We start from the raw sequence: 57,671 nt of genomic DNA, 5'->3' as shown, positions 1-57,671 counted from the left end.
CGGGCGCGCTGACGGCCAACGTGGCGGGCGCGCTCAACAACACCGCGGGCAAGCTGGTGGCCAACCAGGGCGTCGCGCTCGGCGCCGGCAGCCTGGACAACACCCAGGGCAGCATCCAGTCGGCCCAGGCCGGCGTGCAGCTGGCCGTGGCCAACCAGTTGCAGAACGGCAGCGGCGGCAGCATCGGCGCCGCCACCGACCTGGGCGTGCAGGCGGGTTCGCTGCTGAACGCCGACGGCGCCAGCCTGCGCGGCGCGAACGATGCCGCCGTCGCGGTCGGCGGGGCGATGACCAACGACGGCAGCATCACGGCCGGGCGGCACACGGCGGTCGCCGCAGGCAGCCTGCAAAGCGGCAGCACCGGCGTGCTGGGTGCCGGCATCCAGAGCGACGGCAAGCTTGGCGCAGCGGGTGACCTGGTCGTGACCACGACCGGCGCCTTGGTCGCCAACGGCACCAACCTTGCGGCCGGCAATGCGACGCTGCAGGGCGAGAGTGTCGATCTGTCGGCCAGCCAGACCAGCGCGGCGAACATTGCCGTCACGGCCACGCGGGGCAATGTGACCACCAACCAGGCCACGATCACAACGCCGGGCACGTTGAGCGTGACCGCCAACGCACAGCCCGGCCAGACCCTGGTCAACCAGGGCGGCAAGCTCAACGCCAACCAGCTGGACCTGCGGGTCTCCAACCTTGCCAACACGAACGGCGGCGAGATCGTGCAGACCGGCACGGGCGCCACCGCTATCGCCGTCGCGGGCACCTTGAACAACGATGGTGGTCGTATCGCGAGCAACGGCCTGGACCTGAGCCTTGGTGGTGCGACCATCACCAACGCCGGCGGCAAAATCGAGCATGCCGGCACCGGCAAGCTCGCCATCACGGGCGGCAGCTACAGCGGCACCGATGGACAGATCACGGCCAACGGCGCACTGACGGTCGCCATGAGGGGCGCCTTCAACCAGGACGGCGCCAAGGCCGCGATCAGCGCCCAACAGATCAGCATCGATGCCGGTTCGCTCGGCAACCGCGCCGGCGCCCAGATCGTGCAGGCCGGCACCGATGCCACCAGCATCACCGTGGTGGGCGCGCTGGACAACAGCGGCGGCACGCTGGCCAGCAACGCCGACACGACTGTCGCGGCCGGCAGCCTGACCAATCAGGGCGGCACCATCCGTGCCGCCGAGACCTCCGACCTTGCCCTGATCGTGGACGGCCTGCTCGACAACAGCCACAAGGGCGTGATCGGCGCGGGCGGGAACACCACCATCGCGGCCGCCAGCCTCAACAACGACGCCGGCAGCACAACCGCCGTCGGCGATCTGACCGCCACCATCGGCGGCGCCGCGACCAACGTGGGCGGCACGCTGGCGGCCAACGGCCGCACCACACTCGTGGCCGGCACGCTGGACAACACCACCGGGACGGTGGCCGCCGTCAATGGCAACCTGAGCGTCACGACCACCGGCACGACGACGAACAAGGGCGGCACCTTGCAAGCCGGCGCCACGACCACGCTGCTGAACGGCGGCCTCAACAACGCCGGCGGCCAGGTCTTTGGCAACAGCCTGTCGGTCGACACGCGCGGCCAGGCACTGGACAACAGCGCGAAGGGTACGCTGGCAGCGATCACCACCGTCCATGTGAATTCAGGCGCGCTGAACAACGATACGGGCCTGATCCAGTCCGGTGGCGCCATGACCATCGATACGAATGGCCAGGCACTGACCAACACCAACGCCGAGGGCTATCGTTCCAAACCCGAAGACGCGCCGGGCGGCATCACGAGCGCGGACACGCTGACGCTGACGAACGTGGGCGATCTCAACAACGCCGCCGGCTTCATTGGCGCGAAGAACGCGCTGGACGCCAGCACCCAGGCCTTCACGAACACGGGCGGCGGCCAGGTGCTCGGGCAGTCCACGGTCACGATCGACACCCATGGCGCTGCCTACGACAACACCGGCGGCCAGACGCTGGCGGTCGGCGACCTCCGCATCAATGCCGGGACGCTGACCAACACCGGCGGCCTGATCCGCTCGATGGCGACGGCCACGCTCCATGCCGGCAGCGTCGTCAACACCAGCACCCAAGGGGCAGAGCAGGGCATCGAAGGTCAGAACGTCGACATCACGGCGCAGTCCATCGGCAATGCCTCCGGCGCCATCCGTGCCGACCAGAACGCCACCCTGACGAGCAGCGGAACGATCGACAACAGTGCCGGCCTGGTGTCCGCCGGCGACACGCTCACTCTCCAGGACCCCGCCGTGGCCAAGACCCTGTCGGTGGTCAACACCGGTGGCACCCTGGTCGGCGGCAAGAACGTCGTCCTCGACGCGGGCTCGGTCACTTGGGACGGCAAGCTGCTCTCGCTCGGCGACATGAGCCTGGCGGTCACCCAGGACATCACCTTTGCGGCGGGCAGCGAGACCGTCGCCAACCACAACCTGACGGTTTCGACGACCGGCGACATCACCAACGCCGGCCGGCTGGCCGCGGGCAACGACCTGACGCTCTCCGCCAGGGACATCAACAACACGGCCACCGGCGACATCCAGGGCAAGACCACCACGCTGAACGCCAGCGGCACGCTGACCAACCGCGGCGTGATCGACGGCGGCCTCACGCGCATCAACGCCGGCACGCTGAACAACGTGGGCACCGGCCGCATCTATGGCGACTGGGTGGCGATCGGCGCCGGCACGCTCAACAACAGCGCCGAAACGATCAACGGTGTGGCCTCGGCCGGCACCATCGCCGCGCGCGAGCGCCTCGACATCGGCGCCGGGACCATCAACAACCGCGACGGTGCCCTGATCCTCAGCGCCGGAAATCTCTACGTCGGCGGCGAACTGGTCGACGGCAAGGCCAGCAAGTCAGCCAGCGTATTGAACAACCACGCGGCGACCATCGAGGCCGTGCAGGACATGGGCATCAAGGCGAATGTCCTGAACAACACCAACGGCGGCGTGACCTGGACGACCCAGACCACCTCCGACGGCAAGCAGCACACCGAATATGCGCTGCCCGGCAGCTCGACACGCTACGACCCGAGCCAATTGGTCTTCGTGACGGTCCAGGGGCCCTCGGTCGACTTCGAGCACCTGATGGGCTATCTGTGGCCCAGCTTCGTCAGCCACGCGGCAGGACCCGTCTCCGGCCAGTTCTCGGGCATCCTGGTGCCCTCGGCCAGCTATCCGCTGTCCCGCTACGGCACCTACTACGCGAACCCGCCGCGCAACAGCCGCGATCTCACGGGCACGCGCCAGATCAACATCGATCAGACCGAGACGTACACCGAGCCGGGCGCCTGGTACGCCCGCACCGACCCGATCTGGGCGGCCTTTGGCGTGACGCCACCCGCGACGGACACGCCGGCTGATGACGCTCAGCGCGCCGCGTACTTGGACGCGCACCAGCGCCTCGACGCCGCGACCGAAGCTTTCATCCGAGACGTCTACGACAACTACGCGCGCTCCTACTACGCCTGGGTCTATACCGAATCGACCACCACCCCGGTGCTGCAGACGTCGTCGCCCGGCCGGATCATCGCCGGCGGCAAGATGGACATTGCCGTGGGCAGCGGCACCAACGGCATGAGCCAGATCCTGGCCGGTGGCGCGCTCACCGTCACCGGCGGAAAGATCGACAACAACAACGTCGAGGTCTCTGGGGCGCAGACGCGCACCGGGGTGCAGCTGTTCCAGGCGGGCCTGGGCGACGGCGAGCAGATATCGCCCTACAACACCAGCGTGCCCATCACCGTGACCCTGGCGGCGGCACGGCAGGAGGGCAATGTCTTGGTGGTCGGTAGCGGCGGATCCACCGGCATCTTGACCCCGGGCCATACCAACCAGGGCGTACCTGGCGCGAGCGGCGTCAATGCCGGCGGTCCCACAGGCGTCGCCGGCGGGACCGGTACGCCGGTGAATGGACCAGGTGCGACCTCGGGCGGCGCAGCAGGCCCCGTTGTTCACCCGATCATCGAGGTCAACCTGGCGGCCAGTTCGGAAACGACACAGGTCGTGCGCACCACCTTGCCGGGCCTCTCGCTGCCCACCGCCAGCTTGTTTCGCACGCACCCGGAAGCTTCGAGCCATTACCTGATCGAGACCGATCCGCGCTTTGCGAACCGGCACAACTGGCTCAGCAGCGACTACCTGCTGAACAACCTGGGGCAGGACCCCAACAACACGCTCAAGCGCCTGGGCGACGGCTACTACGAGCAGCGCCTGATCCGCGAGCAGGTGGCCCAGCTGACGGGCTATCGCTATCTGGACGGCTACGACAGCGACGAGGCCCAGTACACCGCGCTGATGGACGCCGGACTCACCTTCGCGCGGCAGTACGGCCTGCGGCCGGGCATCGCGCTCAGCGACGCCCAGATGGCGCAGTTGACCAGTGACATCGTCTGGCTGGTGGACCAGACCGTCACGCTGCCCGACGGCAGCAGCCAGCGCGTCCTCGTGCCGCAGGTCTATGTGCGCGTGAAGAACGGCGACATCGACGGCTCGGGTGCTCTGCTGGCGGGCAAGCAGGTCAACCTCAAGCTCGATGGCGATCTCGTCAACAGCGGCACTGTCGCCGGGCGCGAGACCGTCAAGATCACCGCGGAGAACATCCAGAACCTGAACGGCCGCATCTCCGGCGGCAGCCTCGACCTCAAGGCCCGGACCGACCTGAACAACATCGGCGGCACGATCGACGCGGCCAGCCAGCTCAAGATCGAGGCCGGGCGCGACATCAACGTGCGCACCACGACCAGCAGCAGTGGGCTGGCCCTGGACCTCACGCCGGGAGCCGTGAGCTTGCGCGGCGCCACCATCGTCGACCGGGTGGCGGGTCTCTACGTGAGCGACCCCAAGGGCGTGCTGGTGGCGTCGGCCGGGCGCGACGTCAACCTGATCGGCGCTCTCGTTGCCAATAGCGGCAAGGAAGGATCGACCGAGATCGGCGCGGGCCGCGACATCAACCTGGGCACCGTCACAACGGCCAGGCAGGACGCCTCCTGGAGAGATACGCGCAACTTCCGGGCCGAGGCGAGTACGCAAGAGGTCGGCACCCGCATCGAGACCAGCGGCGACATCAGCCTGCATGCGCAGCGCGATGTCAACGTGCGCGCGGGCACCATCAACAGCGCGGACGGAGAGTTGAACGTAGCGGCGAAGCGCGATATCAACATCGTCGAGGGCAACTCCGGATCGGCGCTCAATGAGATGGTGTACCGCAGCGACAGCAGCTTCTGGGGCAGCGACACCAGCCTGCAGCGCGGGACCTCCAGCGGCACGCAGGTCATCGGCAGCAGCCTGGGCGGCAAGACCGTGGTGCTGGATGCAGGCCACGACATCCGCATCCGTGGCTCGAACGTGGTGAGCGACCAGGGTACCGAGCTTTGGGCCGGCAACAACGTCACGATAGAAGCCGCAACCCAGAACAAGGCGAGTGACTTCACGCGTGAGGAATCGAAGAGCGGCATGTTCGATGCAGGCTCGGGCTGGACATGGGGCCAGCAGCGGGAGAGCAGCAGCCGCAGCCGGGAGCAGAGCACCGCCGTGGGCAGCACGGTGGGGGCCATCACAGGCAACGTCATCATCACGGCCGGCAACCAATACCGGCAGGTGGGCAGCGATGTGATCGCCCCGGGCGGCGATGTCGACATCCAGGCGCGCGACGTGCAGATCGTGGAAGCCCGCGAGACCAGCCGCAGCGACAGCAAGCAGAGCTTCTCGCAAAGCGGGATCACACTGGGGATCAAGGCCCCGTTGATCGACATGCTGCGCAATCTGGAGGACACCACGCAGGCGATGCACGACACCAAGGACGACCGGATGCAGGCGCTGGGCGCCGCCAGCATGGCGCTCAGCGGCTACTCGGCGTACCAGGACATCTCCCAAGCTGCGGTTACTGGCAGCGGGAATGCCAACGGCGCGGTCAGCATGGGGGGCACCCTCACCCTGGGCAGCAGTTCCAGTGAGTCCACACGGACGGAAAGCAGCAATACGTCGGCCGGCTCACGCGTGCAGGCCGGCGGGAATGTCACCATCACCGCCACGGGTGGCGGGCAAGACTCCAATATCCTCGTGCGCGGCAGCGAGATCAGCGCCGGCAAGAACGTCAACCTGGCGGCGGATAACAACATCACGCTCGAGGCGGCGGCCAATTCCAGGGAGCAGAGTTCCACCAGCCACAGTAGCAACGCCAGCATCGGCGTTGGCTTCACGTTCGGGGAGAGCAACGGCCTCACGATCGAGGTGGCCGCCGGCCGTCAGAGCGGCCGGGACAACGGCACCGATGGCGCATGGACGAACACCAACATACAGGCGGGCCAGCAAGTGAATATCACCAGTGGCGGAGACACCAGAGTGCGGGGCGCCACGGTCTCTGGGAGCCGTATCAATGCCGACGTGGGCGGCAACCTGCACATCGAGACCCTTCAGGACACCAGCACCTACCACAGCCAGAACAGCGGCGGCGGCTTCAACGCGACCATCTGCGCTTGGTATTGCTATGGCGACAGCAGCGTGAGTGTCTATGCCAACAACATGCGCGGCGACGGGAATTTTGCGAGCGCGACGCAGCAAAGCGGGTTCCTCGCGGGTAACGGCGGCTTCGGCGTCCATGTGGCGGGCAACACCAATCTTGTCGGTGGTGTGATCAGCAGCACTGATGCGGCGGTCAATGCAGGCAGAAACAGCTTTGCGACGGGCAGTTTGACGATGACCGATCTGGTCAACCACGACACCTTCCAAGGCAGCGGGTACAGCGTCAACTTCAGCACTAGCACCTCGGGGACGAGTTCGGGCAACGTCGGCATCGGGAGCAATGATGTCAATCGCTCGAGCCTCACGCAAAGCGGGATTTCGGGGATTGCTGGCAATACGGGAGTACGAACCGGAGTAGACAGCACCAACGGATTGCGCATGACCGATCGGGACCGAGCCATGCGGGAGATTGGGGCACAGGTGACGATCACCTCCACGGCATCAGGCCAGGTGGTCCAGTTGGGTCCGTTGGCTGTGCATGCGGCGCTTAACGCTTTAGAGGCGTTTTTTGCGCCCACGGCCACCAGCCCAAGTTCACAACCACTGACACAGGCGCAGCAGACGCGCAACGAGATCGCGCAACTCCGGAATGACCCTTCCCTCACCGAGCAGCAGCGCGCGGATTTGCAAGTACTGCAAAACTTCCTGAGTGGGATGGAAGAGTATGTGCGCCAGAATTCAATAGGTGTCACAGGCGACCGGGTGCTGCAAGACCATGACCCGAATATCACGAACGTGCAATTCTTCGTCCCGCCGATCAATCCTGGTGTGGGCGGAGGGATCGCAGGAGGGGCCGCTTCGGGGTCGGCTGCGGTCGCGGGAGGACTGCAGGCGGATCCGAATAACGGCTTGCTAGTCCCTCCGGCGATGCCGTCGTTGTCGAGCATCGAGGGGTTGATCTCTCGCTACCCCGGGATGTCGATGCTCTTCGTCGCCTACCAGACGATTCAAACGTCTGTGAACGCTGTCGTCGGCGCAGATGGATATGGCGCGGGGCAACAACCTTCGCCAGGCGGCCCGACCACAACGCCGACGCCCTCAGGGGCGGAAGGGAGTAGCACCTCTACGCCAGGCACCGCTCTTCCGGGGCAGGGGGCGACGCCAGGATATGGCGAGTCAAATCCTACGACGGGTAACACATCTACCTCGAGCCTCAACAATGGTCCCCTTCCAGGGAACATTGTCATGAGCCAAGGCAGCAATCTTCCTATTGCTGGTCCGGTGGTCGCACCTAACGGCGTGACAGTCGAGTCCAACCCCAAGCACACGCCAGGAAATCCAGGCTACTCATCTGTCGCAGGTACGGAGCCAAAAAATTCTCTGGATATTTTCGGCAACTCTATGCCAGGTGGGGATGGCGTACGTTACGGTGTGGACGCTGACGGTGCGATTAACCGATTTTTTGACAATGGGAACGGGGTCTATCATTGGTCGGGCAGCACTTCGGACGGCGGTAATCCTTTGCGGCCTGAAAGCATTCCAATTAGAGTGCGACGAGCACTTGGATATAAGGGGAAATGATGATCTTTGGTAATCCGGAGTTGTTTGGAATTTGTATCGAATCTATGGAGGCTTGGTCCACCAAAAAAATAAAGAACGGCGTCATGTGCTTCGTTCTGCAGAATCAAATAATCGGGGGGCGATTTTTTCGATCAACTCTGGGCCCGGAATTGATCAGAATGAAATCTATCCTTTCCTCTTTGCAGGAAGGAAAGAAAGAGGTTTCCTCGGAGTGGAGCGCCGCTGATGCTTTCGCACATCTGAGAGCTTTGAGTTTTCCCGAGACTGAAGAAGACGAATGCCGATCACACGTCGTATCGACTTGGTCCTTGTTGGATGCGGGGATTGATGTGTTTTATGAAGTCTTGAACGATAAAGATGAAAGGATTTTGTATTCTGAAGGAGAGGGAAAATCGATTGGCGAGTTGATACTTCCTCTCAATACTGTTCTTGATGTTTTCCAATCCGCAGTTGCCGGGCTTGAGGCTATTTTGAATGCCTCCGAGGGTAAAGAGGGCGCGTGATGCACTTTGCTTGTCAGCGAGCGCCATGGTGTCTATCCCTTCATTTTTCAACGCTTTGAAATCATGTTCGGTTCGGCTGCGAGAGAGTTTCTATGAGTGCGACCAAGTTAATTTCTTCGAAGATGTCGCCAATGCGATGGAATATTAGACGCAGATTGCATCAGTTGCATTGACGACCCTCGCGCCAAGCTGGAATGGGGGAGGAGAAAAAGCCGTATAGAAGGATTCAGCGAGCGCTGGAGAACTCCGGCATGGCAATAGAAAACGTCGAAAAATGCTCTCGGAGTGCCTGCGAGGGTTTTCTGTCACGCTGCTAACCGCACTTGATGGGGGTACGGCGCCTGCTGAAAAGGGACGAATCTACGTGGTTGATGAAGAAGACACCCGCCTGAGTGAGGGACTACACGATGATTTTGTCGGACACTTGTTTGACACGGGCGCTTGCGGTAGAAGAAGTCGCATCCGTAGTCCAGGTTTGCAATGTGCCGAGATGAACAAACACACTGATGTGGCACAAAAGAGAGGGCAGCTTTGAACGAAAGTTAAAAGAAGGCCTGACAAAAACAAGAGGTCAAATATACAAAGAATTGCCGCGCAAGCAGAAGATTGCGTATCTGATCTTTGTGATCTTGGTTTTTGTGTTTATCGCGGTGTTTTTATTTCGCGATCTATTTGGTTAAGGCATTATTTTGAGAGCGCTGTACGCTTTGTTCTTGGCCTTTCTCTTCATGATCGGCTTGGGTTTTTCCTTGGTCGCCTTGCTTGTCGGCCCCTTGATTCGTTGGCAAATCCATGGAGTGCTTTATTTTCCGGTCAGTCCACCTGAGCTTTACCGTCTGCTCCTCGTCATTCTCGGCGTGACCGTTGTTGCAACGGTCGTCACGTGGTTGGCCGGAAAGTACAAGGGACAGTGGTGATCTTCTTGCCTGACGGTATGTGGCTGGGGTTGCGTGACTGATAGGCAAGCACAAAGGGCATTGGTGAATTTCAGAGTTCCTGCGCCCCATGGTGCAGATCAAAAGATAGTGAGGGAGAGAAATTGAAAACAAACTCGTGTGCCATGCTGGCCGGTGTGCTCCTGGGCGGCCCCTTGTTGGCTCATGCACAAGTCCCCAGTACGCCGCAACCCTTCGTCGAACAGCAGCGCCAGCAGGAACGCGAACGCGCGCTGCGCGAGCAGAACGAGCGCAGGGTCGACCAACGGCTGCAAGCCGCGCCGCCTCCGCCCATCCAGCGCATTCCTGAAACCGAAGCCCCGTGCTTTCGTATCGACCGCGTGCTGCTGGTCGGCGAGCAGGCCGAGGCCTTTCAGTGGGCTGTTGCTGATCTTTCCGGGCCTGCTGGCGATGATTCACCCCTCGGCCGCTGCCTCGGCACCGCAGGCGTGAACGTAGTGCTCGCGCGTGCCCAGCAGGCGGCCATCGCGCGCGGCTTTGTCACCACCCGCGTGCTGGCTGCGCCGCAGGACCTGTCCACCGGCACCCTGACCCTGTCTCTAGTGCCGGGGCGCATCGCGGCCATCCGCCTGACGCCTGATTCTTCCTCGACGCTGCTGGGCAGCGGCGCCTTGCTGGGTTCCGCCATTCCCGTCCGCCCGGGCGACCTGCTGAACCTGCGCGACATCGAGCAGGGCCTGGAGAACCTCAAGCGCGCCCCCACGGCCGAGGCCGACATCCAGATCGAGCCCTCGACCGCCCCCGATGCCAAGCCGGGCGACAGCGACCTGGTGGTCAAGTACGTGCAGGCCAAGAAGTGGCGCCTCACCTTGAGCCTGGACGACAGCGGCACCGAGGCCACGGGCCGCTACCAGGCCGGCGCCACGCTGTCGCTGGACAACCCGTTCGGCCTGAACGACCTGTTCTATGTCAGCGCCAACCACAACATCAACGGCCACGTCTTCAGCGATCCGGCCAAGGGCACCGAAGGCCAGACGGTGCATTACTCGCTGCCGTACGGCTACTGGATGCTGGGCCTCACGGCCTCCAACAGCCAGTACCACCAGCGCGTGGCCGGGTTGAACCAGGACTATGTCTACGCGGGCAAGACCAACAACGCCGAGGTCAAGCTCTCGCGCCTGCTGTACCGCGACCAGAGCCGCAAGACCACGCTGGCGCTGAAGGGCTTCCGGCGCGAATCGCGCAACTTCGTGGACGACACCGAGGTCGACGTGCAGCACCGGGTGGTGGGCGGCTGGGAGCTCGGGCTGAACCACAAGGAGTTCATCGGCGAGGCCACCCTGGAGGGCACGCTCGCCTACAAGCACGGCACGGGCGGCTTCGGGTCGATCGCGGCGCCGGAAGAAGCATTCGGCGAGGGCAGCTCGCGCATGCGGCTGTACACGGCGGAGGTGAGCCTGAACGCGCCGTTCAAGCTGGGCGACCAGAAGCTGCGCTACTCGGGCTTGGTGCGCGCGCAGTGGAACCGCACGCCGCTCACGCCGCAGGACCGCTTCGCCATCGGCGGGCGCTACACGGTGCGCGGCTTCGATGGCGAGACCAGCCTGATGGGCGAGCGCGGCTGGCTGATCCGCAACGACATTGGCTGGGCCATGGGGCAAAGCGGGGCGGAGCTGTATGTCGGTGCTGACTACGGGCATGTCGGCGGGCGTTCCACCGCGGACCTGCTGGGCCGCAGCCTCGCGGGCGCGGTCCTCGGGGTGCGGGGGCAATGGAGCAAGCTCAGCTACGACTTCTTCATGGGGGCGCCCATCCGCAAGCCCGAGGGCTATCGCACCGCCAAGACCACCTTCGGCTTCAACCTCAACGCGAGCTTTTGAAATCCTTTTGATCGCGGTGCCAGTCGACTCGTTTTGAAGCCAAACATGGGCAGCTATTCGGAACTCTACTTCTCAGACACGAGGGTGCGACCCGGACGAGGGACGCTGTCAAACGATTCTCCGTATCTGCTCTCCAAGTACCATCTTCCGATTCTGTGGCTTGGGCTGTTCGATACACGGGATATTGACGACGATGCGCACTCTCAGGAGCCTACCGATGTCTGGCCCTACTTGGTCAAACGGACAGAGGCGGCTGCCGCATTACTCGGTTCGCGTTGGTCGTTTCTGAGCAAACACTTTCCGGTGCTCCAGTCGCGCTGGCGTGATCAGTTTCTCTCGGTGTTGCGGGACAGTGGCTTTGAATACGTTCATCTCGACACCCATCAGATCGGTAGCATGGTTGTGACTGGACCCGAGTGGCGACGCGAACTCGAAGTCATGCTGGGCATGTTCAGTGCCGAGACGCCAGTGCCCCAAGGTTGGCTAGGTCGGCTACTGCGCAGGCCATCTCCCCAGTCACCGCTGGCGCTGTACAACGTTCGGTTCGGTTCGCGCTATGACGGTGACGAACGTTCCGAGCCTTGGGCGTATTGCGGAGCCAGCAGTACGGATGAAACCATGCCATGGGAATCGGGGCTTTGATGGCTGGTCGTACTGTGCAAGCACCCGTCGAAAATCAGAAGCGCCGGCGCGTCCATGGCGGTGAATCGCAGGTGTGGTATTCCCGCGCAATCGAGACAGCCGAGGTCTCCGGTGGCCGGGCTTCCGGCACTCGCAGGTGGCGATCGACCTTGCTCGGTGCACTTATCGGCCTCCTGGTCGTTCTGGTGTTGCTCATGAAGTGGCTCGTGGGGTTTCAAGTCGAGGCGGCCGCAGAGCGCCGAACGAAGGAAGCAGGCACACGTGCGGAATTGGCTCGATGCTTCGAGCTGGCATCACAGCACCCAATTGAAACCTGTCGAACTGGGAAAGATGCCGAGGCAAACCTCGACCCGAGATTGATCAAGAGCGATCAGTCATGAAGCAAGAGAAAGAAGTCAGCGTGGATAAAAACTTCAAGGCCGTGGTGACTCTCGCATTGACCGCCGCGATACTCGCGGGCTGCGCTGCCGCACCGTATCGCCTTCCTGGTACGGAGACGCAACCATTGTCCAGCCTCGCCATCGTCAAGTCAGGGCCGCGCGCCGCTACCTACTTGGCTTCGATCGATGGGGAACAGGTCCCACATGTTCTCCGCCCGGTAGTCCGGTGGGAGCTTTCGCCCGGTGAGCACGCGGTGGTCGTCGGCCTCAGGACGCACCCGCAGTTCCGGGCCGACCCCACCTCCCTGAAATTCGTGGCGCTTCCTGGCCGAACGTACGTGATCCAGTACGAGGTCAAAGCCTCGTGGGGTCGCGGCACATGGCGTGGCTGGATCGAAGATGAAACCGGGGCGACCGTCTCCGTCCCAGACACCAATCAGTCAAGGCGGTGAAGAAAGAGAATCGGAAAGCGTTGCTGTTCCGGATATCGGCGAGGCCGCGCAACTGGAAGCGTGGACGGTTGCATAACTTCGTTGATATCGACGTTTCCGGCGTTGGCTAGGCCGCCCGGAGCGTTCGGACTTGTGCGTTTCCGGCAAGTTGGCCCAGGTAGTCCGCCCAGCGCTGCATCATGTCCTTGCGCTTGTCCATGAACTCCGCGCGGTCGTAGGCCGTACCCAGCGGCCCGCTCTTGCCATGGGCAAGCTGTGCCTCGATGACGTCGGGCGAAATGCCGTGCAGTTGCTCCGCCATGACCGTGCGGGCCATTGCCCGAAAGCCATGGGCGGTCATCTCGTCGTTGGTGTACCCCAGCCTTCGCAACGCGGCGTTCACGGTGTTTTCGCTCATGGGGCGCTCTCCCGTGCGGATACTGGGGAACACGTATCGGCCATGGCCGGTCAACGGCGCAATTTCCTCCAGTGTCTGCAGTGCCTGCGTCGCCAGCGGCACGAAGTGGGGACGGCCGTTGCGCTTTTCATGGAGCCTGCGCTTCATGTCCTGCGCAGGGATGGTCAGCATCGCCTTTTCGAGGTCGATCCAGGCCCATTCCATCGCACGGATGTTGCCGGGGCGCTGGAAGAGCAAGGCGGACAGGAGGAGAGCGGCGCGAGTGATCGGCTGCCCGCTGTAGCCGTAGATGGCGCGCATCAGTTCTCCGACCTTCTGCGGCTCCAGAACGGCGGCCATGCTCTTGGTGATCACCGGTCGGAGCGCGCCGTGCAGGTCGGGCGCCGGGTTGCTCGCGCAACGGCCTGTCTGCACACCGTAGCGGAACACCTGCCCGGCGCACTGGCGCAAGGTGTGAGCCGTCTCGATGACGCCTCGGCCTTCGGCGCGCTTGAGCGCGTGCAGAAGATCCTTGGCCTGGATCGTGGCGATCGGCAGCTTGCCGATGTAAGGGAACAGGTCCTTGTCCATGATGCGCAGCCAGCGCTCCGAATAGGATGCGCTCCAACTGCTGGCCTTGGTGGCGTGGAATTCCCGCGCCAACGCTTCGAAGGTGTTTGCCGCTTCCACCGCCCGGGACAGTTTCTCTGCGCGCTTCGCGAGGCCGGGGTCGACGTTGTCGGCAAGCAGTTCGCGGGCCTTGTCGCGCCGCTGCCGTGCCTTCGCGAGCGAGACCGCGGGGTAGACGCCCAAGGCCAGCGTCTTCGCCTTGCCGTTGAACCGGTAGTCCATGCGCCAGTACTTGCCTGCCGCCTTGACGCGCAGGTACATGCCACCCCCGTCTGCGTAGCGCTCGCCGATCTCGCTGCCCTTGTGCTTCACTTGCCTCACGAAAGTGTCTGTCAGCATTGGGTTTTTCTCCTTGCTGTCGGTACCTGGTTTCGCCAGCGGGGCAGATACCTGCAGAAGTACCGACAAAGTACCGACAAGAGATGCTATTTCGCGGTCCGTCGTGGCGCAAAGAAAAACCCGCTTCTCCTCGAAGGAGAGCGGGTTTCGGGATGGTTTTGAGCTACTTGAAACTGGAAATTGGCCTGCCCGGAGGGGATCGAACCCCCGACAACCTGCTTAGAAGGCAGGTGCTCTATCCAACTGAGCTACGGGCAGATTCCGGGCCGAACGGAGCCCCGGATTCTACCCACATCCACCCTGGAGCCCGGCGTGCCGGAGGGCGCTCAGATCTGGACGAAATCGCCGACCGGCTCGAAGTTCTGGGCGGCCCATGCGCGCAGCAGATCGAGCGTCTGCGCTTCCGAGGGCCCGTAGGTCTGGTGCTGTGCCAGCGGCGTGGAATTGATCTCTTCCGTGGCGCGCAAGGGGCGGCGGCGGGGCATCCAGTACAGCGTGGCAGTGTGCGAGACGAGGTCCTGCGTGACCTGGACCAGGCCAGTCTGGTTGCCAATCTTCAGTTCGTAGTAGGACACGCCAACCCCGGTCAGTGATGATGTTGAATCGACTGTACGCGAGGAATTCACCGCAGGCTTTGTTTTTGCCGCGGCCGAAAAACAAGATGCCTGCAACAACGTGAGTCATTGCAGGCATTCGTATTTTTCTTGGTCGGGGCGAAAGGATTCGAACCTTCGACCCTCTGGTCCCAAACCAGATGCGCTACCAGGCTGCGCTACACCCCGACAAGCCTTCTATTCTAGCCCGAATAACTGCGCCCTCAGCGCTTCGCGTATTGGGTCTTGCCGAAAAGGATCTCGCGCTCCTTGTCGCCGGTGATCGGCTGGCGCAGGTCGGCCAGCACTTTCACGCCGCGCTGCACGGCGGGGCGCGCGGCAATGCCGTCGAACCATGCCTTCAGGTGCGGGTAGTCGGTGAGCGTGATGCCCTGGTTTTCCCAGCTGCGCAGCCACGGGAAGATCGCGATGTCGGCAATCGAATAGGTCTTGCCGGCAATGAACCTGTTCTTCGACAGCTGCTTGTCGATCACGCCGTAGAGGCGCTTGGCTTCGTTGCTGTAGCGCTCGATGGCGTAGCCGATCTTTTCGGGGGCATACATGCGGAAGTGATGCGCCTGGCCGAGCATGGGGCCGACGCCGCCCATCTGGAACATGAGCCACTGCAGCACGTCGTAGCGCTCGCGGTCGGTCCTGGGCAGCAGCTGGCCGGTCTTGCCGGCCAGGTAGACGAGGATGGCGCCCGATTCGAAGAGCGAGATCGGCTTGCCGTCCGGACCATCGGGGTCGGTGATGGCGGGGATCTTGTTGTTGGGACTGATCTGCAGGAACTCGGGCGCGAACTGGTCGCCCTTGCCGATGTTGATCGGGCGGGCGTTGTACGGCAGGCCGCACTCCTCCAGCATGATGTGAATCTTGTGGCCGTTGGGCGTGGGCCAGGAATAGACCTCGATGGGCGATGCAGGCATGTCGCGGGCTCTCCGTTGTTGGGGTTGGTCGTGATGCGAGGCAGGCAGCATATACGCGGCCATCCGCACGTGTGCAGCGCCGGGAATTACGGGCGCAGCGCGGTCATGCAACGGCCGAGTTGGACGACAGGTGCTGGTGGATCAGCGCGACCACGGCCGCGCCTTCGCCGATGGCACCGCCCACGCGCTTGACCGAACCCGAGCGCACGTCGCCCACGGCAAAGACGCCCTGCACGCTGGATTCCAGCGCAGTGGAGGGTCGGGCCGGAAAGCCGCTGCTGGCCGCATCGCCCGTCAGCACGAAGCCATGCTTGTCGACCGAGACGCCGCAGCCGTCGAGCCAGCTGGTCTCGGGCTCGGCGCCCACGAAGAGGAAGATGTTGCGCGCATCGCAGTCGTGCTCGTTGCCCGTGGTCTGGCAGCGCCAGGTTGCACCGGTCAGTCCTTCGCCGGAATCGCCGTTGAGCTTCACCAGCTGGGTATGCGGATGCAGTTCGATGTTGGGCGTGGCCTCGATGCGGTCGATCAGGTAGCGCGACATGCTGGCCGCGAGCGACGGGCCGCGCACCAGCACGTTGACCTTGGCCGCATGGCGCGACAGGAACACCGCGGCCTGTCCGGCCGAGTTGCCGCCGCCGACCAGCGCAACCTCCTGCTGCGCGCAGAGCTTGGCCTCGATGGCCGAGGCCCAGTACCAGATGCCGCGGCCCTCGAACTCGGACAGCCTCGGCACGTCGGGCCGCCGGTAGCGTGCGCCGCTGGCAATCACCACCGTGCGCGCGTTGATGGTGCGGCCATCGGCCAGTGCGATGCGCAGCGCGTCCATGGGGTTGTCGCGCGAGCAATCGAGCGACGTCACCTTGGCCGGGATCAGCATCTCGACACCGAACTTCTGGGCCTGCACGAAGGCCCGGCCCGCGAGCGCCTGGCCCGAGATGCCGGTGGGAAAGCCCAGGTAGTTCTCGATGCGCGCACTCGCGCCGGCCTGCCCGCCGAAGGCGCGGCAGTCGAGCACGATCACGCGCAGCCCTTCGGAGGCGGCATACACCGCGGTGGCGAGGCCGGCAGGGCCGGCGCCGACCACCGCCACGTCGAACAGCTCGTTGTGCTCCGCGGTATCGACCATGCCCAGGCAGCGGGCCAGCGCGTCTTCGGCGGGGTTGACCAGCACCGAGCCGTCGGGGCACACGGCCAGCAGCTTGCAGGTGCCGTACTGTTCCAGCAGCGCGGCGGCGCCCGGGTCTTCGGCCGCGTCGACCAGGTGGTAGGGATGCCCGTTGCGGCGCAGGAAGTTCTCCAGCCGCGCCATGTCGGGCGATTCCGGCCGGCCGATCAGCACCGGCCCGCTGGCGCCGGATTCGATCAGCGCCACGCGCCGCAGGATCAGCGCGCGGGTGATGCGCTCGCCAAGGTCGGCCTCGGCCACCAGCAGCGCGCGCAGCTGCGCGGGCGGCACGATCAGCGCTTCCACTTCTTCCTCGGCATGGCCGTCGACCAGGGCAGGGCGGCCGCTCAGTTGGCCGACTTCGGCAAGGAACTCGCCCGGGCCCTGGCGCACGATGGGCACCACGTGCCCGAGCCCGTCGCGCTGCGTGACCGCCACCACGCCCTTGAGCAGAACGAACATGCCGGGGCCCGTTTCGCCGGCGGTGAACAGCCGCTCCCCGCGGGCGAAGCGCTGCACGGTGCCGAAGTGCGCGATGCGCGCGATTTCGGTATCGCTCAGGACGGGAAAGGTCTGGTGGAGGCGGTTGTCGAAATTGCTGCTTGCGGCTGTGGCCATTTGAGAAAACTCCATGTCGCGACCCACCGCATTAGACATCCAGGAAGCCTCAAAACACGCGGTAACACCGTCATGCAACTGCAATGGCGCTGACATACCCGTTTCACCGCGGGTGCAGAGACTCCTTCAGCAGAAAGGGTCTCCATGAAAGAACTGCCCAACCCGACGTTCCCGCTGTCGCAGCTCGGCCTGCGCGCCGCCCTGTGGCCCGTCCCTGCGGCCACGCCCGCATCGGCGCCCGCTGCCGTGCTCGCGCCGCCGGCCATCGTCGATGCCAGGCAAGGCATCACCGTGAGCTGGGCCCGCCACCTGGACGACGTGCGCGCAGCACAGCGCCTGCGCCACGAGGTGTTCGTCGGCGAAATGGGCGCCCGCGTGAGCACGCCGCTGGCCGGCCACGACATCGATTTGTTCGACGACTTCTGCGAGCACCTGCTGGTGCGCGAGGAACGGACCGGGCAGGTGATCGGCACCTACCGCGTGCTCACGCCGGCCCAGGCCCGGCGCGTGGGCAGCACCTACAGCGACACCGAATTCGACCTGACCCGGCTGCGCGACCTGCGCGAGCGCATGGTCGAGCTGGGCCGCAGCTGCGTGCATCCCGACCACCGCCAGGGCGGCGTGATCCTCGCGCTGTGGGGAGCTCTTGCGGGCTTCATGCACCGCAACAAGCTCGACACCATGATCGGCTGCGCGAGCATTCCGATGTCGCACAACGGCGTGACCAGCGGCGATGCGGCGGCCAGCATCTGGCGGCAGCTGTCGGCCAGCCACATGGCGCCGATCCAGTACCAGGTGCAGCCGCGCCTGCCGCTGCCGGTGGAACGGCTCGACGGCGCGCTCGACGTCGAGCCGCCCGCGCTCATCAAGGGCTACCTGCGCCTGGGTGCCAAGGTGCTGGGCGCGCCGGCCTGGGACCCGGACTTCAACACGGCGGACCTGCCGATGCTGATGCGCATCGACGACCTGCCGCCGCGCTACCGCAAGCACTTTCTGGGCGCATGAAGCCAGCGGCCGCCCGGCCCGATGCCGGGCCGTCCGCCTCTTCGCCCGGCACGGGGCTGCCCAAGGGTGGCCCGCAGGCGTCACACGGCGGTCACGAAAACGTCACAAACGAGGGCGACACTGTCATATTTCAGCCTACATGTGCTCCCGTGCCGCTTGCCCCAGAATCAGTGCCCATGCAACCTGCTCCCGCTGACCGCACGCCCGCGGTCGCGGCAACGGCCCTCACGCTGCTCGACCGCGATCACAGCATCCTGTCGTTCAACGAGCGCGTGCTCGACTGGGCCCGCAGGCCTGAAGTGCCGCTGGTCGAGCGCCTTCGCTACCTCTGCATCGTTTCATCGAACCTCGATGAATTCTTCGAGGTGCGCGCCGCGCCGCACCTGATTGCCAGCAGCGCCGGCGACCAGAAGGGCGCCTACACGATCGAATCGTTCGAGCGCCTGGCCGAGGCCGCCCATGCGCTGGTGGCGCGCCAGTACGCGCTCTACAACGACGAGCTGATGCCGACCTTCGCAAAGCACGGCATCCACATCATTTCGCACGGTGAACGCAATCCGGCGCAGCGCAAGTGGGTCAGCGAATATTTCGAGCGCGAAGTGCGCCCGCTGCTGATCCCGGTCGGGCTGGACCCGGCGCACCCGTTTCCGCAGGTGGCCAACAAGTCGCTCAATTTCATCGTGCGGCTCGGCGGCAAGGACGCCTTCGGGCGCGAGAACCCGATCCAGATCGTGAAGGTGCCGCGCGTGCTGCCGCGCGTGATCCGCATGCCGGCCAAGGTGTCGGACGGCAAGACGCTGTTCGTGGCGCTGTCGAGCGTGGTGCGCGCCCATCTGTCGAGCATGTTCCCGGGGCGCGAGGTGGGCGATTTCTCGCAGTTCCGCGTCACGCGGCATTCCGACCTGGCGGTCGACGAGGAAGACGTCAAGAACCTGCGCACCGCATTGCGCCAGGGGCTGCAGCACCGGCACTACGGGCAGGCCGTGCGGCTCGAGGTGTCGGCCAGCTGCGCGGAGTCGCTCGCGAGCTTCCTGCTGGCGCAATTCAACCTGCCGCCGCAGGCGCTCTACCGCGTGCACGGCCCCGTCAACCTGGCCCGGCTGACCCAGCTGATCGACCTGCTGGAGGAGCCGCAGCTGCTGTTTCCGCCGTACTCGGCCTCCTACCCGGTCACGCTGTCGCCGGCGCAGTCGTTCTTCGAGCGGCTGCAGCACGGCGACGTGCTGATCCACCAGCCCTTCGAGAGCTTCGACGGCGTGCTCGCGTTCCTGCGCGAGGCTGTGCTGGACCCGCAGGTGCTGGCCATCAAGCAGACCATCTACCGCACGGGCACCGATTCCGAGCTGATGGACCTGCTGCGCGAGGCCGTGCGCCGCGGCAAGGAAGTGACGGTGGTGGTGGAGCTCAAGGCCCGCTTCGACGAAGAGGCCAACATCAACTGGGCCGAAATGCTCGAGTCGATCGGCGCGCAGGTGGTGTATGGCGTGGTGGGCCTGAAGACGCACGCCAAGATGCTGCTGGTGACGCGCCGCGAGGGCAAGCAGATGCGCCGCTACGGCCATCTTTCCACCGGCAACTACAACCCGCGCACCGCCAGGCTCTACACCGACATCAGCCACCTGACGGCCGATCCGCTGCTCACGGCCGACATGGAGGCCGTGTTCGTGCACCTGGCAAGCCAGAGCCGGCTGCCCAAGCTCAACCGCATGTGGCTCGCGCCGTTCGACCTGCACAAGAACCTCATTGCGCAGATCGACGCGCTCAGCCTGGCCGCGGCCACCGGCGAGCCGACCCGCATCGTCGCCAAGATGAATGCGCTGACCGACGACGCCCTGGTGGCCGCGCTGATGCGCGCCGGCCAGAACGGCGTGAAGATCGACCTCATCGTGCGCGGCGCCTGCACGCTGCCCGCGCAGGTGCCGGGCCTGACCGACAACATCCGCGTGCGTTCGGTGATCGGGCGTTTTCTCGAGCACTCGCGCGTTTTCTACTTCCGCAATGGCGAGGACGAGTCGCTCTACCTGTCGAGCGCCGACTGGATGAACCGCAACATGATGCGGCGCATCGAGCTGGCCTGGCCGGTGACCGACCCCGGCCTGCGCCAGCGCCTGATCGACGAATGCCTGGTTGCCTACCTGCACGACGGCCGCGACGCTTGGGACCTGGGCGGCGACGGCATCTACACGCGCGTCGACCACGACACCCACGCCGGCGAGGCGGGCGCGTCGCGCGCCGTCGAGGCGCACGGCGCACAGGCGGCACTCATGAACCGGTATGCATCGCGAGGCCATCACGCCGATGCACCCAGCAACTGACGACCGAAAGACGACAACCATGGACTTGATCTTCTGGCGCCATGCCGAAGCCGAGGACTGGACCGAGGGCTGCGACGACCTGCAGCGTTCCCTGACCGCGCGCGGCGAGAAGCAGGCCAAGCGCATGGCCAGCTGGCTCGACCGGCAGCTGCCCGACGGCACGCGCATCATCTGCAGCCCCGCGCGGCGCTGCGAGCAGACCGCGCTTGCGCTCGGCCGCAAGTACAAGCTGCGTGCTGAACTCGCCCCAGACACCACCGCCGAGGCCATGCTGGCTGCGGCCGGCTGGCCCAACGGCAAGTCGGTGGTGTTGATGGTCGGGCACCAGCCTTCGGTGGGGCAGGCGATTTCGCTGCTTCTTGGCCTGAAGCAGGACAGCTGCCCGGTGCGCAAGGGTTCGCTCTGGTGGATTCGCACGCGTGAACGCGATGGCGACGTGCAGACCGTCGTGGTGACGGTGCAGTCGCCCGAGCTCCTCTGAGCTGAAGGATCCAGGGGCTGAAAATTTGCCCGAATCTGTAAACTAATTGACGAATTCGGTGGGGCGCGGCAGTGCCATGTAGGCACAATGATTGCGTGAGATGCATTTAGACACAAATTGCATCTTTAACTTACATCCGCCCCCATGAAGACGCTTGTTTCGCTGCTGATCTCTGCAGCTCTGCTGGCCGGCTGCGCCACGAGCCCACCCGAACCCGCGCCGCAGGCTCGCCGCGATGCCACCCGCTCGATCACCAGGATCGAACTCGTCTACAACGAGCAGGACCAGCTGTCCGTGATGGATGGCGGTGGCTCGGCGATCGTGGGCTGGGCCGGGATCTTCGGGCCTGTCGGCACGCTGGTGGCCCTTGGCGTGGAGGTCGGCACCCGGGTGACGCTGGCCAGCCGCACCGAGCGGCGCAGCAAGGAGTTCACGGCCGCCGTGAAAAGCAGCGGGGCGATGCCGCTCAACAGGCAGTTCGCGGAGCAGCTGGCGGCGCGCCTGCGGTCCGGCGGCCGCGAAGTGAAGCTGACACCCGCCGCGCGCATGGACGGCGAGCTCGCCCAGATGAAGGCGCCCGGCTTCGAACCCACCCCGGGCTACAGCACCTTGCTCGTGCGGGTCACCACGACCTACGGGGCTCCCGACATGACGTCGAGCTTCAAGCCCTTCGTGGCGATCGAGCAGTCGCTGCAGGACGAACAGCAGGCCGTTCTTCACCAGACCACCCACACCTCCGACCTGGAGGAGCCGGCCTACCTGGCCTACGACGGCCTGCTGCAGGACACGGCCAGGGCGCAGGACGGCCTGCGGCAAGGCCTTGCCCGGATCGTCCAGCCTGCCTACGCCGGCATGTTCGGCGAAGACGCGCCGCCGCGCCTCGCCAGTTCGGACACCACCCGGACCGCCAGCCTCCTCGCCAAGTGAAGCGGCCCTGCTAGCCGCAGCCAGAGGCCGCGGGCAGGCGCTTTGTCATGGCCGCGCGCAGGGGTGGCGGGGCGCTTGTCTCCCGGCAAAAAGTGCGCACCGCTCATGTGCGCGGGCGGCGCGATTCCTACAGTGGTTCACATCGGCCAAACCACTGGGGAACACGCATGAAACTGCCCAACCCGCTGCCAAGAAGCTTCATGGACCTGCTGCGCCTGGACGCGGGCATGTCGTTGCAGAAGCTGACCTCCCTGATCGTCGCCACCGCCCTCCTGGCGGGGTGTGCGGCCGATGCGTCCAAACCCACGCTGCTGGCGCGCCAGGAAGCCACCCGGTCGGCCGCAAAGGTCGAACTCATCTACAACGAGGAAGACCAGCTGATCGTCACGGATGGCGGCGGCTCGGGGCTCACCGGATTTGCCGGGCTGCTCCTGGGGCCCATCGGCGCGCTGCTCGCCCTCAGCATCGACACCAACAGCCGGATGACCATGGCCGCCCGCACCGACCAGCGCAGCAAGGAGTTCACGGCGGCCGTCAGGAACAGCGGCGCGGCCATGACGCTCAACAGGCAGTTCGCGGAGCGCCTGGCGGCGCGCCTGCGCGAAAGCGGCCGCGAAGTGAAGCTGACGCCCTTCATGCGCGCCACCGGACCGGCCGGCGAGATGAAGGTGCCGGAGCTCCAGCCCACGCCCGGCTACAGCACCTTGATCCTGCGGATCACCACGGCGTACGGCGCGGCCGATGCAACCTCGAGCTTCAAGCCCTTCATTTCGGTGGAGCAGCTGCTCAGGGACGAGCGGCAGTCCGTCGTGCACCAGACGGCGCATACCGCCGACGTGACCGAGCCCACCTATTTCAGCTACGACGGCCTGCTCAAGGACACCGCGATGGCCCACGAGGGGCTGAAGCAGGGGCTGGACCGCATCGTGCAGCCCGCCTACGCCGGCATGTTCGGGGGCGACCAGCCGCGCGCGATTCCTGCGGAAGCCACCCGCACTGCCGGCCTCGACGCGAAGTAGTCCGAAATGAGGCGAAGTGGGCCGAAGTGAGGCGGCTCAGGCCCCGCTGAGCTCCACGCGCCAGCTGCTGGTCTTCTGCCAGGCCAGCACTTCCTCGCGCAGCAGGTGCGCGGACTGCGGATAGGCTTCGGCCCAGTCGGGCGCGCAGGCAATCGTGAAGGCCCTGGCGCCCAGCGCCGCAAGGTGCAGCGCCTGTGGATCGGGATCGCGGCGCGCATGGCACAGGATCACCGCCAGCCGCAGCGACAGCAGCTGCGTCACGAAGGTCTCGTCGTCGAGCGCGGCGTCGAGCTTGCGCAGCTTCCCGCGCTGGCCCAGCACCAGCTGGCCGAGCGCATGCAGTTCGTTGACGGCAAAGCCCGGGGCGTCGGTGTTGTCGAGGATGTAGGCGCCGTGCTTGTGATAGTCGCTGTGCGAGACCAGCGTGCCGATCTCGTGCAGCTGCGCGGCCCAGCCGAGCTTGCGCAGCGCCCGCCCGGCGCGGCTGCCGGGGCTGCCGCCGCGCGCTGCCGGGGTGAGCTGCACGAACAGGGCCGCCGCGGTGTCGCCCACCCGCCTGGCCTGCGCCGCATCGACCGCGAACCGGCTCGCCAGCCGCGCCACGGTGGCCGTGCGCATGTCGGCCACGCTCTCGTCGCGCTCCAGCAGTTCATAGAGCACGCCGTGGCGAAGCGCACCCTGGGCGACTCGCATCTCCTCGATGTCGAGCAGGTCGAACACCGCGCGCAGCACGCTCACGCCGCCGCCGATGACCGGCTTGCGGTCTTCGCGCATGCCGTCGATGCGCAGCTTGTCGGTGCTGCCGGCCTTCAGGAGGCGGTCGACCAGCCAGTCGAGGCCGTCGCGGGTGATGAGCCCTGGCTCGCCGCCCGCCGCGGCCAGCACGTCGCCCACGGCGCCGATGGTGCCGGAGGCGCCATAGGCCACGTCCCACTGGTCGCGGGTGTAGCTGGACAGCGCGTCGTCCAGCACCGCCTTGGCGGCCACCTCGGCGGCGCGGAATGCGCCCTGGGTGAAGAGGCCTTCCCCGAAGTGCTTCATCGACCAGGCGACGCTGCCCACGCGGTAGGACTCCATCAGCTCGGCGTCGAGCGCGCGGCCGATGATCATTTCGGTGGAGCGCCCGCCGATGTCCACCACCAGGCGGCGCTCGCGGTCGGAGGCGTCGGTGTGCGGCAGCATGTGCGCCACGCCCTGGTAGATCAGGCGGGCTTCCTCCCGGCCCGGGATCACGTCGATGCCGAAGCCCAGGATGGTGCGCGCGCGCAGCAGGAATTCCTCGCGGTTGCGTGCCTCGCGCAGTGTCTGGGTGGCGACGGCGCGCACCTGCGAGCGCTTGAAGCCGGCCAGCCGCTCGCCAAAACGGGCGAGCGCGTCCCAGCCCCGCTGCATGGCCTCGGCCGTGAGATTGCGGGCGCTGTCCAGGCCGTTGCCCTGGCGCACCGTTTCCTTCAGGTACTCGGTGCGGTGGATCTGGCCGTGGTCGACCTGTCCGATCTCGAGCCTGAAGCTGTTCGAGCCGAGATCGACGGCGGCGAGGCGGGTGCCGTTTTGCATGTAGTTGTCGTGGAAGAAGGCGGGTGGCTTCGATCGTAGCGCCGTGGCGGGCGCGCGGCCTTCCGGATCGCCGGTGGCGAGGCTCGCAAGGCTAGGCGCGGCGAATGACGGTTGTGTGACAGCGTCACACGAGCCGCAGGGGAAAGGGCGGCATTTTCCCTCGACAGCGGGGTGTCACACCGATGTCACACAAGCTTTCTAGAGTCCGTTCCAAGCCCGAAAGGGACTACTTCTTACTTCTAAAGGAAGCCTCCATGAAAACGACTTTCAAGTTTGCAGCCGCCGGCCTCGTGGCCGCGGTGTTTGCCCAAGTTCCTGCCTTTGCACAAGACGTGACCGGCGCCGGCGCCAGCTTCCCGGCACCGCTGTATGCCAAGTGGGCCTCCGATTTCAACAAGGCCACCGGCGTCAAGATCAACTACCAGTCGGTCGGCTCGGGTGCCGGCCTCAAGCAGATCGAAGCCAAGACGGTCGATTTCGGCGCGTCCGACGCGCCCCTGAAGGACGAAGAACTCCAGGCCAAGGGCCTGATGCAGTTCCCCACCGTCATCGGCGGCGTGATTCCCGTGGTGAACATCCCCGGCATCAAGCCCGGCGAGCTGAAGCTCAACGGCCAGGTGCTGGGCGACATCTACCTGGGCAAGATCACCAAGTGGAACGACCCCGCCATCAAGGCGCTGAACGGCTCGCTGGCCCTGCCTGACGCCGCCATTGCACCGGTTCGCCGCGCCGACGGCTCGGGCACCAGCTTCCTGTTCACCAACTACCTGAGCAAGGTCAACGCCGAGTGGAAGACCAAGGTCGGCGAAGGCACGGCCGTGAACTGGCCCACCGGCGCGGGCGGCAAGGGCAACGAAGGCGTCGCAGCCTTCGTGAACCGCCTGCCCAACTCGATCGGCTACGTCGAGTACGCCTACGTCAAGCAGAACAAGATGACCTACGCCCAGCTGCAGAACGCGGCCGGCAACTTCGTCTCGCCCGAGGACACGGCCTTCAAGGCCGCCGCCGCCGCCGCCGACTGGAACAAGAGCTTCTACCAGGTGCTGACCAACCAGGCCGACAAGGGCGCATGGCCCATCACCGGCGCGACCTTCATCCTGATGCACAAGGTGCAGGACAAGCCCGCCAATGCCACCACGGTGCTCAAGTTCTTCGACTGGGCCTACAAGGGCGGCGACAAGACGGCCGACGACCTCGACTACGTGCCGATGCCCGATGGCGTGAAGGCCACGATCGCCAAGGCATGGGGCGAAGTGAAGGACGCGTCGGGCAAGCCGGTCGCGTTCAAGTAAGCAACCCCATCAAGCCCAGGACGGCGCACCCATGAGCAGCACTTCGCTCGAGGATGCGCCGCTTTCGTCATTGCCGGAGCGACCCGTGTCATCCACCTATCCTGCCTCCGCATCCACGCTCGACCTCGCGGCCGAACGCGGCCGCGCCACCGCACCACCGCCCGCCAAGGCACCGCGTTCGGGCCCCATGGCCGACCGCCTGTTCGGCTGGGCCGCCAAGGGCGCCGCGCTGCTCACGCTCGCGATGCTGATCGGCATCCTGCTGTCGCTGATTGCCGGCGCATGGCCCGCCATCTCGAAGTACGGCCTCGGCTTTCTGACCAGCAGCGTCTGGGACCCGGTGCAGAACGAGTACGGCGGCCTGGTCATGATCTACGGCACGCTGGCCACCTCGGTCATCGCGCTGGTGATCGCGGTGCCGGTGAGCTTCGGCATTGCGCTGTTCCTGACCGAGCTCTCGCCCAGCTGGCTCAAGCGTCCGCTGGGCACGGCCATCGAACTGCTCGCCGCCGTGCCGTCGATCGTGTACGGCATGTGGGGCCTGCTGGTGTTCGGGCCGATCCTTTCCACCTGGGTGCAGCAGCCGCTGCAGAAGCTGCTTGCCGGCGTGCCGTACCTTGGCGCGCTGGTGTCCGGCCCGCCCGTGGGCATCGGCATTCTCTCGGCCGGCATCATCCTCGCGATCATGATCATTCCGTTCATCGCCTCGGTGATGCGCGACGTGTTCGAAGTGACGCCGCCGCTGCTCAAGGAGTCGGCCTACGGCCTGGGCTCCACGACCTGGGAAGTGGTGTCGAAGGTCGTGCTGCCCTACACCAAGGCCGGCGTGATCGGCGGCATCATGCTGGGCCTGGGCCGGGCGCTGGGCGAGACGATGGCGGTCACCTTCGTGATCGGCAACATGAACCAGCTCAACTCGCTTTCCGTGTTCGAGGCGGCCAACAGCATCACCTCGGCACTGGCCAACGAATTCGCCGAGGCCGGCGCGGGCCTGCACCAGGCCGCGCTGATGTACCTCGGCCTGGTGCTGTTCTTCATCACCTTCGTCGTGCTGACGCTGTCGAAGGTGCTGCTGGCCCAGATGAAGAAGAGCGAAGGGACCAAGGCATGAGCACCGCTCAAAACCTGCTGAATGCGAAGGCGCTCGCCGAAACGCGCCAGGCCAAGTTTGCCGCGCGCAACCGCGTCAACAAGATCGCGCTCACGCTGTCGCTCGCGGCGATGGTGTTCGGCGTGTTCTGGCTCGTCTGGATCCTGTGGGAAACGCTGCGCCTGGGCCTGGGCGGCCTGGCGCTCGCCACCTTCACCGAGATGACGCCGCCGCCGAACGAGGCGGGCGGCATCGCCAACGCGATCTTCGGCTCGTTCGTGATGGTGGCGCTGGCCACCTTCGTGGGCACGCCCATCGGCATCATGGCCGGCATCTACCTGGCGGAGTACAACCCCAAGGGCTGGCTGTCGTCGGTGACGCGCTTCGTCAACGACATCCTGCTGTCGGCGCCGTCGATCGTGATCGGCCTGTTCATCTATGCGGTGGTGGTGGCGTACTTCAAGACCTTCTCGGGCCTGGCGGGTGCGCTGTCGCTCGCGCTGATCGTGATCCCGGTGGTCATCCGCACCACCGAGAACATGCTGCAGCTGGTGCCGCCGGGGCTGCGCGAAGCGGCCTATGCGCTCGGCACGCCCAAGTGGAAGGTCATCCTGAGCATCACGCTGCGCGCGGCGCGCGCCGGCGTGGTCACGGGCGTGCTGCTGGCGGTGGCGCGCATCGCGGGCGAAACCGCGCCGCTGCTCTTCACCGCGCTCAACAACCAGTTCTGGACCGCCGACATCAGCCAGCCGATGGCCAGCCTGCCGGTGACGATCTTCAAGTTCGCGATGAGCCCGTACGAGAACTGGCAACAGCTGGCCTGGGCCGGCGTGTTCCTGATCACCGTGGCCGTGCTCGCCCTCAACATCCTGGCGCGGGTCCTCACGCGCAACAAACTCTGATTCAAGAAGAAGTAGCAACCATGCCAAACATCGCCGCACAACCGTCGCGCTCGAAGATCTCGGTCAAGGACCTGAACTTCTACTATGGCAAGTTCCATGCGCTCAAGGGCATCAACCTCGAGATCCCCGAAAACAAGGTGACGGCCTTCATCGGCCCGTCGGGCTGCGGCAAGTCGACGCTGCTGCGCACCTTCAACCGCATGTTCGAGCTCTACCCCGAGCAGCGCGCCGAGGGCACCATCGCGCTGGACGGCGAGAACCTGCTCACCTCCAAGCAGGACGTGGCGCTGATCCGCGCCAAGGTCGGCATGGTGTTCCAGAAGCCCACGCCGTTCCCGATGTCGATCTACGACAACATCGCCTTCGGCGTGAAGCTGTTCGAGAACCTGAGCGCGAGCGAAATGGACGACCGCGTGGAATGGGCGCTCAAGAAGGCCGCTCTCTGGACCGAAGTGCGCGACAAGCTGCAGCAAAGCGGCTCGGGCCTCTCGGGCGGCCAGCAGCAGCGCCTGTGCATTGCACGCGGCATTGCCATCAAGCCCGAGGTGCTGCTGCTCGACGAACCCTGCTCCGCGCTCGACCCGATCTCCACGGCAAAGATCGAAGAGTTGATCGCCGAGCTGAAAAACGAGTACACCGTGGTCATCGTGACGCACAACATGCAGCAGGCTGCACGCTGCAGCGACTACACCGCCTACATGTACCTGGGCGACCTGATCGAGTTCGGCGCGACGGAACAGATGTTCTTCAAGCCGCAGCGCAAGGAGACCGAGGACTACATTACCGGCCGTTTCGGCTGATGCCAAGGAGGCACACATGACTGAAAAACATCTCTCCAGCCAGTTCGACAGCGAACTCAACGGCGTCTCGTCGCGCGTGATGGAGCTCGGCGGCATGGTCGAGGCGCAGATCCACCAGGCGGTGTATGCGCTCTTGCAGTTCGACCCCGACGCTGCCGACCGCGTGATGGAAACCGAGACGCGCGTCAATGCGATGGAGATCGAGATCGACCGCGAGCTGTCGTCGATCATCGCGCGGCGCCAGCCGACGGCGCGCGACCTGCGCCTCTTGATCGCCATCTCCAAGACCACGGCCAACCTGGAGCGCGTGGGCGACGAGGCCAACAAGATCGCGCGCATGGTCAAGTCGATCATCGAGAGCGGCTCGGCCCGCGCGCTGCCCTCGAACGAGCTGCGCATCGCGGCCGACCTGGCCTCGGGCCTGCTGCGTACCGCGCTGGACGCGTTCGCTCGGCTGGACACGGCCGCGGCGCTGTCGATCCTGAAGGACGACGACCTGATCGACAAGGAGTTCGACGGCTTCGTGCGCAAGCTGGTCACCTACATGATGGAAGACCCGCGCACGATCTCGGCCAGCCTCGACCTGCTGTTCCTGGCCAAGGCCATCGAACGCATCGGCGACCACGCCAAGAACATCGCCGAGTTCATCATCTACATCGTCAAGGGCGCCGATGTGCGGCACACTTCGATGCAAGAGATCGAATCGGCGCTGCAGTAACAGAGCGAGCGCAAGTCTCCCAAAGAAAGCATGAAGAAACCCCGAGTCCTGATCGTCGAAGACGAGTCCTCGATCGCCGAGCTGATCGCCGTCAACCTGCGCCACAACGGCTTCGAGCCGATCTGGTCGGAAGACGGCGCGGCAGCGCAACGCGAGATCGACGCCTTCCTGCCGGACCTGATCCTGCTCGACTGGATGCTGCCCGGACAGAGCGGCCTGCAACTCGCGCGCCAGTGGCGCAAGGACCCGCGCACCAAGGCCATCCCGATCCTGATGCTCACCGCGCGCGGCGACGAGCCCGACAAGGTGGCCGGCCTCGATGCGGGCGCCGACGACTACATCACCAAGCCGTTCTCCACCCAGGAAATGCTCGCGCGCATCCGCGCCGTGCTGCGCCGCCGCGCGCCCGAGGTGGTGACCGAGCGCGTGGAGATCGGCGAGCTCGCGCTCGACACCGCCACGCACCGCGTCACCTGGCAGGGCAATGCGCTCAAGGTGGGGCCGACCGAGTTCAAGCTGCTGGCCTACCTGATGCAGCACGCCGAGCGCGTGCACAGCCGGGCGCAACTGCTCGACAAGGTCTGGGGCGACCACGTCTACATCGAGGAACGCACGGTCGACGTGCACGTCAAGCGCCTGCGCGAATCGCTGGGCGCCGCCTCGCCGATGGTCGAGACGGTGCGCGGCGCGGGTTACCGCCTGACGGCCCAAGTCACGGTTTGAGCCCCGCTGCTTTCACGGGCCGCGGGCGCGGATAATCGCCCGCCATGCCTTTCCGTATTGCTACTTTTCTAATAGCGTCCCTCGTAATGGGAGTGGGCGCTGCAGCCATTTTCGGCTGGAAGTTCGGATGGCTGGGCGCCTGGCTGGGCGCGGTGCTGTGGCTCGCGCTCGACGCCTGGCGGGCCGAGCGCCTGCTCAAGGTGCTTCGCAACAACGCGGCGGGCCTGCCGACGCGCGGCGCCGGCGTGTGGGGCGAGCTCGCGGAGCGCATCCGCAAGCTGCTGCGCGACCGCGAACAGCAGACCCGCCAGGCCGAAGACCGCCTGCAGGAATTCCTGGCCGCCATCCAGGCCTCTCCCAACGGCGTGATCCTGCTCGACGAGCAGGGCCGCATCGAGTGGTGCAACCAGACGGCAGCCGGCCAGTTCGGCATCGATGCCGAGCGGGATCTGCTGCAGCATCTTGCGAACCTGGTCCGCGACCCGGCCTTCGTGGCCTACCTGGCCTCGTGGAACTACAGCCGCGATGTGGTCATCGATGCCTCAGGCCCCGGGCAGGGGCACCAGCGCAGCCATCCGGTGCGCCTGTCGGTGCAGGTGCATCCCTATGCGGGCAACCGCCGCATGCTGCTGACGCGCGACATCACGGCGGTCGAGCAGGCCGAAGCCATGCGGCGCGACTTCGTCGCCAACGTGTCGCACGAGATCCGCACGCCGCTCACCGTGCTGGCGGGCTTTGTGGAAACGCTGCAGAACCTGCCGCTCGATGCGGACGAGCGCGCGCGCTACCTCTCGCTCATGAGCCAGCAGTCGCATCGCATGGAAACCCTGGTCAACGACCTGCTGACGCTGTCGCGGCTCGAGGGCAGTGCGGCGCCATCGGGCAACCAGTGGATCCGCATCCGTGCGCTGCTCGCCCAGTGCGAAGACGAGGGACGGGGGCTGTCGGGCCGGCTCGCGCCGCAGGGGCATCGCCTTTCCTTCGCGATCGAGGCCGAATCTGAAATCTCGGGCGCCCCGACAGAGCTGCAAAGCGCCATGTCGAACCTGCTGAGCAACGCCATCCGCTACACGCCCGGCGGCGGCGAGGTCGCGGTGAGCTGGCGGCTGCTGCCCGACGGGCGCGGCGAATACGCGGTGCGCGACACCGGCCCCGGCATTGCTGCCGAGCACATCCCGCGCCTGACCGAACGCTTCTACCGCATCGACCGCAGCCGCTCGCGCGAAACCGGTGGCACCGGCCTGGGCCTGGCCATCGTGAAGCACATCGCGCAGCGGCATGGCGCCGAACTGCGGATCCAGAGCACGGTGGGCAAGGGCTCGCGTTTCGCGCTGGTGTTCCCGGCAACCCGCGTGCGGGAAGCGCGGCTGCTAGCGAAGTGAGCGGCGCATCGTCCAGCGCAGCAGCGCTCCGAACAGCAAGGCCGTGAGCGCGAGCGCTCCGGCGCTCATGAGCCAGAACGCCAGCGGCGACTGCATGGCGGGCCAGGGCCCCAGCCCGCGGTAGGCCAGCAGGTAGCTGCCGCCCAGGCCCACTCCCCAGAGCAGCGTGCAATAGACCACCAGCGGCACCAGCGTGACGCGGTAGCTGCGCAGCACGAACACGCACAGCGTCTGCAGCGCATCGGCAAAGTGATAGGCCGCCACCACCAGCAGCAGCGCCGCGGCCACTGCGATGACGGCCGGATTGTCGGAATACACGTGGGCCAGCCTGAAGCGCAGCGCCACCATGGCGCCCGCGAAGAACAGCGCGCAAAGGGCAGTGAGCTCGAAGCCCAGGCGGCAGGCGCGGCGGGCCTTGGCGGCCTTTCCGGCGCCGAGCCAGAAGCTCACGCGCGCGCTGGTGGCAATGGCCAGCGAGAGCGGCACCATGTAGGCCACCGCCAGCAGGTTCGAGGCGATCTGGTGCGCGGCGGCGGCGGCGGTGCCCAGGCGCGCAATGAACAGCGCCATCAGGGTGAACGAGGTCACTTCCACCAGCACGGCCAGGCCGCCGGGAATGCCCAGGCTCGCGAACTGGCGGATCTGCCGCCAGTCGGGCGCTTCGATGCGTTCCCAGAGCCGGTAGTCGCGGTAGAAGGCGCTGCTGCGCAGCAGCCACACGGCGCAGGCCAGCATGGCCCAGTTCACGCACAGCGTGGCCCAGGCGCAGCCCACCAGGCCCATGGCCGGCAGGCCCGCGCCGCCGAAGGCGAACCAGATCGACAGCGGCAGCTTCACGCACAGCGAGCCCAGCTGGAGCCAGGTCACCACCTGCGGCTTGCCCAGGCTCTGGTTCAGGGTGCTGAACAGGCGGAACAGCAGGGCCGGCGGCAATGCGAAGGCGAGCACCCCCAGATAGGTTTCCACTTCGCCGCGCATCGCGGGCGGCACCTGGGTCCAGCGCAGCACCGCGCCCGGCAGCAGCAGCACGGCCATGCCGACGGCAATCGCGATGGCAGCCAGGTAGAGCGACTGCCGCACGGAGCGGCCGACTTCGCTTCTGCGGTCCGCGCCGTGCAGCTCCGCCCAGACCGGCAGCAGCGCCTGCAGCACGCCCATCAGCGAGACGAACACGCTGATGAAGACGGCCGCGCCCACCGACAGCGCGGCCAGCGCGTTCTCGGAATAGCGGCCGGCCACGATGGTGTCGGTCACGCCGAACGCCATCACGGCCAGCTGGCCCACCAGCACCGTGCCGGCGTGCCGCGCAATCAGGCCTCGTTCGCCGCTCACTTGCTAGGGCGCAATCTTCTGGTAGAGCAGCAGGTCGTCGCTCGCGCTACTGGGCCGCCGCAGCGTGCCGCTGAAACGCCAGTGCTCCAGGCGGATGATGGTGTGCAGCCGCTCGATGGTTTCGGGGCTGACCAGCAGCCAGGGGCAATCGGTGCCGAGCAGCAGCGGCTGCAGGTTGAACTGGCCGTGATGCCGCAGCGCCGCAATGTGCGCGCGGCTCAGCGCAAGCTCGGCGATGCAGCTCGGCTGCCCGACCCGCTCGGCCACCGCCCGCACCTGAGGCGCGTAGCTGCGCGCGTAGTCGATCGGAGGCAGCCACAGCGTCATCAGCAGCATCCAGCACAGAGCGGTGCCGCCGGCCGGCAGCACCAGCGTTTTCCAGAGCGCCGCGCGGTGGCGCCCGGTGCGCCAGCGCACCACCCAGCACCAGGTGATGGTGGCGGCCAGCGCCAGCGCGAATGCGGTGGGCGAGAACCCTGGCACGAACCCGGGCACCAGCCGTGCCACGCTGGCGGCCGGCTTGGTCGGCACGCCGGTCTGCATCGCGATCCAGTAGATCCATCCGAGCACGGCCAGTCCGCTGAAGAACAGCACGTTGAACCAGTCGATCAGCGCCGCCGCGCTGCGCCGGAAGGTCGGCAGGGCAAAGGCGGCCAGCGTCGCGAGTGCGGGCAGCGCCAGCAGCAGCGAGCGGTCGGAATAGTCGGTGGTCCAGGTCGCGGCCAGCGGCACCAGCGCAAACCAGAACGGCAGCGCCACATGGCGCGCGGTGAGCTGGCGGCGCCAGCGCCACAGCGTCCAGATCGCGAGCGGCCAGACCGGCCAGGTGAACCACACCAGCAGCTTGGCCTGGCTGCGCACGTCGCCCAGCACCGAGGTGCTGCTCGGATGATGGCCCGGCAGCTGGATCTTCCATTGCAGCAGGCCCAGCCCGAGCGCCAATGCCGCGGCCACCAGCGCCACCGCGCTCATCGTGGCGAGCGCACCGCGGGTGTAGCCGGGGCTTTCGTCGGAATCGGCGCTGGCGGTGCGCCGCTCGTAGGCGATGAATAGCGCGCTGCCCACCGCCAGCGCGAGGCCGACCGTGGGACCGCCGCTCAGGGTCATGCCGATGGTGCCGACCAGCAGTGCGATGACCGGTCCGGTGCGCCGGTAGGGCAGTGCCGCCACGCCATAGAACAGATGCGACGCGAAATACAGCTGTGCCAGCGCCGGCGTGGTTTCATGGCCCAGCTGGGCGAGGCCCAGGCAGGCGATCAGCGCCAGCAGGCCGCCGTCGGCAATGGCGCGGGCGTAGTCGGTGGGCCGCGCCTCGCCGCCGAAGGCGAACGCCACCGGCTGGGCCCGCGAGGTGCGCGCGAGGTAGTAGACCGCGTACCAGGTGGCGGTGAAGGTGCCCCAGAGCAGCAGCGCAAAGACGATGCGCACCGCCAGGTCGGGGTTCACCCAGGAGGGCGCGATCTTGATGGCCCAGGCGCCGATCCAGTAGGGAAGCAGCGCCGGCGTTTCAGGGCGCAGGCCCAGCAGCAGGGGATCGAACCAGCGGGAGATGCCTTCGGTGTTGCGCGCCAGTTCGGCCATGTAGCCGAAGGAGGTGATGTCGGCGCTTTTCCAGGGGCCGCGCCCCACCAGGCCCGGCAGCAGGTAGGCGGCGCACAGCAGCAGCAGTGCCAGGCGCGGCAGCCGGCGCACGGCGCTCTGGGCAACGATCGCGGGAGTGGGCTGATTCACAGGGTGGGAATGAACGTCGGTCTTGGGAAAGAAAAAAAGGGCAGCGCGGTAAACCGGGCTGCCCTCGATGCGAAAGCGCGTGCTTTACTTGGAAGCAGCGCCGGTGGTCTTGCCGAAGCGGTTGCGGAACTTCTCGACGCGACCGCCCATGTTGTCGACCGACTTTTGCGTGCCCGTGTAGAACGGATGCGATTCGCTCGTGGTGTCGAGCTTGAACAGCGGCAGCTCGCGGCCGTCGTCGGTTTTGCCCATTTCCTTGGTGTTCGCGCACGAACGGGTCACGAACTTGAAGCCGTTCGACATGTCGACGAACAGGATTTCGCGGTAGTTCGGGTGGATGCCTTCTTTTGCCATGGTCTTTCCTTTGGGGTCGATGCGAGAGCCACAAGCGTGCCCAAGAGGGGCAAGCCGTTCCCAGGAGGGAATTCGCAGGGCAAGACGCCCGGCTGCACTTTTCGCGGAGCCGGCGATTATCGCATACTGTCCTGATTTGAGCGAAGGACGGCCCTCCAGATGACCTCCAGAACCCTGCGCGCCGGCCTCGTCGGCTATGGCTTTGCCGGCCAGACCTTCCATGCGCCGGTGCTTTCGGCCGTGCCCGGGCTCGAACTGGCGGCCGTGGCAAGCTCCCGCCCGCACAAGGTCCACGCCGACTGGCCTGGCGTGGCCGTGGTGCCCGATGCGGCCGCGCTCGTGGGCCGGCCGGACATCGACTTGGTGGTGGTGGCCACCCCCAACGCCCAGCACCATCCCGTGGCCAAGGCGGCCCTGGAGGCCGGCAAGCATGTGGTGGTGGACAAGCCGTTCACGCTCGACGTGGCCGAAGCCAGGGAGCTCGAATTGTTGGCTCGGCGCAACAATCGTGTGCTGGCGGTCTATCAGAACCGGCGTTTCGACGCCGACTACCTCACGCTCAAGGACCTGCTGGCGAGCGGAGAACTCGGCCGGCTGGTGTACCTGGAATCGCATTTCGACCGCTTTCGCCCCGAGGTGCGCGACCGCTGGCGCGAGCAGAAAGTGCCGGGCGCGGGCCTTTGGGTCGACCTGGGCGCTCATCTGGTCGACCAGGCGGTCCAGCTGTTCGGAAGGCCCGACACGCTGCAGCTCGACACCGCGGCCTTGCGCGACGGCGCGCAGGTCGAGGACTATTTCCACGCCGTGCTGCGCTACGAAAGCGGCCCGCATGCACCGCTGCGCGTGGTGCTGCACGCCACCACGCTCGCGGCCCATGCCGCGCCGCGCTACATCGTCCATGGCACGCGCGGCAGCTACATCAAGCACGGCGTCGATCCGCAGGAAGACGCGCTGCGCGCCGGCCAGCGGCCGCCGATGGCGGGGTGGGGCGCCGATCCGCAGGACGGCGAACTCGTGGTGCCCGCCAGCGACGGCGGCGAGCCGCAGCGCCGGGTCTGGCCCACGCGGGCCGGCAACTACCTCGACTACTACGCCGCGGTGCGCGACGCGATCCTGGGCAACGGCCCGAACCCGGTGCCGCCCGAGCAGGCTGTCGCGCTGATGGAACTGCTCGACATCGGCCAGCAGAGCGCGGCCGAGGGCCGGGCGATCCGCATCATCGACCGCCCATGAAAAAAGCGCGTTGACCCGAGGGCCAACGCGCTTTTGCGGCGAGCGTGGTGCTCAGCCTCCGCGACGCATCATGTCGAAGAATTCGACATTCGTTTTCGTCGCCTTCATGTTCTTGAGCATGAGCTCCATCGACTCGATCTCGTCCATGTTGTACATGAGCTGGCGCAGGATGCGGGTCTTCTGCAGGATCTCGGGCGCCAGCAGCAGCTCTTCGCGGCGCGTGCCGCTGCGGTTGAGCTGGATCGACGGGAACACGCGCTTTTCGTACAGGCGGCGGTCCAGGTGGATTTCGGAGTTGCCGGTGCCCTTGAACTCTTCGAAGATCACTTCGTCCATGCGGCTGCCGGTGTCGATCAGCGCGGTGCCGATGATGGTCAGCGAGCCGCCTTCCTCGACGTTGCGCGCGGCGCCCAGGAAGCGCTTGGGGCGCTGTAGCGCGTTGGAGTCGACGCCGCCGGTCAGCACCTTGCCCGACGAGGGCACGACATTGTTGTAGGCGCGCGCGAGGCGGGTGATCGAGTCGAGCAGGATCACCACGTCCTTCTTGAGCTCGACCAGGCGCTTGGCGCGCTCGATCACCATTTCGGCCACGTGCACGTGGCGCGCAGCGGGCTCGTCGAAGGTCGAGGCAATGACCTCGCCCTTCACGGTGCGCTGCATTTCGGTCACTTCTTCGGGCCGCTCGTCCACCAGCAGCACCATCATGTGCACTTCGGGGTAGTTGGCGCTGATCGCGTGGGCGATGTGCTGCATCATCACCGTCTTGCCGCTCTTGGGCGGCGCCACCAGCAGGGCGCGCTGGCCCTTGCCGATGGGGGCGATGATGTCGATGATCCGGCCCGTGATGTTCTCGTCGCTCTTGATGCCGTCGCGCTCCAGCTTCATCTGCTCCTTGGGGAACAGCGGCGTCAGGTTCTCGAACATCACCTTGTGCTTGTTCTGCTCGGGCGGACCGTCGTTGACCTTGTCGAGCTTGGTCAGCGCGAAGTAGCGCTCGCCGTCCTTGGGCGTGCGCACTTCGCCTTCGATCATGTCGCCGGTGTGCAGGTTGAAGCGGCGCACCTGGCTCGGCGAGATGTAGATGTCGTCGGTGCTGGCCGTGAAGCTGGTGTCGGGGCTGCGCAGGAAGCCGAAGCCGTCGGGCAGGATTTCGAGCACGCCGTCGGCAAAGACCTGTTCGCCGGCCTTGGCGCGCTTCTTGATGATCGCGAACATCAGCTCCTGCTTGCGCATGCGGCCGACGTTTTCGATCTCAAGCGCTTCAGCCTGCTTGAGGACTTCAGACACGTGGAGTGCCTTGAGTTCGTTTAAGTGCATGGAATGACCCCTTGCGGGGCAATCGATCGGAAAAACGGGGGGAGGTTTGATGTGAGGCGAGAGCTGCCTCACAAACCGGGGAACTCGAACCGGTTACCTCGAAGGGGCCGGTGATCTGTGGGAGATTATGACAGCAAAAAACCGTCCGGCCAACGCATTGCGCGCTGGCCGGGTGAAATGCCTCAGGCGAGCTGCTGGTCGATGAAGGCCGTGAGCTGCGCCTTGCTCATGGCGCCGACCTTGGTGGCGGCCAGCTGGCCGTCCTTGAACAGCATGAGCGTGGGGATGCCGCGGATGCCGAACTTGGCCGGGATGTCGCGGTTCTCGTCGACGTTGAGCTTGGCGATCTGCAGCTTGCCTTCGTAGGCGGTCGACACTTCGTCCAGGATGGGTGCGATCATCTTGCAGGGGCCGCACCATTCGGCCCAGTAGTCGACCAGCACGGGCTGGCTGGACTTGAGCACGTCGGCTTCGAAGGAAGAATCGGAGATGTGTTTGATCAGGTCGCTGGCCATGTGATGTGTCCTTGTGCGCGGAGAGTTTCGGTGCAGCTAAAGTGCTGGTCATTGTGACAGAAACCAAGGGGTGGGGTGCCATGCGGGAACGCTATGGCGCCGATAGCAAAAGCCCTTTGCGCGTTGCGCCTCCACGCCCTCCAACCCCTCGATAGAACATGAACGAAGGCCACCCCGTCCAGGCCCTGTGGTGCGACCCCGCCGAGGGCGTCGTCGCGCGCATTGCCGGCGCCGTTGCGCAGCACGGGCTGCATGCGGCGCGCACCGTGGTGCTGGTGCCGTACGCGCAACTGATGGGTGTGGCCCACGGCATGTGGTCGCGCTGCGGCAGCCCCGGCTTCGCGCCGCGCTTCGAGACCACGCGCAACTGGGCACGCAGCGCAGGGGGCTTCCTGCCCACGGGCTACGACATCGCCTTCGACATGGCGCGCGACCTGGTCACGGCCCAAGCGCTGCTGTCGCAGGCCGGCTTTGCCGCCGAACGCTTCGCGCTGGCCGGGCGCGTGGTCGAGCTGGCCTACCAGCTGGCGCCCCTGGCGGCCGCCGCGCTGCCCGAGGTACGCGGCGGCGAATGGGCGCAGCGCGCGGCCCAGGTGGCCGATGCGGGCAGCGAGTCGGAATGGTTCCGCATTGAAAGCGCGCTGATCCGCGTCGCGGTGGCCTGGGCCGCCAACTCGGGCTATGCCACCGATGTGCTGCTGCGCGACACGGTGCGTGCGCAGGTCGATGCGCTGATCGTGCTCGAAGGCTTCCAGGCCGATCCGCTCACGCAGACGCTCTGCAGCCTGTGGGGCGACCGCGCCATCCATCTCTCGCTGGTGCCCGTGAGCCCTGCGGCCATCACGGCGGCCGCGCATGTCGCCGCCGACCCTGAAGACGAGGCGGAACTGGCCGCCGCCTGCGTGCTGCGGCACCTGGCCGAGGGCCGCGCGCCGGTGGCACTGATCGCGACCGACCGGGCGCTCACGCGGCGCATCGGCGCGCAGTTGCAGGCGCAGGGTGTCACGGCGCACGACGAAACCGGCTGGAAGCTTTCCACCACGCGCGCCGCCGCCACCGTGATGAGCGCGCTGCGCGCCTGCGCGCACGACGCCGGCAGCGACCAGGTGCTCGAATGGCTCAAGAGCGGCGCCGACGGCGATGCGCTCGCCACCCAGGCCCTCGAAGCCCGGCTGCGGCGCGAAGGCGTGCGCGAGTGGTCCGCCTGGTGCGGCCAGGCCGCGCGCAGCGAGAAGCCGCAGGACATCGCGCTGCTGCCTTTCACCGAAGCCGTCGAAGGCCGCCGCATGGCCATGGCCCGCTCGCGGCCCCTGGCCGACTGGCTGCGCGCGCTGCGCGAACTGCTCGAGGCCGGGGAGCAATGGGAGCCGCTCGCAGCCGACATGGCCGGCGCCAAGGTGATCGGCGCCTTGTGGCTCGATGCCGATGCCCACGGCGACGACGACGAATTTCCCGGCGGACGCCACACGCTGGCCGAGTTCACGGCCTGGGTGCGCGACGTGCTGGAGGACGCCAGCTTCGTGCCGCCCGCCGGCAACGAGGCGCCGCAGGTGGTGGTGCTGCCGCTGCACCAGTTGCTGGGCCGCGCGTTCGGCGCCGTGGTCATTCCCGGCTGTGACGACCGGCGCCTGCCCGCATCGCCCGAGCCGCCCGGCAACTGGAGTGCCGCGCAGCGCGCCGAACTGGGCCTGCCCGCGCGCGAAACGCTCGAGGCCGCGCAACGCTCGGCCTGGGCCGCGGCCTTGTGCAACCCGCGCTGCGAAGTGCTGTGGCGCCAGTCGGATGCGAGCGGCGAGCCGGTGCGTCCGAGCCCGCTGGTGCAGGCGCTGCAACTCGACCACGCCTTGCAGATGGCGGCGGACCCGCGCACGCCGCGCGAGGTGGCGCTGCAGCCGACCGCCTACCCGACGCCGTCCGGGGCGCTGCTGCCACTGCGCAACATCTCGACCAGCGTCTATGAAGACCTGCGCCGTTGCCCCTACCGCTTCTTCGCGCTGCGGCAGCTGGGCCTGCGAAGTGCCGACGAGCTCGATGCCGAAGTCGACAAGCGCGACTTCGGCAACTGGCTGCATGCCGTGCTGGGCCATTTCCACGAGGCGCTGAAGGAGAAGCCGACCAGCGATGCCGCCGAGCGTGTGGCGTACATCAGTGCAGCGGCCGAGCGCGCCACACGCGAGTTCGGACTGTCCGATGCCGAGTTCCTGCCCTTCGCCGCGGCATGGCCGGCGGTGCGCGACGGCTATCTTCAATGGCTTGCCGGACACGAGGCGAGCGGCGCCGTGTTCGCCGAATCCGAGCCCTGGATGGAACAGCCGCTGGGCAGCCTGCAGCTGGTCGGCCGGCTGGACCGCATCGACCGCATGCCGGACGGCCAGGCCTTCGTGATCGACTACAAGACCGAATCGGCCGCTGTCACCAAGGAGCGCGTGAAGGACCCGACCGAGGACACGCAGCTCGCCTTCTATGCCGCGCTGGTGGCCGACGACACGCTGCGCGCGGCCTACGTCAACGTCGGCGAGAAGTCGTCCGGCACGCAGACCGTCGAGCAGCCCGTGGTGGTGGAGGCGCGCGATGCGCTGGTGGCCGGCATCCTCGACGACTTCACCCGCATCGCCGAGGGCGCGGCGCTGCCGCCGCTGGGGGAGGGCGCCGTCTGCGACTACTGCGCGGCGCGCGGCCTTTGCCGCAAGGATTTCTGGGAGATCGAACAGGCCCCGCTTTCGTCTTTGGCCGAGGGAGGGCCCGCGAAATGAACGGCGCCGCCTACGAACACAACGGCCGGCACGTCACGCGCGAGGCCTTCTATACCGTCGCCTGCGATCCGCGGCGCTCGGTGGCCGTCGAAGCCTGCGCCGGCGCGGGCAAGACCTGGATGCTGGTGTCGCGCATCCTGCGCGCGCTGCTCGAGGAAGGCGAATCCGCCTGCGAGCCGCACGAGATCCTGGCCATCACTTTCACCAAGAAGGCCGCCGGCGAGATGCGCGAGCGGCTCGACCAATGGCTCGAGCAGTTCGCCGAACGCAGCCCCGAGGAGCTGGTGCGCGAGCTCGTGATCCGCGGCGTCGGGCCCGATGCCGCGCTGGCCGCCGTGCCGCGTCTGCAAGGCCTCTACAGGCGCCTGCTCGAAGGCGGCCGGCCGGTGCAGTTCCGCACCTTCCACGCCTGGTTCGCGGGCCTGCTGCGCAATGCGCCGCTGGCGGTGCTGCGCGAACTCGGCCTGCCCGCGAACTACGAACTGCTCGAGGACGATGCCGAGGCGCGCTCGCGGACCTGGCGCCCCTTCTTCGAAGCGGTGACGGCCGACAAGGAAGCGCTGGCCGACTACTACGCCGTCGTCGCCACCTACGGCCGGTCGCAGACCGCCAAGGCCCTGGGCGAAGCGCTCACGCGCCGGGTCGAGTTCTCGCTGTCCGATCCGGCGTCGGCGGTGCAGCATTTCAGCGCCATGCATCCGTCGCTCGAAGGCCTGGACGAACCGACCGAGGCACTGCGCGGCGAGCAGGCCCGGCGCCGCTGGCTCGACCGCGCCGCCGCGCTCGGCCGCGAAGCCAACAAGACGCCGCAGAAAGCGGCCGATGCGGTCATCGACGTGTTCGGCACCGGCGAGCCGCCGCAGGAGTCGCTCGCGTCCGCGCTGGCGCACCTGCGCAAGAACTTCTTCGTCGCGACCGAAGACCGGCTCAACAAGAACCTGCAGAAATATCCCGCCGCGCAAGAGGCCGAGGCCGAGCTGCAGACGCTCTGCGCCGCGCAGGCCCAGCACGCGGCCTGGCTCTACCAGCAGCGCATGACGCGACTCACGCGCCTTCTGATCGCAGCCTTCGCCGAGGTCAAGCGCGCCCATGGCTGGGTCGACATGAACGACGTCGAACAGGCCGCACAACTGCTGCTGGGCCAGTCGGCGCTGTCGGGCTGGGTGCAGGAGCGGCTCGATGCGCGCATCGCGCACCTGCTGATCGATGAGTTCCAGGACACCAATCCGCTGCAGTGGCAGGCGCTCTACGGTTGGCTCAGTGCCTACACCGGCGCGGGCGGCAAAGCGCCGCGCGTCTTCATCGTGGGCGACCCGAAGCAGAGCATCTACCGCTTCCGCCGCGCCGAGCCACAGGTGTTCATCGCCGCGAAGAAATTCGTGCGCGAAGGGCTGGGCGGCGAGCTGCTCAATTGCGACCACACCCACCGCAACGCGCGTGCGGTGGTCGGCCTCGTCAACCAGGCGATGCTGGCCGCGCAGGACGCCGGCGAGTTCGACGGCTACCGCGCGCACACCACCGAACGCAACGACCAGGGCGAGCTGCTCAAGCTCCCGCCCATCGATCGCGGCGCCCTCGATACCACCGCCGAGGCCGCGCCCGCGGACGACGGCATGCTGCACTGGCGCGACAGCCTCGTCACGCCGCGGGTGCTGCCCGAAGAGCAGCTGCTGCAAAAGGAATGCGAACAGGCCGCGCGCTGGGTCGCGCAGCGTATTGCCGATGGCACGCCGCCGCGCCAGATCATGGTGCTGGCGCGCCGCCGCAACCGGCTGTCCGCCATGCAGGACGCGCTGCGCCAGCGCCACATTCCCGTGCAGCAGCCCGAGAAGAACGAATTGCACGATGCCCCCGAAGTGCAGGACGTGGTGGCGCTGATCGATGCGCTGGTGTCGCCCGCGCACGACCTCTCGCTGGCGCGCGCGCTCAAGTCGCCGCTCTTCGGCATTGGCGACGATGCGCTGGTGCAACTGGCGCTGCGCCAGCGCGAGCACCCGTCGTCGAGCTGGTTCGCGCTGGTCCAGAAAGGCGAGGGCCTGCCGGCGGAACTGGCCGCGGCCGGCGCCAGGCTCAAGCAGTGGCAGCGCTGGCTCGCCGCACTGCCGCCGCACGACGCGCTCAGCGCGATCTTTCACGATGGCGATGTGCTGGCCAGGTTCGGCGCCGCCATGCCTTCGGCCATGCGCCAGAGCGCGCTGGCCAATCTGCGCGGGCTGCTGGCGGCCTCGCTCGAGATCGAGGGCGCGCGCTTTGCCACGCCCTATGCGCTGGTGCGCGCGCTGCGCGCCGGCGGCGTCAGGGCGCCATCCGTCGCCGTGCCCGATGCAGTGCAACTGCTCACCGTGCACGGCGCCAAGGGCCTGGAGGCCGACACCGTGCTCATGCTCGACTGCGACGCGCCGCCGCCGCGCGCCCAGACCATGGGCGTGCTGGTCGAATGGAAAGGCAGCGACAGCGCGCCCACGCGCTTCGTGTTCCTGGCGAGCGAAAAGACGCCGCCGGGCTGCGCGGCCACGCTGCTCGAGGAAGAGCAGCGCGCGCGCCATCGCGAGGAGCTCAACGGCCTCTACGTCGCAACCACGCGGGCACGCGAGCGCCTCGTGCTGTCGTCGGTGCAGCCGGCCCGGGCCAACGAGGGCAGCTGGTGGTCGCGGCTCGAATCGATGTGCGAACCCGTCGAAGCCGATGAGCCGCTGCTCGCGTTGCCGGTGGAGACCGGGGGCGGCAGTTTCTCGATGAAGAAGATGCCCGTGCTCGCGCCTGCGGCCAAGGAATCACCGGCCACCAGGAAAGCCGCAAGCGCTACCGTCGATGCGCGGGCTGCCGCCTTCGGCCAGGCGATGCACCGGCTGCTCGAATGGGCGCTGCCGGGCGAGGCGCTGCCGCCCGCGCATGTGCGCGCCGCGGCCCGTGAATTCATGCTCGACGCGCAGCAGGCGCGCGGCGCCGCGGTGCTGGCCGAGCGCATCCGCGCGGGCGCCGGCGCCTGGGCGTGGGATGAGCGCATGATCGACTGGCACGGCAACGAAGTGACGCTGGTCCACGAAGGCGAGACGCTGCGCATCGACCGGCTGGTGCGCGAGCGCGCCAGCGGTGCCTGGTGGATCCTCGACTACAAATCCGCTGCGCGCCCCGAACGGGACGCGGAATTGATCGCACAGATGCAGCGCTATCGCGCGGCCGTGCAACATGCCTATCCCGGTGCCTTGGTGCGCGCCGCGTTCCTGACCGGGCAGGGCGAACTGGTAACTCTCGAATGACTCTTTCCCAAACCGTCGCCGTGATCGGCGGCGGACCGGCCGGCCTGATGGCGGCCGAAGTCCTGAGCGCGTCCGGCGTGCAGGTGCACGTCTACGACGCCATGCCCTCGGTGGGCCGCAAGTTCCTGCTGGCTGGCCGCGGCGGGCTGAACCTCACGCACTCGGAGCCCTTCGATGTGTTCATGAGCCGCTTCGGCGAGCGCCGTGCGCAGCTCGAACCGATGCTCGCCCGCTTCGGTCCGCAGCAGGTGCGCGAATGGGCGGCCGGCCTCGGCATCGAGACCTTCGTCGGCACCTCGGGCCGCGTGTTTCCGACCGACATGAAGGCCGCGCCGCTGCTGCGCGCCTGGCTGCACCGGCTGCGCGCGGCGGGCGTGCAGTTCCACATGCGCCACCGCTGGCTCGGCGATGCATCGCTGGCCGCCGCCTCGCTGCGCTTTGCCACTCCGACGGGCGAGGCCCTCGTGAAGGCCGATGCGGTGGTGCTCGCGCTCGGTGGTGCGAGCTGGGCGCGGCTGGGTTCCGATGGCGCATGGGCGCCGTGGCTGCAGGCGCGCGGTATCGATGTCGCGCCGCTGCTGCCTGCCAACTGCGGCTTCGACGGGGCAGGATGGAGCGAGCATTTCGCGAGCCGTTTCGCGGGCCAGCCCTTCAAGTCGGTCGCGATTTCGTTCACCGACAGCCAGGGCCGCCGCTTCGCGCGCAAGGGCGAATTCGTTGCCACCGCCACCGGCATCGAAGGCAGCCTGATCTATGCGGCTTCGGCCCTGCTGCGCGACGAGATCGCCGCGCACGGCAGCGCCACGCTGCTGCTCGACCTGCTGCCCGACCGCAGCGCCGAGCAGGTGCTGGCGGCCGTGAAGCATCCGCGCGGCGCCCGCTCGCTCAGCAGCCACCTGAAGAGCCGGCTCGGACTGGAAGGCATCAAGGCCGGCGTGCTGCACGAGGCGCTGGGCCGCGAAGCGATGCAAGACCCGGCGCAGCTGGCGGCAACGATCAAGGCCCTGCCGCTGCGGCTGGTCGCAACCCGGCCCATCGACGAAGCCATCAGCACCGCAGGCGGCGTGCGCTTCGAGGCGCTCGACGAAGTGCTCATGGCCAGCGCGGTGCCGGGCGTGTTCGTGGCGGGGGAAATGCTCGACTGGGAGGCACCGACCGGCGGCTACCTGCTGACGGCGTCGATGGCCAGCGGGGCGGCCGCGGCGCGGGGCGCGATCAAGCAGCTGGGCCTTTGAAGGTATAACTGAATACTTTTGTATTGTTTATTGCGCGTACAAGGAATAAGCTGCGACCTGACAAAAATAAAGGAGCAGCGATGACCAGCGTTCCATCGCCGCGCGCCGCGCGCGGGCTTGCTTATGCATCCCTGGTGTTCCTGGTCTGGTCAGGCGGTGACGCAGGAGGCGGCGCCCGCGCGCAGGGCGCAAATCCGAAGCTGGCGGGCACGTCCTCCGCATCGGCAAGCAAGCCGGTGCCACCAGACGGACAGCCGGCGTCCCTCACCAGTCCGTCCCCCGGCACCAAGTTCGCCACCCGCAGCGCGACCTTCGTCTGGAACAACACGGGTGCCACCCAGTACGGCTTGACGATCCTGTCGGCCTCCTCGGCGACACCCGTGGTGGACACGTCGACAAGTGCGACAACGCTGACGGTGAACAACCTTCCCATCGACGGCGCGGGGCTCGTGGTCCGGCTGCGCTCCCGATTCAAGGGGAAGTGGCTGCCGGCCAACGAGTACCTGTTCACGGCAGCCGGATACACCGCGGCGCAATCGACCGCCGCGGTCAAGCCCTGGTCCGATCTGATCGCGCTGCCACTCGTGCCCGCATCGGCCGCCAACCTCCCCGATGGCAAGCTGCTGCTGTGGGCAGCCCGCTCGCCCACCAGCTTCAGCACGAACAGCAGCGAGGCGTACACCTACACCTCGGTGTTCGACCCCGTCACGCGAAGCGCCAGCCCGCTGGTGGTCACGGCCACAGGCCACCAGATGTTCTGCCCTGGCCTGAGCATGCTGGCCGATGGCAGCGTGCTGGTCAGCGGCGGCAGCGATGCGACGAAGACCTCGATCTACGACCCGGCGCTGGGCGGCTGGGTGACGGGTGCGCAACTCGGCATTGCACGTGCCTACCAGGCGAGCACGACGATGTCCGACGGCTCCGTGTTCACAGTCGGCGGTTCGTGGAACGGCGGGCAGGGCGGCAAGTACGGCGAGGTGTGGTCGGCCGCCACCAAGACCTGGCGCACGCTGTCCGACGTACCGGCCAACATGCCCGATGCGAGCAATGTCTCGGACCCACCGCTGGCCGGCCCGGACGCGGCCGGGGTCTACCGGGGCGACAACCACATGTGGCTGTTCGGCGCCGCCAACGGCTGGGTATTCCACGCCGGGCCTGCTGCCGCAATGCATTGGATCGACACGCGCGGCAGCGGCGCCATCCTGCAGGCCGGGCTACGCAGCGACGACCCCTATGCCATCACCGCCAGCGCCGTGATGTACGACATCGGCAAGATCCTCAAGCTCGGCGGCGCGCCCAACCACGACAGCGGCGACGCCTTCAAGACCGCCTACATCATCGACATCAGCGCTGGCGCGCCGGCGGCGCCCACGGTGCGCAAGCTTTCGCCGATGGCCTATGCCCGAACCTTCGTCAACAGCGTGGTGCTGCCGAACGGCGAGGTGTTCGTGATAGGCGGACAGACGCAGCCCGTTCCGTTTTCCGACTCCTACAGTGTGCTGGCGGCCGAGCTGTGGAGCCCGGTGCTGGAGAGCTTCATCACGGTGCCGCCGATGCAGAAACCGCGCAACTATCACAGCGTGGCCCTTCTGCTGCTGGACGGACGCGTGCTGGCGGGCGGCGGCGGGCTGTGCGACTGTGCGGGCGACCACCCGGATGCGGAGATCTACACGCCACCGTACCTGCTGGCGAGCGACGGTTCGCCGGCGTCCCGCCCGGCCATCACGGCCGCGCCGGCCAGCGCCACATGGGGGAGCCAGATCACCGTGGCGACCGACCGCGCGGCGGCCCAGTTTGCGCTGGTGCGCATGGCATCGGCCACTCACTCGGTCAACACCGATCAGCGCCGCATCCCGCTGTCATTCACGGGCACGGCAGGCAGCTACCAGCTGGGCATTCCGACCGATCACGGGACCGTGCTGCCGGGCAACTACATGCTGTTCGCACTCGACAGCAGCGGCGTGCCGAGCGTGGCGCGCACCATCAACATCCGGTAGCGGCCCGGCGCTTCGCGAAGCCGAGGCTTTCGATGATGATGATGCTGGTACTCGCGCTCGGAACCGCTCTGGCCGTTGGTCCGGAGCGGTCCGCAAAGCCGGAAGCCGCCGTGCCTTCCTCCGTGGCGCGTGGCGCCCGCCTGTTCGACGGCACCGAGCCGCTCGCCGGCACGCTGTCCGGCCACAGCGCGCCGCTGCCGGGCGCAGCGACGCGCTGCATCCAGTGCCACGCGGGCCCCGGCAAGTCCACTGCCGCTGTCTCCGGTTTCGCGCCGCTGCTCGACCGGCGCCAATTGCGCGAAATCCTCCCGCGCCGCGGCGGCCCGCCTGTCGCGTACGAGCGCACATCCTTCTGCCGCACGCTGCGCACCGGCATCGACCCGGCCCATGTCACGCTGCCCCGAGCCATGCCGCGCTTCGATGCCGACGAAGACCAGTGCGCGGCGTTGTGGGACTACCTGACGCAAGCCCTTTCTCAATGAACCCAATGAACGCGCGGGGCCCCTTCATATCCTCGCGGGTTGCATCCCGCGGGCGCCGGCGCCTGCTTGCCGCCGGTGCACTGGCGTGGCTGGGTGTGCCTGCGGCGCGCGCAAACACCAGCATCGGACCGGTGCTGCCGGCGGTGTCGGTTCCGGCCCTGCCGCTGCGGCGCCACGACGGCGCCACACCGATGCTTGCGGCGCAGTTACGAGGCGCCCCAACCGCCGTTCAATTGATGTTTACCGGATGCAGCACGGTCTGCCCGATCCAGGGAGCCTTGTTCTCGACGCTGCAGGCGGCATTGCTGTCGGAGCGCTACACGGCGGTGCGCCTGCTGTCGCTGAGCATCGACCCGCTGGCCGACGACCCTGTGGCACTGAGCGCCTGGTTGCGGCGCTTCGGCGCAAGGCCAACGTGGAGCGCGGCGGCGCCAGCCCCCGAGGCGCTTGAGTCGATGTTCTCGCTGTTCACGGGAGGCGCGGCAGCGGGCGACCGCCATACCGGCCAGGTTTATCTGTTCGATCGTCAGGCCCGGCTGGTCTGGCGAACCAGCGAGTTGCCGCCGGCCGAAGAGGTCATGGCCGGACTGCGGCAGATGGGCTAGCTGGATGCGGCGGCTGAGGACTCAGCGCCGGTGAGGTGGCTGCCTGCCATGCCTCGTATCTTTGATGTTAGGTTGACGAGCCTTACCCCTGGCACTGACTACGCAGTTAGGGCTGCTTGGTTCCCCACCTGACCCGGTTGGCCACTTCACCATGCAGGGAGGCCCGTCAGCACGTATTGTAACCCCCCAGGCTGCGCGCACTTCGTGTCGCTTCGCCCACCCCCCTGCTGGGGGCGACACCAGAGGCCCGGCGAAGCCGGTTCCTCGGTGTCCCACGAAAAGTCAGGTCTTTTTTTGATCGGGGGGTGAAGGCGAGGCCGGTGCAGCGCCTTTTAGAATGCCCGCAATGTCTTATCTCGTGCTCGCTCGCAAGTTCCGTCCGAAAACCTTCGGTGAGATGGTTGGCCAGGGGCATGTGGTGCAGGCGCTCGAGAACGCGTTGACCACGCAGCGCCTGCATCACGCCTATCTTTTCACCGGGACGCGGGGCGTGGGCAAGACCACCGTCTCACGCATCCTGGCCAAGTCGCTCAATTGCCAGGGCCCGGACGGGCAGGGCGGCATCACGGCCACGCCTTGCGGGGTGTGCCAGGCCTGCAAGGACATCGATTCGGGCCGCTTCGTCGACTACACCGAGCTCGACGCGGCATCGAACCGCGGCGTGGACGAGGTGCAGTCGCTGCTCGAGCAGGCGGTCTACAAGCCGGTGCAGGGGCGCTTCAAGGTCTTCATGATCGACGAAGTGCACATGCTCACCAACACCGCGTTCAACGCGATGCTGAAGACGCTCGAGGAGCCGCCGGAATACCTCAAGTTCGTTCTGGCCACCACCGATCCGCAGAAGGTCCCGGTCACGGTGCTGTCGCGCTGCCTGCAGTTCAACCTGCGGCCGATGGCGCCCGAGACGGTGCTGGAGCACCTCACGGGCGTGCTGCAGGCCGAACAGGTGCCGGCCGAGCCGCAGGCGCTGCGCCTGCTGGCGCGTGCGGCACGCGGCTCGATGCGCGACGCGCTGTCGCTCACCGACCAGGCCATCGCCTTCGGCAACGGCGAACTGCTCGAAGCCGGCGTGCGCCAGATGCTCGGCAGCGTGGACCGTGGCCATGTGTTCAAGCTGATCGAGGCGCTGGCGCTGGGCGATGGCAGGACGGTGGTCGACACCTCCGAGGCGCTGCGGCGCGACGGCATGTCCGCCGCGTCCACGCTGGAAGAAATGACCGCGGTGCTGCAGGCCATGGCCGTGCTGCAGGCGGTGCCGTCGCGGGCGGAATCGGCCGATTCGGCCACCGATCCCGACGCGGCCGATACGGCGCGCCTCGCGTCGCTGATGCCGGCCGACGAAACGCAGCTGCTCTACAGCCTGTGCCTGCACGGGCGCAGCGAGCTGGGGCTGGCGCCCGACGAGTACGCGGCGCTGACCATGGTGCTGCTCAGGCTCCTGGCCTTCAAGCCTTCCAACGCGGCCGCTTCTTCGGCCTCCGCGGAAAAAAAAACTCTGAATGAAGCCGCCCGGGCGGCTTCGGTCCCTGCGCCCGTAGCGCCGGCTCATCAAGACACGGCGGCGATCGTCGCGCCGCCAGCGTCGATTTCCGTCGCTGCGCCGGTGCCTCCTCGATCCAATCCGGCGCCGGCCGGCCAGCGCCTGGCCGTGGTCAACGAGCCCGTGCGGCCAAACGGGCCCAGGCCTTCCGCAGAAATTGAGCCCTCGCCGGCTGCCGAGGCGCCCCGGGTGCTTGCCGTTCCCATGCGCGTGCAGCCGCCGCCGAGCCAGCGCGACGCGCCGCGCCCCGATGAGCAGCGCGGCCCGGCACCGCCCATTCCGCCGAGCGAGGACGGCGACTTCTGGCACGCCACGGTCACGCAGATGATCGCGGCCGAGAGCATCAACGCCCTCGCGCGCGAACTCGCGCTGCAGTCGCAGCTGGTGGCGCGCGACGTCGACCAGTGGATACTTCGCGTCGAGCGCGAGCTGCTCAACCAGCCTTCGGCCCGCGAGAAGCTCACGGATGCACTGGCCGCGCTGGGTCACGGCGTGAAGCTCGCCATCGAGATCGGCGCCGTGGTCGACAGCCCCGCGCGCCGCAACAAGCAGGCGGCCGACGAGCGCCAGCGCGTGGCCGAGGAGGCCATCCGCAGCGATCCCGAAGTGCAGATGCTGATGCGCGAATTCGATGCGAAGATCGTGCCTGGAACACTCAAGCCCGCCTGACGGAACGCCACTGAAAAACCGTGCCGGCTCCTGCGGCATTCGGCATCGGCCGCCATCTCTCTTATCCTTCCCCCATTCCAACCAATCAGGACCAACGATGTTCAACAAAGGACAACTGGCCGGCCTCATGAAGCAGGCGCAGGCAATGCAGGACAACCTCAAGAAGGCCCAGGAAGAACTGGCCACCATCGAGGTCGAAGGCGAGTCGGGCGCGGGCCTCGTGAAGGTCGTGATGACCTGCAAGCACGACGTCAAGCGCATCACCATCGACCCGAGCCTCCTGGCCGACGACAAGGACATGCTCGAAGACCTGGTGGCCGCCGCCTTCAATGCCGCGGTGCGCAAAGCCGAGGAAACCAGCGAGCAGAAGATGGGCAAGCTCACCGCAGGCATGCCGGGCCTCCCGCCCGGCATGAAGCTGCCGTTCTGAGCCATTGATGGCCGACGCCAGTTCGCTCGATGCGCTGGTCGATGCGCTGCGCCGCCTGCCCGGCGTCGGCGTCAAGTCGGCCTCGCGCATGGCCTTCCACTTGCTGCAGCATGACCGCGAGGGCGCGCAGCTGCTTGCGCGCGCGCTGCAGCAGGCGGCCGGCAACGTGCGGCATTGCGAACGCTGCAACACCTTCACCGAAGCACCGGTCTGCAGCGTGTGCCTCGACACGCGCCGCGACGCAAGCAAGCTCTGCGTGGTCGAGACGCCGGCCGACCAGGCCGCGCTCGAACGCACCGGGGCCTTCCGCGGCTACTACTTCGTGCTGATGGGCAAGCTCAGTCCGCTCGACGGCATCGGACCCAAGGACATCGGCCTGCAGAAACTCTTCGACCGCGCACTGGACGGCACCGTGAGCGAGGTCATCCTGGCCACCAACTTCACGGCGGAGGGCGAAGCCACCGCGCACGTGATCGGCGAAGCGCTCCGGCAGCGCGGCCTCAACGTGACGCGCCTCGCGCGCGGCGTGCCTGCCGGCAGCGAGCTCGAATACGTGGATCTCGGCACCATCGCGCATGCCCTGGTGGACCGCCGATAGCGCGCGGCGTTCGTTCGCTGCGCCAGCTCTCCATCGAACGTAGACAACCCGCATGACTCTTTCCTTGCTCACCGTCGCCTACTGGTGCGTGTTCATCGCCTGCGGCCTGCCGTATCTCGCGGCATGGATCGCCAAGGCCGGCAGTTTCGGTCCGCGCGACAACGTGCAGCCGCGCGACTGGGCCGCAAAGCAGAGCGGTTGGCGCGCGCGCGCCAACAGCGCGCAGGCCAACAGCTTCGAAGGCCTTCCGTTCTTCATCGGCGCGGTGATCATTGCGCACCAGCTCGGCGCCAATCAGGCGCGGCTCGACATGCTGGCGGCGGCCTATGTCGTACTGCGTGCGATCTATATCGCGGTCTATATCAAGGGCATCGGCTCCGTGCGCAGTGCGGTATGGGCGCTCGGTTTCGTGGTCAATATCGCGATCCTTTTTATCGCGCGCTAAGAGCGATAAAAGCCTCTGCGCCAGTGCGCAGCAGGCCATTCGGCACAGGCCTCGTGGAGGCCTTCATGCTTACGTGGAAACCCGCACGGGATGACCCCGATGCAGGCAACGGGGGCGCACCCCTAAGCTCGATTCAGTCCACCAGAATCAAGCGCCCGCAGGATTGCTCCATGCTCCACCGCAGAACCCTCATGACAGTCTCCGCAGTCGCTGCGGCAACCATTGCGTTGCCGCGGGTCTTTGCGCAAGCCAAGCTCGAGAAGACGAAGATTTCCATTGCAGTGGGCGGCAAGGCGGCGTTCTACTATTTGCCGCTCACCATCTCCGAACAGCTCGGCTACTTCAAGGCCGAAGGCCTCGACGTCGAGATCTCCGATTTCGCAGGCGGCGCACGCGCGCTGCAGGCCGTGGTGGGCGGATCGGCGGACGTGTGCTCCGGCGCCTACGAGCACACCATCAACCTGCAGGCCAAGAACCAGTTCTTCCAGGCCTTCGTGCTGCAGGGCCGTGCGCCGCAGATCGCGGTGGGCGTGTCGACCAAGAACATGGCGGGCTACACTGGAATTTCCGATCTCAAGGGCAGGAAGATCGGCGTCTCGGCGCCGGGCTCCTCGACCAACATGGTGGCCAATCTCGTGCTGTCGCGCGGCGGCCTCAAGGCCAGCGACGTGAGCTACATCGGCGTGGGCGTGGCGGCCGGCGCGCTCACGGCGCTGCGCTCGGGCCAGATCGACGCCATCAGCAACACCGACCCCGTCATGACCATGCTCGAGCAGAAGGGCGACGTGAAGATCATCAGCGACACGCGCACGCTCAAGGGCACGCAGCAGGTGTTCGGCGGACCGATGCCCGCGGCCTGCCTCTACGCGCCGGTCGACTTCATCCAGAAGAATCCCAACACCTGCCAGGCACTGGCCAATGCCATCGTCCACGGCCTCAAGTGGCTGCAGACAGCCGGCCCCGGCGACATCATCAAGACGGTGCCCGAGACCTACCTGCTCGGCGACCGCGCGCTGTACCTCGCGTCCTTCGACAAGGTGCGCGAATCGATCGCCACCGACGGCCTCGTGCCGGCCGACGGTCCCAAGACGGCGCTCACCGCGATCTCGAGCTTCGACACGGCCGTGAAGCCCGACAAGATCGACCTCATGAAGACCTACACCAACGATTTTGCTAGGCGCGCGAAAGACAGGTTCAAAGCCTGACTCCGAACGTCCCCGCGACCCGGCTTCGGCCGGGTTTTTTCTTGTGGCGGCCAATGCCAGAATTCTCGCCAGACATGTCCGACTACGCACTCGAGCTTCTCTCCATCAGCTGTACCTTCCATTCGAAGGACGACCCGGGCCAGCGCTACACCGCGGTGGCCGACACCACGCTGCGCGTGCGGGCCGGGGAATTCGTCTCGGTGGTGGGTCCCACGGGCTGCGGCAAGTCGACCTTGCTGAACGTGGGCGCGGGCCTGCTCGAACCTTCGTCGGGCACCATCAAGGTCTTCGGCCAGACGCTGGCGGGCGTGAACGCGCGCGCCGGCTACATGTTCCAGACCGAGGCGCTGATGCCGTGGCGAAGCGCCATCGACAACGTGATGGTGGGGCTGCAGTACCGCGGCGTGCCCGACGCCGATGCACGCGGGCAGGCCGAGGCCTGGCTTTCGCGCGTAGGTCTCTCGGGCTTTGGCGACCGCTATCCGCACCAGCTCTCGGGCGGCATGCGCAAGCGCGTGGCGCTCGCGCAGACGCTGGTGCTCGACCCCGACATCATCCTCATGGACGAGCCCTTCAGCGCGCTCGACATCCAGACGCGCCAGCTGATGGAAAACGAGGTGCTCGACATCTGGAGCGCGCCGAGCCGCGCAGCGCCCCGGGGCTCACAAGGTCGGAAGGCCGTGCTCTTCATCACGCACGACCTCGATGAAGCGATTGCAATGAGCGACCGCGTGGTGGTGTTGTCGGCGGGCCCGGCGACGCATCCGATCGGCGAGTTCGCCATCGACCTGGCGCGCCCGCGCGACGTGGCCGAGGTGCGCACGCAGCCGCGCTTCGTCGAGCTGCATACCCAGATCTGGGAGGTGCTGCGCGACGAAGTGCTCAAGGGCTATGCGCAGCAGCTCAGGAAGGCCGCATGATGCCGCGCCTGAACGAACGCAACGCGCGCTTCTGGCAGCTGGTGCTGCTCGCGATCATCCTGGTGGGCTGGCACCTGGCGTCGCGCAACCAGCAGGTGGCTTTTTTCCTGGGCGAGCCGATCCAGGTGGCGGGGCGCATCTGGAGCTGGTTCCTGCCGTTCGAGGTGCCGCCGAATCTGCTGTTTCCTGAAGGCCTGAAGGGCAATGCCGACATCTACCGGCACCTGGGCACCACGCTGCTCGAGACGGTGCTGGCCTTCGGCATCGGCACCGTGCTCGGGCTGGCTTGCGGGCTCTGGCTGGCGCTGGCACCCACTGCCAGCCTGATCCTCGATCCCTACATCAAGGCCGCCAACTCGATGCCGCGCGTGATCCTCGCGCCGATCTTCGCGCTGTGGTTCGGCCTCGGCATCTGGAGCAAGGTGGCGCTGGCCGTCACGCTGGTGTTCTTCATCGTGTTCTTCAACGTCTACCAGGGCGTGCGCGAGGTGAGCCCGGTGGTGCTGGCCAACGCGAAGATGCTCGGCGCCAACCAGCGGCAGCTGCTTCGCACGGTCTACCTGCCGAGCGCGACGAGCTGGGTGTTCTCGAGCCTGCACACCTCGGTGGGCCTGGCCTTCGTTGGCGCGGTGGTCGGCGAGTACCTGGGCTCGGCGCGCGGCGTGGGTTACCTGATCCTCCAGGCCGAAGGCACCTTCGACGTGAACACCGTATTTGCCGGCATCGTGGTGCTGACGGCCTTTGCGCTCTTGCTCGACGGCCTGGTCGGCCTGATCGAGAAGCGCCTCATGAAGTGGCAGCCGCGCAGCGGCGAAACCGAAAAGCTCTAGCGCCCGCGCTTCGGTTGCCGCCGGCCCGGCAGGCAAGGCTCAGCGCTTTTTCTTCGAAGGCGTGCCGCCGCGCTTCTCGCGCACCACCTGTTTGCCTGCAGGCGTCTTCACCACCACGTTGCGGCCGCGTGCGGCAACCGCTTTCACCTGGCTGCCGCCGCGCTTGTCGGCAACGGAGGTGCGGCCGTGCGCCCGTGCCGCGCCCGTGCCGACGCGCGCTTCGGGCGCAGCGCGGACCGGCAGGTACACCACCACGCTGTAGCCGCGCTTGAACGAATGGTTGAGCTTGACGTCGTTCCACTCGGCCACGCTGTCGGGCTTGAGCTTGTAGCGGCGCGCGATGCTGGCCACGCTGTCGTTGCGTCCGGCCTTGACGGTGGTGCGGCGATTGACGATTTCGGGCTGGAAGCTCAGGTGGCCGCTGTCGGCCACCAGCGCCGTCACGTCTTCCTTGACGCGGGCGCCGCGCGGCACGATGAGCGTCGAGCCGGCCTTGATGAGCATGCGCGGGGGGATGCTGTTGAGCGCGCGCAGGTCGGCCTCGCTCATGCCCGAGCGCTGGGCCGCATCGGCCACCGTCATGGTGTTGGGAACCACCCATGCCGTCCAGCTGGCGTACTGGCCTTGCGAGTACGCATCGAAGTTGCGCTGGAACACGGCCGCGTTGTCCCAGGGCAAGAGGATCTGGGGCGTGCCGGCCGCCAGCAGCACCGGCTTGTGCGCGGCCGGGTTGAGGGCGCGGAAGTCTTCGAGGCGGATGTCGGCGAGCTTGGCGGCCAGTTCGACGTCGAGGTCGCGCGTGAGCGTCACGGTCTGGAAGTACGGGTGGTTCGCGATCAGCGGCAGCTCGGTGTTGAACGCCTGCGGATTGGCCACGATGTTCTTCACCGCCTGCAGCTTGGGCACGTAGAGCCGCGTTTCGGCCGGCATGGAAAGGTCGCTGTAGGTGGTGGGCAGGCCCAGGCGCTGGTTCTTGGCGATGGCGCGGCTCACGCTGCCTTCGCCCCAGTTGTAGGCGGCCAGCGCGAGCTGCCAGTCGCCGAACATGCCGTAGAGCTTTTGCAGGTAGTCGAGTGCGGCGCGCGTCGAGGCCACCACGTCGCGCCGGTCGTCGCGGAAGATGTTCTGCTTGAGGTCGAAGTCGGTGCCGGTGGCGGGCATGAACTGCCACATGCCCGCGGCGCGCGCGCTGGAAATGGCCTGCGGGTTGAACGCGCTCTCGATGTACGGCAGCAGCGCGAGTTCGGTCGGCATGTTGCGCCGCTCGAGTTCTTCGACGATGTGGAAGATGTACTTGTTCGAGCGCTCGGTCATGCGCTGGATGTAGTCGGGCCGGCTGGCATACCACTGCTCGCGGTCGCGCACCAGGTCGCTCTCGAGGTTCGGCATCTTGAAGCCGCGGCGGATGCGGTCCCACATGTCGGCGGGCGGCGCGAGCGTGACGACGCTCTGCGAATGGGCTTCGCTGCTGGTGATGGGAGTGAGCGGGCCGCCTGGATAGACCGGCGCCGCGCTGCCGGAGGCCTTGGCACCGGTGCCGCCGGCGGTGGATTGCGCGGATGCGGTGGTGGAGGAGGAAGACGGGCTGTTGGTGCCCGCGCAGCCCGCGAGCAACAGTGAGCCTGCAAGGCAGACAGCAGCGATAAGTTTCATCGGAAGTCGTTTTTCCATTGGCGCAGCGCAGCGAACACCTCGGCTTCGGCCGCATCGGCGGAAAGCTCGGCGTGCTCGCGCACCGCTCTAAGGACAGTGGCTTCGCGGCTGCGAAGAAAGGGGTTGATCCGGCGTTCGGTGGCCAGTTGCGAGGGCAGCGTGGGCCGCCCCTGCGCGCGCAGGCTTTCGCAGTGCGCGCTGTACTGAGTCAGATCGGCATTGCCGGGTTCCACCGCGCGGGCGAAACGCAGGTTAGCAAGTGTGTATTCGTGCGCGCAGCACACGCGGGTGTCGCCCGGCAGCGCCGCCAGCGCATCGAGCGAGGCCAGCATCTGCGCTGGCGTGCCTTCGAACAGCCGGCCGCAGCCGCCGGAGAACAGCGTGTCGCCGCAAAAAAGAAGCGGCGCCCGGCCTGCGCTTGCGGGCAGGAAGTACGCGATGTGGCCGGCCGTGTGGCCCGGCACGTCGATGACCGAAAAGCGCAGCCCGAGCACCTTGGCGGTGTCGCCATGCGACAGCGGCTCGAAGGGCTGCGGAATGCGTTCGCGTGCCGGACCGAAGACCGGCGCGCCGGTGGCGGCATGGAGCGCGGCCACGCCGCCCGTGTGATCGGGGTGATGGTGCGTGACTAGAATCGCGGCGAGCTGCAGCTTGTCGCGCGCCAAGGCGTCGAACACCGGTTGGGCGTCGCCCGGGTCCACCACGATCGCGTTGGACCCGTCCTGCAGCATCCAGATGTAGTTGTCAGCGAAGGCGGGCAGCGGAACAAGGGTCATGAGCGGTCAAATTATAGGTTTGCAGGATTGGTTCGCGACCCCCCCCGGCCGCTACCTGCTCGCGTGGGAGCAGGCCCAGTTCGACGAAGCCGTGGCGGATGTTTTCGGCTACCA

The 57,671-nt window shown here is 66.9% G+C and carries 45 protein-coding genes, 2 tRNA genes and 1 other RNA gene (2 of these 48 running past the window's edge); 33 read left to right on the top strand and 15 right to left on the bottom strand.

From position 1 onward, the window contains the following. The 6 genes from VPA02S_RS01045 to VPA02S_RS01030 all read left to right on the top strand — a co-directional run. A protein-coding gene (locus tag VPA02S_RS01045) for a two-partner secretion domain-containing protein (protein WP_081247465.1) crosses the window boundary here: on the top strand, window positions 1-8,063 show its 3' portion. The gene continues 1,810 nt to the left of window position 1, outside the view; the window shows 8,063 of its 9,873 coding nt (coding positions 1,811-9,873); the start codon falls outside the window, past its left edge; the stop codon is at window positions 8,061-8,063. Beyond that, window positions 8,060-8,566: an Imm42 family immunity protein gene (locus tag VPA02S_RS31180; RefSeq protein ID WP_081247464.1), complete on the top strand. Its 507-nt coding sequence runs from the start codon at window positions 8,060-8,062 to the stop codon at window positions 8,564-8,566. The genes VPA02S_RS01045 and VPA02S_RS31180 overlap by 4 nt, the downstream gene beginning before the upstream one ends. A 713-nt stretch (window positions 8,567-9,279) precedes the next feature. Then, window positions 9,280-9,483 (top strand): hypothetical protein, encoded by a 204-nt coding sequence (locus VPA02S_RS01040; RefSeq protein WP_155736535.1) that lies wholly within the window; start codon window positions 9,280-9,282, stop codon window positions 9,481-9,483. Window positions 9,484-9,626: 143 nt separating this feature from the next. Next, window positions 9,627-11,342 (top strand): ShlB/FhaC/HecB family hemolysin secretion/activation protein, encoded by a 1,716-nt coding sequence (locus VPA02S_RS01035; protein ID WP_062361499.1) that lies wholly within the window; start codon window positions 9,627-9,629, stop codon window positions 11,340-11,342. Window positions 11,343-11,387: 45 nt separating this feature from the next. Then, complete coding sequence (locus VPA02S_RS31610; protein ID WP_155736534.1) at window positions 11,388-11,984, top strand: hypothetical protein; 597 nt, start codon at window positions 11,388-11,390, stop codon at window positions 11,982-11,984. 376 nt (window positions 11,985-12,360) lie between these two features. Then, window positions 12,361-12,816: a hypothetical protein gene (locus tag VPA02S_RS01030; RefSeq protein ID WP_062361496.1), complete on the top strand. Its 456-nt coding sequence runs from the start codon at window positions 12,361-12,363 to the stop codon at window positions 12,814-12,816. Window positions 12,817-12,922: 106 nt separating this feature from the next. Here the strand turns inward: VPA02S_RS01030 and VPA02S_RS01025 are convergent, their stop codons facing one another. The 6 genes from VPA02S_RS01025 to VPA02S_RS01000 form a co-directional block, all read right to left on the bottom strand. Beyond that, complete coding sequence (locus tag VPA02S_RS01025) at window positions 12,923-14,161, bottom strand: tyrosine-type recombinase/integrase (RefSeq protein ID WP_047785025.1); 1,239 nt, start codon at window positions 14,159-14,161, stop codon at window positions 12,923-12,925. A 181-nt stretch (window positions 14,162-14,342) separates the two neighbouring features. Beyond that, window positions 14,343-14,419, bottom strand: a tRNA-Arg gene (locus tag VPA02S_RS01020). Between the two features lie 68 nt (window positions 14,420-14,487). After that, window positions 14,488-14,736, bottom strand: coding sequence for a hypothetical protein (locus VPA02S_RS01015; RefSeq protein WP_018906141.1), 249 nt, complete (start codon window positions 14,734-14,736; stop codon window positions 14,488-14,490). Between the two features lie 130 nt (window positions 14,737-14,866). Beyond that, a tRNA-Pro gene (locus tag VPA02S_RS01010) sits at window positions 14,867-14,943 on the bottom strand. 35 nt (window positions 14,944-14,978) lie between these two features. Beyond that, on the bottom strand, window positions 14,979-15,683 hold the full coding sequence (locus VPA02S_RS01005; protein WP_018906140.1) for a glutathione binding-like protein: 705 nt from the start codon (window positions 15,681-15,683) through the stop codon (window positions 14,979-14,981). A 103-nt stretch (window positions 15,684-15,786) separates the two neighbouring features. Next, window positions 15,787-17,466: an FAD-dependent oxidoreductase gene (locus VPA02S_RS01000; protein WP_230537907.1), complete on the bottom strand. Its 1,680-nt coding sequence runs from the start codon at window positions 17,464-17,466 to the stop codon at window positions 15,787-15,789. A 144-nt stretch (window positions 17,467-17,610) separates the two neighbouring features. Between VPA02S_RS01000 and VPA02S_RS00995 the strand changes: the two genes are divergently transcribed. From VPA02S_RS00995 to VPA02S_RS00975, 5 genes are all read left to right on the top strand, one after another. After that, window positions 17,611-18,471 (top strand): GNAT family N-acetyltransferase, encoded by an 861-nt coding sequence (locus tag VPA02S_RS00995; RefSeq protein WP_018906138.1) that lies wholly within the window; start codon window positions 17,611-17,613, stop codon window positions 18,469-18,471. Continuing rightward, a complete protein-coding gene (ppk1, locus tag VPA02S_RS00990) occupies window positions 18,468-20,786 on the top strand; it encodes a polyphosphate kinase 1 (RefSeq protein WP_018906137.1) in 2,319 nt (772 codons plus the stop codon). Before VPA02S_RS00995 ends, ppk1 begins: the two co-directional genes overlap by 4 nt. Before the next feature lie 19 nt (window positions 20,787-20,805). After that, window positions 20,806-21,267, top strand: coding sequence for a SixA phosphatase family protein (locus VPA02S_RS00985; RefSeq protein WP_018906136.1), 462 nt, complete (start codon window positions 20,806-20,808; stop codon window positions 21,265-21,267). A 144-nt stretch (window positions 21,268-21,411) separates the two neighbouring features. Next, window positions 21,412-22,194, top strand: coding sequence for a hypothetical protein (locus tag VPA02S_RS00980; protein WP_018906135.1), 783 nt, complete (start codon window positions 21,412-21,414; stop codon window positions 22,192-22,194). A 167-nt stretch (window positions 22,195-22,361) separates the two neighbouring features. Beyond that, window positions 22,362-23,213, top strand: a complete 852-nt coding sequence (locus VPA02S_RS00975) for a hypothetical protein (protein WP_012747420.1) — start codon at window positions 22,362-22,364, stop codon at window positions 23,211-23,213. 36 nt (window positions 23,214-23,249) lie between these two features. Here the strand turns inward: VPA02S_RS00975 and VPA02S_RS00970 are convergent, their stop codons facing one another. Continuing rightward, window positions 23,250-24,770, bottom strand: coding sequence for a Ppx/GppA phosphatase family protein (locus VPA02S_RS00970; protein WP_018906134.1), 1,521 nt, complete (start codon window positions 24,768-24,770; stop codon window positions 23,250-23,252). A 254-nt stretch (window positions 24,771-25,024) separates the two neighbouring features. On the opposite strand from VPA02S_RS00970, the gene pstS reads away from it, so the two are divergent. Genes pstS through phoR form a run of 7 tightly spaced genes read left to right on the top strand, consistent with a single transcriptional unit; the run spans window position 25,025 to window position 31,677 of the window. Continuing rightward, window positions 25,025-26,062: a phosphate ABC transporter substrate-binding protein PstS gene (gene pstS / locus VPA02S_RS00965; RefSeq protein WP_012747422.1), complete on the top strand. Its 1,038-nt coding sequence runs from the start codon at window positions 25,025-25,027 to the stop codon at window positions 26,060-26,062. Window positions 26,063-26,093: 31 nt separating this feature from the next. Further along, on the top strand, window positions 26,094-27,173 hold the full coding sequence (pstC, locus tag VPA02S_RS00960; protein WP_012747423.1) for a phosphate ABC transporter permease subunit PstC: 1,080 nt from the start codon (window positions 26,094-26,096) through the stop codon (window positions 27,171-27,173). After that, the gene (pstA, locus tag VPA02S_RS00955; protein WP_018906133.1) at window positions 27,170-28,054 is read left to right on the top strand and encodes a phosphate ABC transporter permease PstA; all 885 of its coding nucleotides are present in this window, start codon (window positions 27,170-27,172) and stop codon (window positions 28,052-28,054) included. The genes pstC and pstA overlap by 4 nt, the downstream gene beginning before the upstream one ends. Window positions 28,055-28,074: 20 nt before the next feature. Continuing rightward, window positions 28,075-28,854: a phosphate ABC transporter ATP-binding protein PstB gene (pstB, locus tag VPA02S_RS00950; RefSeq protein WP_012747425.1), complete on the top strand. Its 780-nt coding sequence runs from the start codon at window positions 28,075-28,077 to the stop codon at window positions 28,852-28,854. Window positions 28,855-28,870: 16 nt separating this feature from the next. After that, window positions 28,871-29,572 carry a phosphate signaling complex protein PhoU gene (phoU, locus tag VPA02S_RS00945; RefSeq protein WP_012747426.1) on the top strand — a complete coding sequence of 234 codons (702 nt, stop codon included), beginning with the start codon at window positions 28,871-28,873 and terminating at the stop codon, window positions 29,570-29,572. 30 nt (window positions 29,573-29,602) lie between these two features. Beyond that, entirely contained in the window at window positions 29,603-30,295 is a 693-nt protein-coding gene (phoB, locus tag VPA02S_RS00940; protein WP_012747427.1) for a phosphate regulon transcriptional regulator PhoB, read from the top strand. Window positions 30,296-30,339: 44 nt separating this feature from the next. Continuing rightward, window positions 30,340-31,677 carry a phosphate regulon sensor histidine kinase PhoR gene (phoR, locus tag VPA02S_RS00935; RefSeq protein WP_080642539.1) on the top strand — a complete coding sequence of 446 codons (1,338 nt, stop codon included), beginning with the start codon at window positions 30,340-30,342 and terminating at the stop codon, window positions 31,675-31,677. Here the strand turns inward: phoR and VPA02S_RS00930 are convergent. The 3 genes from VPA02S_RS00930 to VPA02S_RS00920 all read right to left on the bottom strand — a co-directional run bounded on the left by VPA02S_RS00930 (window position 31,666) and on the right by VPA02S_RS00920 (window position 35,094). Further along, the gene (locus tag VPA02S_RS00930; protein WP_018906131.1) at window positions 31,666-33,009 is read right to left on the bottom strand and encodes an MATE family efflux transporter; all 1,344 of its coding nucleotides are present in this window, start codon (window positions 33,007-33,009) and stop codon (window positions 31,666-31,668) included. The genes phoR and VPA02S_RS00930 overlap by 12 nt on opposite strands. A gap of 3 nt (window positions 33,010-33,012) precedes the next feature. Then, a complete protein-coding gene (locus tag VPA02S_RS00925; RefSeq protein WP_018906130.1) occupies window positions 33,013-34,740 on the bottom strand; it encodes a membrane protein in 1,728 nt (575 codons plus the stop codon). A gap of 84 nt (window positions 34,741-34,824) precedes the next feature. Then, the gene (locus tag VPA02S_RS00920) at window positions 34,825-35,094 is read right to left on the bottom strand and encodes a type B 50S ribosomal protein L31 (RefSeq protein ID WP_007836661.1); all 270 of its coding nucleotides are present in this window, start codon (window positions 35,092-35,094) and stop codon (window positions 34,825-34,827) included. Window positions 35,095-35,253: 159 nt separating this feature from the next. Between VPA02S_RS00920 and VPA02S_RS00915 the strand changes: the two genes are divergently transcribed. Then, complete coding sequence (locus VPA02S_RS00915) at window positions 35,254-36,327, top strand: oxidoreductase (protein ID WP_012747431.1); 1,074 nt, start codon at window positions 35,254-35,256, stop codon at window positions 36,325-36,327. A 51-nt stretch (window positions 36,328-36,378) separates the two neighbouring features. On the opposite strand, the gene rho is transcribed toward VPA02S_RS00915, so the two are convergent. Next, window positions 36,379-37,644 carry a transcription termination factor Rho gene (gene rho, locus VPA02S_RS00910; protein WP_012747432.1) on the bottom strand — a complete coding sequence of 422 codons (1,266 nt, stop codon included), beginning with the start codon at window positions 37,642-37,644 and terminating at the stop codon, window positions 36,379-36,381. Between the two features lie 182 nt (window positions 37,645-37,826). Further along, the gene (trxA, locus tag VPA02S_RS00905) at window positions 37,827-38,159 is read right to left on the bottom strand and encodes a thioredoxin TrxA (RefSeq protein ID WP_012747433.1); all 333 of its coding nucleotides are present in this window, start codon (window positions 38,157-38,159) and stop codon (window positions 37,827-37,829) included. A gap of 158 nt (window positions 38,160-38,317) precedes the next feature. On the opposite strand from trxA, the gene VPA02S_RS00900 reads away from it, so the two are divergent. From VPA02S_RS00900 to VPA02S_RS00875, 6 genes are all read left to right on the top strand, one after another. Next, window positions 38,318-40,912, top strand: coding sequence for a PD-(D/E)XK nuclease family protein (locus VPA02S_RS00900; RefSeq protein WP_018906129.1), 2,595 nt, complete (start codon window positions 38,318-38,320; stop codon window positions 40,910-40,912). Continuing rightward, window positions 40,909-44,172 (top strand): UvrD-helicase domain-containing protein, encoded by a 3,264-nt coding sequence (locus VPA02S_RS00895; protein ID WP_018906128.1) that lies wholly within the window; start codon window positions 40,909-40,911, stop codon window positions 44,170-44,172. Before VPA02S_RS00900 ends, VPA02S_RS00895 begins: the two co-directional genes overlap by 4 nt. Then, window positions 44,169-45,407: a TIGR03862 family flavoprotein gene (locus VPA02S_RS00890; protein ID WP_018906127.1), complete on the top strand. Its 1,239-nt coding sequence runs from the start codon at window positions 44,169-44,171 to the stop codon at window positions 45,405-45,407. The genes VPA02S_RS00895 and VPA02S_RS00890 overlap by 4 nt, the downstream gene beginning before the upstream one ends. Before the next feature lie 80 nt (window positions 45,408-45,487). Next, entirely contained in the window at window positions 45,488-47,404 is a 1,917-nt protein-coding gene (locus VPA02S_RS00885) for a galactose oxidase-like domain-containing protein (protein WP_018906126.1), read from the top strand. 32 nt (window positions 47,405-47,436) lie between these two features. Beyond that, window positions 47,437-47,886 carry a hypothetical protein gene (locus VPA02S_RS00880; RefSeq protein WP_018906125.1) on the top strand — a complete coding sequence of 150 codons (450 nt, stop codon included), beginning with the start codon at window positions 47,437-47,439 and terminating at the stop codon, window positions 47,884-47,886. After that, window positions 47,883-48,491 carry an SCO family protein gene (locus VPA02S_RS00875; RefSeq protein ID WP_051128040.1) on the top strand — a complete coding sequence of 203 codons (609 nt, stop codon included), beginning with the start codon at window positions 47,883-47,885 and terminating at the stop codon, window positions 48,489-48,491. The genes VPA02S_RS00880 and VPA02S_RS00875 overlap by 4 nt, the downstream gene beginning before the upstream one ends. A gap of 71 nt (window positions 48,492-48,562) precedes the next feature. Here VPA02S_RS00875 and ffs read toward each other — a convergent pair. Further along, window positions 48,563-48,659, bottom strand: an RNA gene (gene ffs / locus VPA02S_RS00870) — signal recognition particle sRNA small type. A gap of 178 nt (window positions 48,660-48,837) precedes the next feature. Here ffs and dnaX point away from each other — a divergent pair. The 7 genes from dnaX to VPA02S_RS00835 all read left to right on the top strand — a co-directional run bounded on the left by dnaX (window position 48,838) and on the right by VPA02S_RS00835 (window position 55,128). After that, the gene (dnaX, locus tag VPA02S_RS00865) at window positions 48,838-50,700 is read left to right on the top strand and encodes a DNA polymerase III subunit gamma/tau (protein WP_018906123.1); all 1,863 of its coding nucleotides are present in this window, start codon (window positions 48,838-48,840) and stop codon (window positions 50,698-50,700) included. 97 nt (window positions 50,701-50,797) lie between these two features. Continuing rightward, window positions 50,798-51,130: a YbaB/EbfC family nucleoid-associated protein gene (locus tag VPA02S_RS00860; protein ID WP_012747441.1), complete on the top strand. Its 333-nt coding sequence runs from the start codon at window positions 50,798-50,800 to the stop codon at window positions 51,128-51,130. A gap of 7 nt (window positions 51,131-51,137) precedes the next feature. Next, complete coding sequence (recR, locus tag VPA02S_RS00855) at window positions 51,138-51,728, top strand: recombination mediator RecR (RefSeq protein ID WP_018906122.1); 591 nt, start codon at window positions 51,138-51,140, stop codon at window positions 51,726-51,728. Between the two features lie 52 nt (window positions 51,729-51,780). Beyond that, window positions 51,781-52,173 carry an MAPEG family protein gene (locus VPA02S_RS00850; RefSeq protein ID WP_012747443.1) on the top strand — a complete coding sequence of 131 codons (393 nt, stop codon included), beginning with the start codon at window positions 51,781-51,783 and terminating at the stop codon, window positions 52,171-52,173. Window positions 52,174-52,343: 170 nt separating this feature from the next. Then, window positions 52,344-53,378: an ABC transporter substrate-binding protein gene (locus VPA02S_RS00845; protein ID WP_018906121.1), complete on the top strand. Its 1,035-nt coding sequence runs from the start codon at window positions 52,344-52,346 to the stop codon at window positions 53,376-53,378. A gap of 74 nt (window positions 53,379-53,452) precedes the next feature. After that, complete coding sequence (locus tag VPA02S_RS00840; RefSeq protein WP_018906120.1) at window positions 53,453-54,298, top strand: ABC transporter ATP-binding protein; 846 nt, start codon at window positions 53,453-53,455, stop codon at window positions 54,296-54,298. Further along, on the top strand, window positions 54,295-55,128 hold the full coding sequence (locus VPA02S_RS00835) for an ABC transporter permease (protein WP_018906119.1): 834 nt from the start codon (window positions 54,295-54,297) through the stop codon (window positions 55,126-55,128). Before VPA02S_RS00840 ends, VPA02S_RS00835 begins: the two co-directional genes overlap by 4 nt. Window positions 55,129-55,167: 39 nt before the next feature. On the opposite strand, the gene VPA02S_RS00830 is transcribed toward VPA02S_RS00835, so the two are convergent. Together VPA02S_RS00830 and gloB are read right to left on the bottom strand one after the other, a co-directional pair. Beyond that, a complete protein-coding gene (locus VPA02S_RS00830) occupies window positions 55,168-56,781 on the bottom strand; it encodes a transglycosylase SLT domain-containing protein (protein ID WP_018906118.1) in 1,614 nt (537 codons plus the stop codon). After that, window positions 56,778-57,557 (bottom strand): hydroxyacylglutathione hydrolase, encoded by a 780-nt coding sequence (gene gloB, locus VPA02S_RS00825; protein ID WP_062361492.1) that lies wholly within the window; start codon window positions 57,555-57,557, stop codon window positions 56,778-56,780. The genes VPA02S_RS00830 and gloB overlap by 4 nt, the downstream gene beginning before the upstream one ends. A 19-nt stretch (window positions 57,558-57,576) precedes the next feature. On the opposite strand from gloB, the gene VPA02S_RS00820 reads away from it, so the two are divergent. Further along, on the top strand, window positions 57,577-57,671 hold the 5' portion of the coding sequence (locus VPA02S_RS00820; protein ID WP_018906116.1) for a class I SAM-dependent methyltransferase. 661 nt of this gene lie beyond the right edge of the window; only the first 95 of its 756 coding nucleotides appear in the window; the start codon lies at window positions 57,577-57,579; the stop codon falls past the right edge of the window.

The organism is Variovorax paradoxus NBRC 15149 (assembly GCF_001591365.1).
GTDB classification, from domain to species: Bacteria; Pseudomonadota; Gammaproteobacteria; order Burkholderiales; family Burkholderiaceae_C; genus Variovorax; species Variovorax paradoxus.
The sequence above is the reverse complement of the archived record's forward strand: the minus strand, read 5'-3'. Positions and strand labels throughout refer to the sequence as shown.

Bases quoted from the DNA above. Each gene is read 5' to 3' on its own strand.
- VPA02S_RS00985 (WP_018906136.1), top strand. From the start codon at position 20,806: ATGGACTTGATCTTCTGGCGCCATGCCGAAGCCGAGGACTGGACCGAG.
- VPA02S_RS00995 (WP_018906138.1), top strand. From the start codon at position 17,611: ATGAAAGAACTGCCCAACCCGACGTTCCCGCTGTCGCAGCTCGGCCTG.
- VPA02S_RS00895 (WP_018906128.1), top strand. From the start codon at position 40,909: ATGAACGGCGCCGCCTACGAACACAACGGCCGGCACGTCACGCGCGAG.
- dnaX (WP_018906123.1), top strand. From the start codon at position 48,838: ATGTCTTATCTCGTGCTCGCTCGCAAGTTCCGTCCGAAAACCTTCGGT.
- VPA02S_RS00885 (WP_018906126.1), top strand. From the start codon at position 45,488: ATGACCAGCGTTCCATCGCCGCGCGCCGCGCGCGGGCTTGCTTATGCA.
- VPA02S_RS00830 (WP_018906118.1), bottom strand. From the start codon at position 56,781: ATGAAACTTATCGCTGCTGTCTGCCTTGCAGGCTCACTGTTGCTCGCG.
- VPA02S_RS00840 (WP_018906120.1), top strand. From the start codon at position 53,453: ATGTCCGACTACGCACTCGAGCTTCTCTCCATCAGCTGTACCTTCCAT.
- phoB (WP_012747427.1), top strand. From the start codon at position 29,603: ATGAAGAAACCCCGAGTCCTGATCGTCGAAGACGAGTCCTCGATCGCC.
- VPA02S_RS01025 (WP_047785025.1), bottom strand. From the start codon at position 14,161: ATGCTGACAGACACTTTCGTGAGGCAAGTGAAGCACAAGGGCAGCGAG.
- phoU (WP_012747426.1), top strand. From the start codon at position 28,871: ATGACTGAAAAACATCTCTCCAGCCAGTTCGACAGCGAACTCAACGGC.
- trxA (WP_012747433.1), bottom strand. From the start codon at position 38,159: ATGGCCAGCGACCTGATCAAACACATCTCCGATTCTTCCTTCGAAGCC.
- VPA02S_RS31180 (WP_081247464.1), top strand. From the start codon at position 8,060: ATGATGATCTTTGGTAATCCGGAGTTGTTTGGAATTTGTATCGAATCT.
- VPA02S_RS00850 (WP_012747443.1), top strand. From the start codon at position 51,781: ATGACTCTTTCCTTGCTCACCGTCGCCTACTGGTGCGTGTTCATCGCC.
- VPA02S_RS31610 (WP_155736534.1), top strand. From the start codon at position 11,388: ATGGGCAGCTATTCGGAACTCTACTTCTCAGACACGAGGGTGCGACCC.
- VPA02S_RS00975 (WP_012747420.1), top strand. From the start codon at position 22,362: ATGAAACTGCCCAACCCGCTGCCAAGAAGCTTCATGGACCTGCTGCGC.
- ppk1 (WP_018906137.1), top strand. From the start codon at position 18,468: ATGAAGCCAGCGGCCGCCCGGCCCGATGCCGGGCCGTCCGCCTCTTCG.
- VPA02S_RS00835 (WP_018906119.1), top strand. From the start codon at position 54,295: ATGATGCCGCGCCTGAACGAACGCAACGCGCGCTTCTGGCAGCTGGTG.
- VPA02S_RS01000 (WP_230537907.1), bottom strand. From the start codon at position 17,466: ATGGCCACAGCCGCAAGCAGCAATTTCGACAACCGCCTCCACCAGACC.
- pstA (WP_018906133.1), top strand. From the start codon at position 27,170: ATGAGCACCGCTCAAAACCTGCTGAATGCGAAGGCGCTCGCCGAAACG.
- gloB (WP_062361492.1), bottom strand. From the start codon at position 57,557: ATGACCCTTGTTCCGCTGCCCGCCTTCGCTGACAACTACATCTGGATG.
- VPA02S_RS00980 (WP_018906135.1), top strand. From the start codon at position 21,412: ATGAAGACGCTTGTTTCGCTGCTGATCTCTGCAGCTCTGCTGGCCGGC.
- VPA02S_RS00860 (WP_012747441.1), top strand. From the start codon at position 50,798: ATGTTCAACAAAGGACAACTGGCCGGCCTCATGAAGCAGGCGCAGGCA.
- phoR (WP_080642539.1), top strand. From the start codon at position 30,340: ATGCCTTTCCGTATTGCTACTTTTCTAATAGCGTCCCTCGTAATGGGA.
- VPA02S_RS00875 (WP_051128040.1), top strand. From the start codon at position 47,883: ATGAACCCAATGAACGCGCGGGGCCCCTTCATATCCTCGCGGGTTGCA.
- VPA02S_RS00920 (WP_007836661.1), bottom strand. From the start codon at position 35,094: ATGGCAAAAGAAGGCATCCACCCGAACTACCGCGAAATCCTGTTCGTC.
- VPA02S_RS00900 (WP_018906129.1), top strand. From the start codon at position 38,318: ATGAACGAAGGCCACCCCGTCCAGGCCCTGTGGTGCGACCCCGCCGAG.
- pstB (WP_012747425.1), top strand. From the start codon at position 28,075: ATGCCAAACATCGCCGCACAACCGTCGCGCTCGAAGATCTCGGTCAAG.
- VPA02S_RS01005 (WP_018906140.1), bottom strand. From the start codon at position 15,683: ATGCCTGCATCGCCCATCGAGGTCTATTCCTGGCCCACGCCCAACGGC.
- VPA02S_RS00970 (WP_018906134.1), bottom strand. From the start codon at position 24,770: ATGCAAAACGGCACCCGCCTCGCCGCCGTCGATCTCGGCTCGAACAGC.
- VPA02S_RS00845 (WP_018906121.1), top strand. From the start codon at position 52,344: ATGCTCCACCGCAGAACCCTCATGACAGTCTCCGCAGTCGCTGCGGCA.
- VPA02S_RS00890 (WP_018906127.1), top strand. From the start codon at position 44,169: ATGACTCTTTCCCAAACCGTCGCCGTGATCGGCGGCGGACCGGCCGGC.
- pstS (WP_012747422.1), top strand. From the start codon at position 25,025: ATGAAAACGACTTTCAAGTTTGCAGCCGCCGGCCTCGTGGCCGCGGTG.
- pstC (WP_012747423.1), top strand. From the start codon at position 26,094: ATGAGCAGCACTTCGCTCGAGGATGCGCCGCTTTCGTCATTGCCGGAG.
- VPA02S_RS00915 (WP_012747431.1), top strand. From the start codon at position 35,254: ATGACCTCCAGAACCCTGCGCGCCGGCCTCGTCGGCTATGGCTTTGCC.
- VPA02S_RS00880 (WP_018906125.1), top strand. From the start codon at position 47,437: ATGATGATGATGCTGGTACTCGCGCTCGGAACCGCTCTGGCCGTTGGT.
- VPA02S_RS01030 (WP_062361496.1), top strand. From the start codon at position 12,361: ATGAAGCAAGAGAAAGAAGTCAGCGTGGATAAAAACTTCAAGGCCGTG.
- VPA02S_RS01035 (WP_062361499.1), top strand. From the start codon at position 9,627: ATGCTGGCCGGTGTGCTCCTGGGCGGCCCCTTGTTGGCTCATGCACAA.
- recR (WP_018906122.1), top strand. From the start codon at position 51,138: ATGGCCGACGCCAGTTCGCTCGATGCGCTGGTCGATGCGCTGCGCCGC.
- rho (WP_012747432.1), bottom strand. From the start codon at position 37,644: ATGCACTTAAACGAACTCAAGGCACTCCACGTGTCTGAAGTCCTCAAG.